The organism is Mesorhizobium silamurunense (assembly GCF_014843905.1).
In the GTDB taxonomy this organism is placed as follows: domain Bacteria; phylum Pseudomonadota; class Alphaproteobacteria; order Rhizobiales; family Rhizobiaceae; genus Mesorhizobium; species Mesorhizobium silamurunense.
The window spans coordinates 1-55,951 of sequence record NZ_LPVS01000105.1 but is presented as its reverse complement, the minus strand read 5'-3'; the positions used below and the strand labels follow the sequence as shown (position 1 = coordinate 55,951).

At 63.9% G+C, this 55,951-nt stretch carries 53 protein-coding genes and 5 pseudogenes; 23 read left to right on the top strand and 35 right to left on the bottom strand.

Annotated features, from left to right (window positions below):
* Positions 1–40 precede the first annotated feature (40 nt).
* Both AU465_RS32115 and AU465_RS32110 read left to right on the top strand, forming a co-directional pair.
* The gene (locus tag AU465_RS32115) at positions 41–277 is read left to right on the top strand and encodes a type II toxin-antitoxin system ParD family antitoxin (RefSeq protein WP_192256928.1); all 237 of its coding nucleotides are present in this window, start codon (positions 41–43) and stop codon (positions 275–277) included.
* Positions 274–567, top strand: coding sequence for a type II toxin-antitoxin system RelE/ParE family toxin (locus AU465_RS32110; protein ID WP_192256926.1), 294 nt, complete (start codon positions 274–276; stop codon positions 565–567). The genes AU465_RS32115 and AU465_RS32110 overlap by 4 nt, the downstream gene beginning before the upstream one ends.
* On the opposite strand, the gene AU465_RS32105 is transcribed toward AU465_RS32110, so the two are convergent.
* From AU465_RS32105 to AU465_RS32095, 3 genes are all read right to left on the bottom strand, one after another.
* Positions 564–1,430, bottom strand: a complete 867-nt coding sequence (locus AU465_RS32105; protein ID WP_192256924.1) for an SDR family oxidoreductase — start codon at positions 1,428–1,430, stop codon at positions 564–566. The two genes, AU465_RS32110 and AU465_RS32105, sit on opposite strands and share 4 nt — an antisense overlap.
* Positions 1,431–1,695: 265 nt before the next feature.
* Positions 1,696–2,337, bottom strand: a complete 642-nt coding sequence (locus AU465_RS32100) for a helix-turn-helix transcriptional regulator (RefSeq protein WP_192256922.1) — start codon at positions 2,335–2,337, stop codon at positions 1,696–1,698.
* A gap of 8 nt (positions 2,338–2,345) precedes the next feature.
* Complete coding sequence (locus tag AU465_RS32095; protein WP_192256908.1) at positions 2,346–3,221, bottom strand: S1C family serine protease; 876 nt, start codon at positions 3,219–3,221, stop codon at positions 2,346–2,348.
* Positions 3,222–3,448: 227 nt separating this feature from the next.
* Between AU465_RS32095 and AU465_RS32090 the strand changes: the two genes are divergently transcribed.
* Complete coding sequence (locus AU465_RS32090; RefSeq protein ID WP_192256907.1) at positions 3,449–4,393, top strand: S1C family serine protease; 945 nt, start codon at positions 3,449–3,451, stop codon at positions 4,391–4,393.
* Positions 4,394–4,395: 2 nt separating this feature from the next.
* On the opposite strand, the pseudogene AU465_RS32085 reads toward AU465_RS32090, so the two are convergent.
* Together AU465_RS32085 and AU465_RS32080 are read right to left on the bottom strand one after the other, a co-directional pair.
* Positions 4,396–5,302 (bottom strand): annotated as a pseudogene (locus tag AU465_RS32085) (arginase family protein).
* A 101-nt stretch (positions 5,303–5,403) separates the two neighbouring features.
* Positions 5,404–5,829, bottom strand: a complete 426-nt coding sequence (locus AU465_RS32080) for a VOC family protein (RefSeq protein WP_192256906.1) — start codon at positions 5,827–5,829, stop codon at positions 5,404–5,406.
* Positions 5,830–5,894: 65 nt separating this feature from the next.
* Between AU465_RS32080 and AU465_RS32075 the strand changes: the two genes are divergently transcribed.
* Complete coding sequence (locus AU465_RS32075) at positions 5,895–6,521, top strand: TetR/AcrR family transcriptional regulator (RefSeq protein ID WP_192256904.1); 627 nt, start codon at positions 5,895–5,897, stop codon at positions 6,519–6,521.
* On the opposite strand, the gene AU465_RS32070 is transcribed toward AU465_RS32075, so the two are convergent.
* Positions 6,463–7,410, bottom strand: a complete 948-nt coding sequence (locus AU465_RS32070; protein ID WP_192256902.1) for a LysR family transcriptional regulator — start codon at positions 7,408–7,410, stop codon at positions 6,463–6,465. The genes AU465_RS32075 and AU465_RS32070 overlap by 59 nt on opposite strands.
* A 110-nt stretch (positions 7,411–7,520) precedes the next feature.
* Here AU465_RS32070 and AU465_RS32065 point away from each other — a divergent pair, with 110 nt between their 5' ends.
* Positions 7,521–8,165, top strand: a complete 645-nt coding sequence (locus AU465_RS32065; RefSeq protein ID WP_192256900.1) for an FMN-dependent NADH-azoreductase — start codon at positions 7,521–7,523, stop codon at positions 8,163–8,165.
* A 383-nt stretch (positions 8,166–8,548) separates the two neighbouring features.
* Positions 8,549–9,481 (top strand): 3,5-dioxohexanoate:acetyl-CoA acetone transferase, encoded by a 933-nt coding sequence (kce, locus tag AU465_RS32060; RefSeq protein WP_192256898.1) that lies wholly within the window; start codon positions 8,549–8,551, stop codon positions 9,479–9,481.
* 24 nt (positions 9,482–9,505) lie between these two features.
* On the opposite strand, the gene AU465_RS32055 is transcribed toward kce, so the two are convergent.
* The 8 genes from AU465_RS32055 to AU465_RS32020 form a co-directional block, all read right to left on the bottom strand.
* Positions 9,506–9,799: an HlyU family transcriptional regulator gene (locus AU465_RS32055; protein ID WP_192256896.1), complete on the bottom strand. Its 294-nt coding sequence runs from the start codon at positions 9,797–9,799 to the stop codon at positions 9,506–9,508.
* A 113-nt stretch (positions 9,800–9,912) separates the two neighbouring features.
* A complete protein-coding gene (locus tag AU465_RS32050) occupies positions 9,913–10,578 on the bottom strand; it encodes a PadR family transcriptional regulator (protein ID WP_192256894.1) in 666 nt (221 codons plus the stop codon).
* A gap of 149 nt (positions 10,579–10,727) precedes the next feature.
* Positions 10,728–11,108 carry a thiol-disulfide oxidoreductase DCC family protein gene (locus tag AU465_RS32045; protein ID WP_192256892.1) on the bottom strand — a complete coding sequence of 127 codons (381 nt, stop codon included), beginning with the start codon at positions 11,106–11,108 and terminating at the stop codon, positions 10,728–10,730.
* A gap of 60 nt (positions 11,109–11,168) precedes the next feature.
* A complete protein-coding gene (locus tag AU465_RS32040; protein WP_126092479.1) occupies positions 11,169–11,462 on the bottom strand; it encodes a GYD domain-containing protein in 294 nt (97 codons plus the stop codon).
* Between the two features lie 222 nt (positions 11,463–11,684).
* The gene (ltrA, locus tag AU465_RS32035; protein WP_246506598.1) at positions 11,685–12,944 is read right to left on the bottom strand and encodes a group II intron reverse transcriptase/maturase; all 1,260 of its coding nucleotides are present in this window, start codon (positions 12,942–12,944) and stop codon (positions 11,685–11,687) included.
* Between the two features lie 661 nt (positions 12,945–13,605).
* Positions 13,606–15,636, bottom strand: a complete 2,031-nt coding sequence (gene rpoD, locus AU465_RS32030) for an RNA polymerase sigma factor RpoD (RefSeq protein ID WP_192256888.1) — start codon at positions 15,634–15,636, stop codon at positions 13,606–13,608.
* Between the two features lie 368 nt (positions 15,637–16,004).
* The gene (dnaG, locus tag AU465_RS32025; protein ID WP_192256886.1) at positions 16,005–17,957 is read right to left on the bottom strand and encodes a DNA primase; all 1,953 of its coding nucleotides are present in this window, start codon (positions 17,955–17,957) and stop codon (positions 16,005–16,007) included.
* Between the two features lie 138 nt (positions 17,958–18,095).
* The gene (locus AU465_RS32020) at positions 18,096–18,458 is read right to left on the bottom strand and encodes an RcnB family protein (RefSeq protein WP_192256884.1); all 363 of its coding nucleotides are present in this window, start codon (positions 18,456–18,458) and stop codon (positions 18,096–18,098) included.
* Positions 18,459–18,822: 364 nt separating this feature from the next.
* On the opposite strand from AU465_RS32020, the gene AU465_RS32015 reads away from it, so the two are divergent.
* From AU465_RS32015 to AU465_RS32005, 3 genes and pseudogenes are all read left to right on the top strand, one after another.
* Positions 18,823–20,487 carry a Na/Pi cotransporter family protein gene (locus AU465_RS32015; protein WP_192256882.1) on the top strand — a complete coding sequence of 555 codons (1,665 nt, stop codon included), beginning with the start codon at positions 18,823–18,825 and terminating at the stop codon, positions 20,485–20,487.
* Between the two features lie 104 nt (positions 20,488–20,591).
* A complete protein-coding gene (locus AU465_RS32010) occupies positions 20,592–20,801 on the top strand; it encodes a DUF2061 domain-containing protein (protein WP_312891340.1) in 210 nt (69 codons plus the stop codon).
* Positions 20,802–20,919: 118 nt separating this feature from the next.
* Positions 20,920–22,095, top strand: a pseudogene (locus tag AU465_RS32005) (MFS transporter); the annotation flags it as partial.
* 35 nt (positions 22,096–22,130) lie between these two features.
* On the opposite strand, the gene AU465_RS37895 reads toward AU465_RS32005, so the two are convergent.
* The gene (locus tag AU465_RS37895; protein ID WP_192256880.1) at positions 22,131–23,507 is read right to left on the bottom strand and encodes an aminotransferase-like domain-containing protein; all 1,377 of its coding nucleotides are present in this window, start codon (positions 23,505–23,507) and stop codon (positions 22,131–22,133) included.
* 113 nt (positions 23,508–23,620) lie between these two features.
* Between AU465_RS37895 and AU465_RS31995 the strand changes: the two genes are divergently transcribed.
* Positions 23,621–24,007, top strand: a complete 387-nt coding sequence (locus AU465_RS31995) for a DUF983 domain-containing protein (RefSeq protein WP_192256879.1) — start codon at positions 23,621–23,623, stop codon at positions 24,005–24,007.
* A gap of 31 nt (positions 24,008–24,038) precedes the next feature.
* Here AU465_RS31995 and AU465_RS31990 read toward each other — a convergent pair whose 3' ends face one another.
* On the bottom strand, positions 24,039–24,596 hold the full coding sequence (locus tag AU465_RS31990) for a GNAT family N-acetyltransferase (protein ID WP_192256877.1): 558 nt from the start codon (positions 24,594–24,596) through the stop codon (positions 24,039–24,041).
* A gap of 51 nt (positions 24,597–24,647) precedes the next feature.
* A pseudogene (locus AU465_RS31985) lies at positions 24,648–25,170 on the bottom strand (DNA helicase).
* Between the two features lie 284 nt (positions 25,171–25,454).
* Between AU465_RS31985 and AU465_RS31980 the strand changes: the two are divergent.
* Entirely contained in the window at positions 25,455–26,459 is a 1,005-nt protein-coding gene (locus tag AU465_RS31980) for a hypothetical protein (RefSeq protein WP_192256875.1), read from the top strand.
* Between the two features lie 21 nt (positions 26,460–26,480).
* Here AU465_RS31980 and AU465_RS31975 read toward each other — a convergent pair whose 3' ends face one another.
* Positions 26,481–26,768, bottom strand: a complete 288-nt coding sequence (locus AU465_RS31975) for a hypothetical protein (protein WP_192256873.1) — start codon at positions 26,766–26,768, stop codon at positions 26,481–26,483.
* 303 nt (positions 26,769–27,071) lie between these two features.
* On the bottom strand, positions 27,072–27,521 hold the full coding sequence (locus AU465_RS31970) for a GatB/YqeY domain-containing protein (protein WP_192256871.1): 450 nt from the start codon (positions 27,519–27,521) through the stop codon (positions 27,072–27,074).
* Positions 27,522–27,791: 270 nt separating this feature from the next.
* Between AU465_RS31970 and carA the strand changes: the two are divergent.
* Positions 27,792–29,046 (top strand): annotated as a pseudogene (carA, locus tag AU465_RS31965) (glutamine-hydrolyzing carbamoyl-phosphate synthase small subunit).
* Between the two features lie 17 nt (positions 29,047–29,063).
* Here the strand turns inward: carA and AU465_RS31960 are convergent.
* The 4 genes from AU465_RS31960 to mntR all read right to left on the bottom strand — a co-directional run bounded on the left by AU465_RS31960 (position 29,064) and on the right by mntR (position 32,372).
* Positions 29,064–30,332, bottom strand: a complete 1,269-nt coding sequence (locus tag AU465_RS31960; RefSeq protein ID WP_192256869.1) for a TCR/Tet family MFS transporter — start codon at positions 30,330–30,332, stop codon at positions 29,064–29,066.
* A gap of 248 nt (positions 30,333–30,580) precedes the next feature.
* Positions 30,581–31,480 carry a KPN_02809 family neutral zinc metallopeptidase gene (ypfJ, locus tag AU465_RS31955; RefSeq protein ID WP_192256867.1) on the bottom strand — a complete coding sequence of 300 codons (900 nt, stop codon included), beginning with the start codon at positions 31,478–31,480 and terminating at the stop codon, positions 30,581–30,583.
* A gap of 152 nt (positions 31,481–31,632) precedes the next feature.
* Positions 31,633–31,821 carry a hypothetical protein gene (locus tag AU465_RS31950; protein WP_192256942.1) on the bottom strand — a complete coding sequence of 63 codons (189 nt, stop codon included), beginning with the start codon at positions 31,819–31,821 and terminating at the stop codon, positions 31,633–31,635.
* A gap of 98 nt (positions 31,822–31,919) precedes the next feature.
* Positions 31,920–32,372: a manganese-binding transcriptional regulator MntR gene (gene mntR, locus AU465_RS31945; protein WP_192256865.1), complete on the bottom strand. Its 453-nt coding sequence runs from the start codon at positions 32,370–32,372 to the stop codon at positions 31,920–31,922.
* Positions 32,373–32,591: 219 nt separating this feature from the next.
* Here mntR and AU465_RS31940 point away from each other — a divergent pair, with 219 nt between their 5' ends.
* The 3 genes from AU465_RS31940 (at position 32,592) to AU465_RS31930 (ending at position 35,677) form a co-directional block, all read left to right on the top strand.
* Entirely contained in the window at positions 32,592–33,947 is a 1,356-nt protein-coding gene (locus AU465_RS31940; RefSeq protein ID WP_192256863.1) for an Nramp family divalent metal transporter, read from the top strand.
* Between the two features lie 45 nt (positions 33,948–33,992).
* A complete protein-coding gene (locus AU465_RS31935; RefSeq protein WP_192256861.1) occupies positions 33,993–34,832 on the top strand; it encodes a protein-L-isoaspartate O-methyltransferase family protein in 840 nt (279 codons plus the stop codon).
* Between the two features lie 194 nt (positions 34,833–35,026).
* Positions 35,027–35,677 carry a dihydrofolate reductase family protein gene (locus AU465_RS31930; RefSeq protein WP_192256859.1) on the top strand — a complete coding sequence of 217 codons (651 nt, stop codon included), beginning with the start codon at positions 35,027–35,029 and terminating at the stop codon, positions 35,675–35,677.
* A gap of 182 nt (positions 35,678–35,859) precedes the next feature.
* Here the strand turns inward: AU465_RS31930 and AU465_RS31925 are convergent, their stop codons facing one another.
* Entirely contained in the window at positions 35,860–36,726 is an 867-nt protein-coding gene (locus tag AU465_RS31925; RefSeq protein ID WP_192256857.1) for a LysR family transcriptional regulator, read from the bottom strand.
* Between the two features lie 99 nt (positions 36,727–36,825).
* On the opposite strand from AU465_RS31925, the gene AU465_RS31920 reads away from it, so the two are divergent.
* A complete protein-coding gene (locus AU465_RS31920; protein ID WP_192256855.1) occupies positions 36,826–37,425 on the top strand; it encodes a LysE family translocator in 600 nt (199 codons plus the stop codon).
* 12 nt (positions 37,426–37,437) lie between these two features.
* Here the strand turns inward: AU465_RS31920 and AU465_RS31915 are convergent, their stop codons facing one another.
* Positions 37,438–38,232 carry an SDR family NAD(P)-dependent oxidoreductase gene (locus AU465_RS31915; protein WP_192256853.1) on the bottom strand — a complete coding sequence of 265 codons (795 nt, stop codon included), beginning with the start codon at positions 38,230–38,232 and terminating at the stop codon, positions 37,438–37,440.
* A gap of 197 nt (positions 38,233–38,429) precedes the next feature.
* On the opposite strand from AU465_RS31915, the gene AU465_RS31910 reads away from it, so the two are divergent.
* Positions 38,430–38,894, top strand: coding sequence for a MarR family winged helix-turn-helix transcriptional regulator (locus tag AU465_RS31910; protein WP_192256851.1), 465 nt, complete (start codon positions 38,430–38,432; stop codon positions 38,892–38,894).
* 32 nt (positions 38,895–38,926) lie between these two features.
* On the opposite strand, the gene AU465_RS31905 is transcribed toward AU465_RS31910, so the two are convergent.
* Positions 38,927–40,105 (bottom strand): MFS transporter, encoded by a 1,179-nt coding sequence (locus AU465_RS31905; protein WP_192256849.1) that lies wholly within the window; start codon positions 40,103–40,105, stop codon positions 38,927–38,929.
* 206 nt (positions 40,106–40,311) lie between these two features.
* On the opposite strand from AU465_RS31905, the gene AU465_RS31900 reads away from it, so the two are divergent.
* From AU465_RS31900 to carB, 4 genes are all read left to right on the top strand, one after another.
* Positions 40,312–40,668, top strand: coding sequence for an ArsR/SmtB family transcription factor (locus tag AU465_RS31900; protein WP_192256847.1), 357 nt, complete (start codon positions 40,312–40,314; stop codon positions 40,666–40,668).
* Positions 40,668–41,426, top strand: coding sequence for a metallophosphoesterase family protein (locus AU465_RS31895; protein WP_192256845.1), 759 nt, complete (start codon positions 40,668–40,670; stop codon positions 41,424–41,426). The genes AU465_RS31900 and AU465_RS31895 overlap by 1 nt, the downstream gene beginning before the upstream one ends.
* Positions 41,427–41,668: 242 nt before the next feature.
* The gene (locus tag AU465_RS31890; protein ID WP_192256844.1) at positions 41,669–42,490 is read left to right on the top strand and encodes an SH3 domain-containing protein; all 822 of its coding nucleotides are present in this window, start codon (positions 41,669–41,671) and stop codon (positions 42,488–42,490) included.
* Positions 42,491–42,714: 224 nt separating this feature from the next.
* Positions 42,715–46,218: a carbamoyl-phosphate synthase large subunit gene (carB, locus tag AU465_RS31885; RefSeq protein ID WP_192256841.1), complete on the top strand. Its 3,504-nt coding sequence runs from the start codon at positions 42,715–42,717 to the stop codon at positions 46,216–46,218.
* A gap of 110 nt (positions 46,219–46,328) precedes the next feature.
* Here carB and AU465_RS31880 read toward each other — a convergent pair whose 3' ends face one another.
* Complete coding sequence (locus AU465_RS31880) at positions 46,329–47,483, bottom strand: hypothetical protein (RefSeq protein ID WP_192256832.1); 1,155 nt, start codon at positions 47,481–47,483, stop codon at positions 46,329–46,331.
* 590 nt (positions 47,484–48,073) lie between these two features.
* Positions 48,074–48,434, bottom strand: a pseudogene (locus tag AU465_RS31875) (cupin domain-containing protein); the annotation flags it as partial.
* 312 nt (positions 48,435–48,746) lie between these two features.
* On the opposite strand from AU465_RS31875, the gene AU465_RS31870 reads away from it, so the two are divergent.
* Positions 48,747–49,067: a DUF1476 domain-containing protein gene (locus AU465_RS31870; protein WP_192256830.1), complete on the top strand. Its 321-nt coding sequence runs from the start codon at positions 48,747–48,749 to the stop codon at positions 49,065–49,067.
* Between the two features lie 32 nt (positions 49,068–49,099).
* Here AU465_RS31870 and AU465_RS31865 read toward each other — a convergent pair whose 3' ends face one another.
* From AU465_RS31865 to AU465_RS31840, 6 genes are all read right to left on the bottom strand, one after another.
* On the bottom strand, positions 49,100–49,663 hold the full coding sequence (locus AU465_RS31865) for a DUF4142 domain-containing protein (RefSeq protein WP_192256828.1): 564 nt from the start codon (positions 49,661–49,663) through the stop codon (positions 49,100–49,102).
* Between the two features lie 59 nt (positions 49,664–49,722).
* A complete protein-coding gene (locus AU465_RS31860; protein WP_192256826.1) occupies positions 49,723–50,547 on the bottom strand; it encodes a carbohydrate ABC transporter permease in 825 nt (274 codons plus the stop codon).
* The gene (locus tag AU465_RS31855) at positions 50,547–51,461 is read right to left on the bottom strand and encodes a carbohydrate ABC transporter permease (RefSeq protein WP_246506600.1); all 915 of its coding nucleotides are present in this window, start codon (positions 51,459–51,461) and stop codon (positions 50,547–50,549) included. The genes AU465_RS31860 and AU465_RS31855 overlap by 1 nt, the downstream gene beginning before the upstream one ends.
* A 122-nt stretch (positions 51,462–51,583) precedes the next feature.
* Entirely contained in the window at positions 51,584–52,852 is a 1,269-nt protein-coding gene (locus tag AU465_RS31850; RefSeq protein ID WP_192256822.1) for an ABC transporter substrate-binding protein, read from the bottom strand.
* 395 nt (positions 52,853–53,247) lie between these two features.
* The gene (locus AU465_RS31845) at positions 53,248–53,745 is read right to left on the bottom strand and encodes a GNAT family N-acetyltransferase (protein ID WP_192256820.1); all 498 of its coding nucleotides are present in this window, start codon (positions 53,743–53,745) and stop codon (positions 53,248–53,250) included.
* 56 nt (positions 53,746–53,801) lie between these two features.
* Positions 53,802–54,764 carry a lytic transglycosylase domain-containing protein gene (locus AU465_RS31840; protein WP_192256818.1) on the bottom strand — a complete coding sequence of 321 codons (963 nt, stop codon included), beginning with the start codon at positions 54,762–54,764 and terminating at the stop codon, positions 53,802–53,804.
* 174 nt (positions 54,765–54,938) lie between these two features.
* Between AU465_RS31840 and AU465_RS31835 the strand changes: the two genes are divergently transcribed.
* Positions 54,939–55,508 carry a methylated-DNA--[protein]-cysteine S-methyltransferase gene (locus AU465_RS31835; protein WP_192256817.1) on the top strand — a complete coding sequence of 190 codons (570 nt, stop codon included), beginning with the start codon at positions 54,939–54,941 and terminating at the stop codon, positions 55,506–55,508.
* Between the two features lie 25 nt (positions 55,509–55,533).
* On the opposite strand, the gene AU465_RS31830 is transcribed toward AU465_RS31835, so the two are convergent.
* Complete coding sequence (locus AU465_RS31830; protein WP_192256815.1) at positions 55,534–55,863, bottom strand: hypothetical protein; 330 nt, start codon at positions 55,861–55,863, stop codon at positions 55,534–55,536.
* Between the last annotated feature and the right edge of the window lie 88 nt (positions 55,864–55,951).

Here is a 55,951-nt window from a genome sequence, read left to right as displayed (position 1 = left end):
ACCATGCCCTGATACCATCTATTGGTATTGGAGATGCGACATGCCTAAGAACACCTCCGTTACCCTTGGCGATCAGTATGATGCTTTCATCCGGCGGCAGATGGAGAAGGGTCGCTTCGGCTCTGCAAGTGAAGCCGTCCGTGCAGGCCTTCGCCTCCTCGAGGAGCAGGAACTGAAGCTTGAGCAGCTCCGTGCCGCTATCGACGAGGGGGATATGTCTGGCATTCCCGAACCATTCGACATCGAGGCTTTCCTTAAGTCGAAGAAACGTGGATGACACGAGAAGTCCGATTTTCCCCAAAGGCGAAAGCAGACTTTGACGGCATCTGGAATTATTCACTGAGCCAATGGGGAGCAGGGCGGGCCGAGGCTTACGTCCGCTCGATCCACTCTGTGCTTACCCTGATCGAGCAGTTTCCGGCGATAGCGCGAAACGCCTCGGACGTCCGACCAGGCCTGCTGAAATTTGCTGTCGGCTCTCACGTGGTGTATCTGCGGATGAATGAGCAATCCATTGATGTTGTGCGTATTTTGCATCAACAAATGGACCATTCCAGACACCTTTAGAACGTTCGCGTTACCTTCGTTTCTGAATTGGCGAACACTTCGTCCGGCACGAAGAAGTCGCCTGCCAGCGGCCCCTTGGCGCCGGGCGCATAGATCGAAAAGTCCGTGACGCCTTCAGCGCGCAGCACCTCCTCGTCGATGTAGAAATTGCCGGTCGCTTCGCGCGACGGGCGCAGGAAGATCACGTGCGCGGCGTCGGCCATGATGTCGGGCGAGCGGCTCATCGCCGCGACCGTTGCGCCGCCCAGAAGATTGCGCACCGCTGCCGTGTCGATGGTCGAGATCGGCCACAGCGAATTGACGGCGATGCCGGCTCCAGCGAATTCGGCGCTCATGCCAAGCGTGCACATCGACATACCGAACTTGGCCATGGTGTAGGCGACATGGTTCTTGAACCACTTGGCCTTCATGTCGAGCGGTGGCGCCAGATTCAGGATGTGAGGATTCTTGGCCAACTTCAGGTGCGGAACGCACATTTTGGACACCAGGAACGTGCCGCGGGTGTTGATCTGGTGCATCAGGTCGTAGCGCTTCATGTCGGTCTCCAGCGTGCCGGTGAGCTGGATGGCGCTGGCATTGTTGACGCAGATGTCGATGCCGCCGAACCGTTCCACGGTCTTGGCCACCGCATCGGCGACCTGAGCCTCGTCGCGGATGTCGCAGAGCACCGGCAGCGCCTTGCCGCCGGCCTGCTCGATCTCCTCGGCCGCGGTATAGATCGTGCCGGGCAGCTTCGGATGCGGCTCGGCCGTCTTGGCCGCGATCGTCACATTGGCGCCGTCGCGCGCCGCGCGCAGCGCGATCGCGAGTCCGATACCGCGCGATCCGCCCGAGATGAACAACGTCTTTCCTCTGAGCGACATTCTCGCCTCTCTTCCAGCACTACATGCGCGAACCTTTGCGCGGCAGAAGAGCACGACGCAAGAGCCCAAAGCGCGCGAAGCGGTTACGTTGCGTAGTGTAGGAAACCATGGCGAAGCCGGATCAGGGTCTCTTGAGATTCAGGTCAGGCCGAATCGAGAATGGTGGCTTCCGAGAACCGGAGCGGAGCGTACTTGAAGTACGTGAGCACCGGAAACGCAGGAAGCCGCCATTCGCAGGCCGGCATCACCTGAATATCAAGAGACCCTAGACCAGCACCAGTCCCTGTCGCATCGCTGTGGCGATGGCGTCGGTGCGGTTGGCGGCGCCGAGCTTGATCAGGATCGCGGCGACGTGGAATTTCGCCGTATGGACGGAAATGTTGAGCCGCCGGGCGATCACCTTGTTGGGCGCGCCTTCCGCCAGCAGCGCCAGCACTTCCGCCTCGCGCGGCGACAACGCCGCGCGGACCTGGTTGTCGTCGGGCGCCTCGTCCTCGGAAAGTTCGCCGTGGAAATCGCCATGTGCCTCTGACGGCCCTGCCCTGCTGATGCGATAGCCGGACGCCGCCAACCGCAAAGCGGCGGCAATCAGCAGGCTGTCGGCGGAGGCAGGCAGCGTCGCAAACACATTGCCGGCCGACCGTTCGTAGCCGGCGCGCCGCGAGAGCAGCACGCATGGCGTTGCGGAACTCACGGCCCGGCTTTCCAAGGCAGCCTCGTCGACCAAGGCGACATCCGCCGTTTGACCCATGCTGCTTCCGGCAAGCACCGGCAGCAGATCGTCGCTCGCCGCAAGCGCGTCTGCCAGTTGCTCGGCGCGCTCAGCGTCGCCGAGCGCAATCAGCACCGTCAGCCTGTGGGTCGCCGGCTCCGGTCTCGCGATCGTCTGCGCTGCGCTGGTTGCCATGGACCCTCTCAGCTCAGCGGCTTCTCGCCGATGGTGATCGAGACGTCGCGCTGCGCGCCGCCGCTCAAGACCCCGAGCGTCACGGCCGTGCCGGCGCTGTCTGGCCCGAGCTTGCGGATCAGCTCGCGCGGCCCGTGCACGGCTTCGCCGTTCCAGGCGACGATGATGTCGCCGACATGCAGGCCGGCGGCCTTTGCCGGGCCGCTGTCGTCGAGGCTCATCACCATGGCGCCATGTGTGTCGCCGTTGCGGATCGGATGCAGCCCGGCGCCGAGATAGCCGCGCGCGACATGGCCTTTCTCGCGCAGCGTCGCCACCGCGCGCTCGATCGTCTCGTAAGGCATGACGAGTGCCCGCCGGCGCGGCCCGAACAGCAGCATGCCGATCAGGCCACCCTTGGCATCGAGCACCGGACCGCCCTCGAAGCGGCCGCCGGTGTTGATGGCGAGGTTGATGCGCCGGTCGATCGTGCCGCCGCGCATCGAGCGCCAGGCAGGCCCGACCTCGCCAACGCTGCCGAACACCGCCAGTGCAGCCCCTTCGCTGCTGCCGACGGCAATCGCAACATGGCCAGGGCGCACGGCGGCGGCCAGAGCCAGTTGCGGCAAACCGGCAGCGGCGGACGCTGGCTTCAGCAGGGCAACGCCCGTCGAAGGATCGCGGCCGACAAGTTCGGCCTTCACGGTTTCGCCCGAGGCCAGCGTCAGCTCGATCTCCTCGCCGGCCTCGACCGCTTCCTCGGCGGCGACAAAGAAGCCGTCGCGCCAATGGAAGGCGCTCGCCGTGCGGTGGTGATGCGTGGCAAAGCTCGCCAAAGCCGGCGCGGCGGTCGCCGCGACGTCGGCAATGGCGTCGGAAAAGGCACTGAGGTTGAAGTCGCTCATATCGATCGTCTCCTGGGTTCCGTGACCCAGATATCGCGCCATGACGCCGCCGCGGGTACTCGCCTGACGGCTAGTCGGCGGCCGGACTGGCCATGTGGTCAGGTCGCGGCAATTGCAGCCGCTCCGCACATATAGTGCGTGTCGCCCGAAAGTGCCGCGCGGTTTTGGGACAACGGCACGCCTAGAAGAAAATGCATCGCTATGCTGAATGACACGGAGCCCCACCCATGGCCTTCGCCGCCGAAAAACTCCAATCCGATGACGCCATGCTCGACGCCTACTCTGCGACGGTCGCCGATGCCGTCGATCGCATCGGACCGGCCGTGTGCCGCATCGAGCGCGTTGGCTCCGGCGGTCATGGCTCCGGCTTCGTCATCGCCCAGGACGGGCTGGTCGTCACCAACTTCCACGTCGTCGGTGACGCGCGCGCCGTACGTGTCACGATGCCCGACGGCGCGGCGCGCGAGGGCCGCGTGCTTGGCCGCGATCCCGATACCGACATCGCGCTGGTGCGCGCCGACGGCAGCTTTGCCGATGTCGCGCCACTCGGCGATTCCAAGCGCCTCAGGCGCGGCCAGATCGCGATCGCCATCGGCAATCCGCTGGGTTTCGAATGGACGGTCACCGCCGGCGTCGTCTCCGCGCTCGGTCGTTCGATGCGCGCCTCGACCGGCCGGCTGATCGACGACGTCATCCAGACGGATGCAGCGCTCAACCCCGGCAATTCCGGCGGGCCGCTGGTGTCGTCGGCCGGCGAGGTGATCGGCGTCAACACGGCCATGATCCACGGCGCGCAAGGCATCGCCTTCGCAGTCGCTTCCAACACCGCCAACTTCGTCATTTCCGAGATCATCCGCTTCGGCCGTGTGCGCCGCGCCTTCATCGGCGTCTCTGCCGATACGACCAACCTGCCGCGCCGTGCGGCACTCTTGTCGCAGGTAACCACGAACACGGCAGTGCGCCTGCGCAGCGTCGAGAGGAACGGTCCCGCCGCGAAGGCCGGCCTGAAGGAAGGCGACATCATCGCCGCCATCGATGGCCGGCCCGTCACCGGCGTCGACGATCTCGTGCGCATGCTGGATGCTGAACGCATCGGCCGCGAGACGCTCTGCACCGTCGTGCGCCGCACAGGCGTCAGCCAGGTGGTGGTGACGCCGGTGGCCAGGAGCTGAGCTTATCCTGGCCTGACGATCCGGCCGAGCAGCGATACCAGCACCCTTGCCAGTTCGCCGGTCGGGTCGAGGTCCGGGTCGAAGATCGTCATGTCCATGCCGATGCAGCGCCGGTCCGCCGCCAATGGCGACAGGATGGCGACGAGATCGTCGGGATCGATGCCGGGACTGCCGGGCGAATCCACGGCCGGCATCACCGTCTGGTCGATCGACATCGAGATGCAGCCAGTAGGGACGATTGGCACGCGCCAAGGCCGCCCTTGTCTCCTCCAACACTCCTACCGCGCCCATTTCCCGGGCCGCGAAGACATCGATGCGCGTGATCTCGGTCGCGTTGATGTCGGCCCAGGCAAAGTCGGGATCGCGGCTGTTGCGCTCGCCGATCTGCACCACCGCCGCCTCCGCGACGAGCGCACCGGCAACGCCCGGCCATTCGGTGAGCAGCGCCTCGCCACGCCCGGTGGCCAGGGCCAGATCCATGCCGGCGGCGGAACCGAGCGCGGCATTGGCATCGTAGTTGCCGGGATGGCGGAAGTCGCTGTGGCCGTCGACATGCACCAGCGCGACGGGACCCAATCGCCTCGCAGCCGCCAATGCGCCGAGCAGCACCGAGCAATCGCCGCCGATGACCAGCGGCCATTCGCCTCGCCCGATCGCCTTGGCGACAACATCCGCCAGTTCGAGATTGAAGCGGCGGATCGCATGCCCGTTGCGCAGCCGGGTGCCGGGCTCCGGTTCGGCGCTATAGACCGGCCGCTCGAGATCGACGACGGCGACTGGCGCCAAGGCTTCGACCAGGCCGGCCTTGGTCAGAGCCTCTGGTCCGCGCCAGGTGCCGGGCACATGGCGCGGCCGCAAGGGTCGCAAACCGAGATTGGAAGGCGCACGAATAAGGCGAATGTCGCGCATGCGGCAGAATCCGGTTCAACACTCTCTCCAGCATAGATCGCTGCGGAGGGCTCGGGCCAGACGACTGGAGCCAATGCCGACATCTGCTGCCAGCGCGAAGCTCAGGCTCCCGCCGCGCCTTCTGCATATTGCGCCAGGAACTCCTGGCTCGGCGGGATCGGCTTGATGACGTCGATCAGCACGCCGTTCGGATCCTTGGTGATGAAGTGACGCTGGCCGAAGGGCTCGTCGCGCAGCGTGCGCAGGACCGGCAGACCGGCGGCCACGATACGTTCATAAACCGCGTCAGGATTGCGGACCTCGAAATTGATCAGCAGGCCGCACGTGCGTCCCCGCCCCTCCTCCGGGATCGTCTCGTGGTCGCCTTGGACGATGCCTAGATTGACCCGCCTGTCCTCGCTGGAGCGCAGATGCACATACCAGTCGCTCGCAAACAGCGGCTCGAAGCGAAAATGCTTGACGTAGAAATCCGCCGTGCCGGCGACATCGTCCGTCATCAGCACCGGATAATAGCTCGTCGTCTTCACCTTTCCTTCTCCCGCTCAATAACATACAGTCTGTATGCAAGCTGAATAACATACAGGCTGCATGTATGCAACAGGACTCCCCGCGCCGCTCCAACCGCGATCGCACCGAGGCGACGCGCGCCGATCTGATCCGCGCGGCTCGAAGATTGTTCACGGAGAAATCCTATGCGGAGACCGGCACGCCGGAGATCGTCGCGACCGCCGGCGTGACGCGCGGGGCGCTCTATCATCATTTTGCCGACAAGCAGGCGCTGTTCGCCGCCGTCGTCGAGCAGGAGGCGGCGACGGTCGCGGCCGAGATCGATCATGCCTCAGCGCCCTCGTCATCCGCCCGCGATGCCTTGATCGCCGGCTCCGACGCCTATCTCGCGGCGATGCGCGCGCCCGGCCGCACGCGGCTCTTGCTGCTCGATGGACCGGCCGTGCTCGGCCGCGCCGCCATGGACGAGATCGACAACCGCCACGGCTCCCGCTCGCTGCGCGAGGGTCTGGTCGCGGCCATGCGCGCGCGCTCGATGATCAAACTGCCGGTCGAGGCGCTGACCGCCTTGCTGGCCGCCGCCTTCGACCGGGCAGCTTTAGCCATCGAGGCCGGCGCATCGGACGAGGATTATCGCGCCGTTCTGCTGGCGCTCATGGACGGCTTGTCTCCGGCCCCTCCTCCGTCCAGACGCCCGGCTCCATCTCGTTGAAGCAGCCGAGCTGCCGCTTGAATTCATCGATCAGCCAGGATGCGGCGGGCTTGGGGCTGCGGTCGGTGCGGTGCATGGCATAGAGCGGCGAGCGCACCTCGCGATAGGGTTCGAGATCGAGCTCGACAAGCCGGCCGCTTGCAAGGTCGTCGGCGATCAGCCAGCGCGGCAGGCCGCCCCAGCCAAGGCCGTCGCGCATCAAGGCATGCTTGGTGCGCACATCCGTCAATCGCCAGGTTCGATAGGCAAAAACGCCATAGTCGCGGCCGCGCGTCCGCTCCGACTGGTCGGAGACGACGAGCTGGATGTGCTCGCGCAGATCCTCGACGGCCACCGGCTTCGGCAGTTTCGCCAGCGGGTGGTCGGGCGCCGCCGCCGGCACCATCGAGGTGAAGCCGATGCGCAGCAGATTGACGTCGGCATCGCCTATCAGCCCGCCAAAGCCGAGATCCGACTGGCCATTGACGACCTGATCGACGATCAGGCCGAGCGAGCCGATATAAAGCCGCAGCATCACCGCCGGGAACTGTGACTCGAAGGCCTTGAGTACCCGCACGAGCGCCGGCGAGGGCAGCGCCACGTCGACCGATACGGTCATTTCGGCCTCCAGTCCCTGCCGGTAGCCGTCGGCGCGCGAGCGGATGCGCTGCAGGACGCCGATCATGCATCTTGCGTCCTCCAGCATGGCCTTGCCGACATCGGTCAGCTGCGGCTCGCGCACGCCTTCGCGCTCGAACAGTTTCAGGCCGAGCTGCGCTTCGAGATTGGCGATGCCGTAGCTCACCACCGACTGCGCCCGGTTGAGCTTGCGCCCCGCGGCCGAGAAGCTGCCGGTGTCGGCCACCGCCACCAGGATCTGCAATTGGTCGAGCGTGGGATTTGGCTGCATGATCAATCCATATTCTAGATGGACACCATACAAATTATACCAGTTTTTCAGATAGGGCGGCAATCCCATATTGGCGAGGGAAGTTCAATCCAACCCCAAGGGACACCGCCATGTCTATTCTGCTTGTTACCTCCAGCCCGCGCGGCGCTGCTTCGCACTCGACGCGCGTCGCCACCGATCTCGCTCAGAAGCTGCTTGCCGCCGACCCGTCGGCCAAGCTTGTCGTGCACGATCTCGTCGCCAAGCCGCTGCCGCATATCGACCCCGATTATGCGACCGGCATCTACACGCCCGCCGAGGCGCGCACCCAGCGCCAGGCCGAGGTGGTTGGCGTCTCCGATGCGGTGCTCGACGAAGTGTTCGCGGCCGACACAATCATCCTCGCCACCGGCTTCATCAACTTCAACATCTCCTCGACGTTGAAGTCGTGGATCGACCACGTGGCCCGCTCCGGCAGGACTTTTGCCTACGGCGAGAACGGCCCGAAGGGCCTCGTCACCGGCAAGAAGGTCTATATCGTGCTCGCTTCCGGCGGCATCTACTCGGACGGCGCCGCGGTGCAGATGGATCACGCCATTCCCTATCTGCGCAGCGTGCTTGGCTTCCTGGGCATGACCGATGTCGAGGTCATCCGCGTCGAAGGCGTCGGCATGGGCGCCGACGCGGTCACTGCCGCCCTTGCCAAGGCCACCGCCAAGGTCGACGCCATCGCTGCCGCGGCAGCGAATGCCGATCAAGTCGCGATCGCGGCATAACTTCTGCTCTGGAAACTGAAAAGGCAGGCACCGGTTGGCGCCTGCCTTTTTTGCATGCCCGTCAGGCGGTGGAGCACAACCAAGGCGGCAAGACCGCCGCCGGATAATCGCAGCGATCCAGAATGCGGTGCCGATCTGGAACGACTTTTTCTTTCCCCTGGTTCTGATCATCTCCGACAATTTGAAGACACTGCCGCAGGGGCTGACTGTGTTCGTCGGCGAATTCACCACCGACTGGGGGTGCTGTTCACCGGGCTGACACTGGCGGCGCTGCCGATTACGCTGCTTTATGTCGTGCTGTCGAAGCAGTTCATTTCCGGCATCACCCAAGGGGGCGGACAAATAAGGCGCGGTCAAATAGCGAAAGATCGAGGCACCATAAAGTGGCGAACCAGAACAAGATCATCATCACCTGTGCGGTCACAGGCTCGATCCATACCCCGTCAATGTCGCCGCATCTGCCGGTGACGGCGGAAGAGATCGCGACCGCGGCCATCGAGGCGGCCGAGGCCGGCGCGGCGATCGTCCACCTTCATGCCCGCAATCCTATCGACGGGCGCCCCGACCAATCGACGGAGGCGTTCGCGCCTTTCCTGCAGGTCATCAAGCAGCGCTCCAACTGCGTCATCAACATCACCACCGGCGGTGCTGCGACCATGAGTGTGGAAGAGCGGGTCAAGCCGGCGAAGGTTTTCGCGCCCGAGGTCGCGTCGCTCAACATGGGGTCGATGAACTTCGCGCTGTTTCCGATGCTGGAGCGGTTCAAGACCTTCGAGCACGACTGGGAGCGGCCCTATCTCGAAAGCTCGCGCGACCGGATTTTCCGCAACACCTTCGGCGACATCGAGCACATATTGCGCACCTGCGCAGACAACGGCACGCGCTTCGAGATCGAGTGCTACGACATTGGCCATCTCTACACGCTGGCGCATTTCGTCGACCGCGGCCTGGTGAAGGCGCCGTTCTTCGTCCAGAGCGTGTTCGGCATCCTCGGCGGTATCGGCACGCATCCGGAAGACGTCGCCCATATGAAGCGCACGGCAGACCGCCTGTTCGGCAACGACTACCACTGGTCCGTCCTGGGCGCCGGCCGCCATCAGCTTCCGATCGCCACCCAGGCGATCGCGCTGGGCGGCAATGTGCGCGTCGGCCTGGAGGACTCGCTATGGATCGGCAAGGGCAAGCTCGCCCGCTCGAGCGCCGAACAGGTGACCAAGGTGCGCCAGATCATCGAAGGCCTCGGCGCCTCGATCGCCACGCCCGACGAGGCGCGGCAGATCCTCCAGCTCAAGGGCGGCGACAAGGTCGCGTTCTGATCGGAGCAAAAAGGACCGCGCCGGCTACCCGAACATCCGCTCGCCTTGCTCGTCGACGAGCTGGATGCCTTTCTTGATCGAGATGTCGATGGCATCGTCCAGACCGGCGAAACGGTCGGCGCGGATGAAACGGTGCTCCTTCATCACGCCGTCCACTTCCTTCGAGACGACGCCGCAGGTCTGGTACTGGCCGTCGGCCTTGTAGGGCGTGGCGCTGATCAGGAATCCCTTGTGCTCGACCTGCTTTGCCGGCTTCGCGGCTCCAGACTCTTTTGCCTCGCCGCCACCGCCGCCGAAAAGACGTTTCAGAAAAGACATTTCGGTATCCTCCAACGGCAATCGTCCTGCATCACATAGCGTGTTGCAGGACGATTTTCAGTAGCTGCCCTTGGCTGAACGGGCAATAGGCGCCTCGCAGCCGGCCGTTGTCCTCAGCGGTGCGACAAGGCCTCGAGCGCCGCGGCGGCGTCTTCCAGGATGCTGATCGCCTCGGCCTGCTTGTCTTCCGGCGCATCGACGATGTCGCCGAGCGCGGCGCGCAGCCGGTGGCGCAGCGCGCGGAACCGGTCGCGCTTTTCGTCGCGCTTCTCGTGGCGACCGCGCCGGCCGCCATCCTCGCCGTCGTCGCTCCAGCCGAACCAGTCGCGGGCCTTGGCCATCTTGCGGCCGAAACGCTCGAGATGGTCGAGCACATGATCGATCATCTCGCGGTTTTCCTCGAGATGCGCCCTGCCCGCCTCGGTGATCGAAAACACCTTCTTGTTGCCTTCGCTGGACGAGACGGCATAGCCAGCCTCTTCGAGGAAAGTCAGCGTCGGATAGACCACGCCCGGGCTCGGACTGTAGATGCCGCTGGTGCGCTCCTCCAGCGCCTTGATGATGTCGTAGCCGTGCCGCGGCGCCTCGGCCAGCAGCGACAGCGTGATCAGCTTGAGATCGCCGTCGGCCAGCATGCGGCCGGCGCGGAACATGTCGCCCGGGCCGCCGCGACCGCCGCCGCGCATGCCGTGCCCGAACGGCCCGAAGCCGCCGCGGCCGCCGAAACGGCCGGCCATATGCATGAATACGCGCTCACCGAAATGGTTGTGTCTGTGCATGGATTGCTCCTTGAGTTATGTCGTACGATATATCTTAGTTAGATCGCGATCCTCAGAGAGAGTCAAGATATATCTTACGATGTATCGCGACCGAAGCAAGGGACGTTACCGGGCGGTCGAAATGCGAAGCGACGCGTCGGGGAAACGGGCTACCAGCGGCCCTTGCGGCGGTTCCAGGCGTAGAGCAGATCGGCGAAGCGGTCATAGGCAAAGCGCGTCAGCGGCAGCGCCACCGGGTTGCCGAAGAGCGCTGCCAGCCAGCTTTCGCCCGGAGTCATGCGCCAGACAGCGATCGCCACATCCGCGCCGACCAGCAGCCTGCCCTCGGCATCGGTCGCATGCAGCCGGCGGCGGATGTCCTCCAGCGAGGCGCCGAATGCGGCCAGCGCCGCCGGCTCGAAATTGATGTCGAGGAATTCGATCCGGCCTGCCTTGACCGCCTCGATCAGCCGCCGCTTTTGGTGGTTGATGCCAGCGTCGCAGACCGGGCAGCGCGTATTGTACCAGACCGTCAGCAGGGGCACGGACATGGCAGACTATCGGATACGCCGCCGCGCTCCGCAACACCGCGCCCGCGCTCTGATGGTTTCCTATCCCAGTGAACTGATGATCTCGCGATAGGCGAATTCCGGGAACGCCTTCATCGTCCGCGTCCTGACATTGCCGCCCGACGACAGCATCAACGCGAAACGGGCAAGCACCGCATCGTCCGGCGCTTCGACAATGGCGACCATGTCGCATTCGCCCATGGTCAGATAGAACGCCTTGAACGATCCGCCCATCTCCCCAAGCAGCTTCTTGGCGGCGTCGAGCCGTTTCGGCGACTCCCGCACATTCCTGGCACCCAACTCGGTCCAGTTGATAAGCACGATGTAGGTTGTCATGGCACACCTCCCTCCGGCGCCACGGAGCGGGCGCCTGGCCGTTGCGGCCGGGCGCCGGGGCGGGCATCCGGCTTGTCGCCCACAAATGCATCCGACCTCAAAATTATCCTCCTGTCGGGCAGCCCCGGCAAGGCGCCAATGCAGTGGCTGGAATCGGGTAGGAGGGAGCTTTGGGCGTCCCTCCTCCCACACCACCGTGCGTACGGTTCCGTACACGGCGGTTCATGAAGCGTGATTTAGGCGTCGGAGCTCCTGCTGGAGCGAGATCAGCCCGAGCCGGTCGAAGAAGGCCTTGCGGAAGACATCGTTCATGTGACTGGCTCCGGCGTTCCACCAGGGACCGCGGCCGTTAGCGGCCGAGTCACGCGCGCGTTGCTCCGTCAGGCCGCGCTGCATCAGCCGCGCGGCACGGGTAGCCGGTCGTTTCCATTGCCGCCACAGGATGCCGCGCAACCTGCGCCGCAGCCAGCCGTCCAGTTCCTCGAGGACCCCTTTCCCTTCCGTCAGCCGGAAGTAGGCGATCCAGCCGCGCAGGATCGGAGCGAGGTCCTTGACGGTGGCGGCAAGGGCGCGACCGCGCCCTGCCCGGAAGGCTCCCCTCAGCTTGTCCCGCAGCCGCGCCACGCTCGCCCCTGCGATCAACAGGCGCGGTGCCTTGTGGGCGGTCATGGTGAAGCCGAGGAAGGTGCGCTTCCACGGTCGGTCCACGGCGCTCTTGGCCCCGTTGACCATAAGCTTCAGCCGCTCGGACAGGAAGCGGGTGAGCGAGGCCATGATCCGCTCGCTGGCACGCTGCGACCGTACATAGACGTTGCAGTCGTCGGCGTAGCGGCAGAAGGCATGGCCGCGCCGCTCCAGTTCCTTGTCGAGGGCGTCGAGCAGGATGTTCGACAGCAGCGGCGAGAGCGGTCCGCCTTGCGGCGTGCCCTCGCTGCGGGCCGTCGTGATCCCGCCCGTCATCAACCCGGCTTGCAGGTAGCGTCGGATCAACCGCAGCACCCGCTTGTCCGCGACCTTGCGGGCCACGCGCGCCATCAGGACGTCGTGGTTCACCCGGTCAAAGAACTTCTCCAGATCGAGGTCGACCACGAAGCGGCGGCCGTTGGCCACATGGGACCGGGCGGCAAGGACCGCGTCGTGGGCGCTCCGCCCAGGCCGGAAGCCGTAGGAGGAGGCGGAGAAGTCCGGATCGAAGATCGGCATCAGCACCTGATGCATCGCCTGCTGGATGAGCCGGTCCAGCACCGTCGGGATGCCCAATTGCCGCATCCCTTTGCCGCCGGGCTTGGGGATTTCCACCCCGCGCACCGGCGCCGGTCTGTAGCGATCCGCCAGCAAGTCTTCCCTGATGCGCGGCCAATGCGCCGTGAGGTAGGGCTTCAGTTGTTCCACCGTCATCTTATCGATGCCCGGCGCACCCTTGTTCGCCACCATCCGGCTCAAGGCCGCCATCATGTTCTCGCGGCTGAGGATCATCTCCATCAGTCGCTCGTCTGCCTCCGGTCGAGAGGGTGACGATCCTGCTGTGGTGCTTGATGCACCCAATGCCTGCCCTCGCGGCTTCCGGCCGCTGCTCTCAGCATGGGCACGGGACATCTCGGTCCCGTCTTCTGCATCTGTCTTCACCATCGAAAGACCGGCCTCCGTCCGGCACTCCATGTTCGGCCCTTCACCGGTTGGTCCGGCTAATACGGCTTCTGCTGACTTCTGCCGCCCCGTCCCGGCGCCTCGCGACGCCGGTAGCACACCTGAAACCAGGGGCAGGTCGGCAGACCTCCCAGGGTAAGACGCGTGACCTTCGTGCCATATACCTGTCGCATCTACGCCCGCATCCTCCGGGTGATATCGGACTTCGGGCTTGCGTGATCCCTCGCCCGGATGCGGACGCCTCATATGCTCTTCCTGTTCGTCAGGCCGGCACTTTGCTTACAGCTTCCTTCAGACCCCGCCTCGCGACGACGCCCTTGCTGTTCGGCTAACGGTTCCCATCACCAGGGCCCGTAGAGGACTCTCACCTCCAAGTCATCGACCGGACACCACTCCGGCCAAATCGCGCCAGTCACGGCGCTCCGCGCCATGCCTGGCGCACACGCAAAAAGGGCGCCCAAGGCGCCCTTTCGATGTGCTTTGTCCGATATTCGTATCAGCTGTCGAGGAAGCTTCTCAGCTTGCGCGAGCGGCTCGGATGCTTGAGCTTGCGCAGTGCCTTGGCCTCGATCTGGCGGATGCGCTCGCGCGTGACCGAGAACTGCTGGCCGACCTCTTCCAGCGTATGGTCGGTGTTCATGCCGATGCCGAAGCGCATTCTGAGCACGCGCTCCTCGCGCGGGGTGAGCGAAGCCAGCACCCTGGTCGTCGTCTCGCGCAGGTTGGCCTGGATCGCCGCGTCGATCGGCAGGATCGCCATCTTGTCCTCGATGAAGTCGCCGAGATGCGAATCCTCTTCGTCGCCGACAGGGGTTTCGAGCGAGATCGGCTCCTTGGCGATCTTCAGCACCTTGCGCACTTTTTCCAGCGGCATGGCGAGCTTCTCGGCCAGTTCCTCCGGCGTCGGCTCGCGGCCGATCTCGTGCAGCATCTGGCGCGAGGTGCGCACGATCTTGTTGATCGTCTCGATCATGTGCACCGGAATGCGGATGGTGCGCGCCTGGTCGGCGATCGAGCGGGTGATCGCCTGCCGGATCCACCAGGTCGCGTAGGTCGAGAACTTGTAGCCGCGGCGGTACTCGAATTTGTCGACCGCCTTCATCAGGCCGATATTGCCTTCCTGGATCAGGTCCAGGAACTGCAGGCCGCGGTTGGTGTATTTCTTGGCGATGGAGATGACGAGGCGAAGGTTCGCCTCCACCATTTCCTTCTTGGCGATCGCGGCCTCGCGCTCGCCCTTCTGCACCTGGTTGACGATCTTGCGGAATTCCAAGATCGAGATCGCCGTCTCGGTGGCGAGGCTCTGGATCTCGGCGCGCAGCTCCTTGATCGTATCCTTCTCGTTCTTGGTGAATTCCTTCCAGCCGCGCGAGGTCAGGTTGGCGATCGAGCGCGTCCAGTTCGGATCGAGCTCCGAGCCCTGATACTCCTTGAGGAACTCCTCGCGGCGCACGCCGTAGCTTTCGGCGAGCCGAAGCAGCTTGCCCTCGTTCTGCACCAGGCGCTTGTTGATGTCGTAGAGCTGCTCGACCAGCGCCTCGATGCGCGCGGTGTTGAGCGACAGCGACTTCACCGCCTTGATGAGCTGCTCCTTGAGCTCCTTCAGCCGGCGATCCTGGCTGGGCGAAAGCGTGCCGGCAGCCGCCAGCCGGTTCTCGACCTGCTGGTCCTGCAGCTTGCGAAGCTTCTTGTAGGTGTCGGCGATGACGTCGAGCGTCTCCATCACCTGCGGGCGCAGTTCCGCTTCCATCGCGGCGAGCGACAGGCTTGCCTCGTCCTCGTCGTCTTCCTCTTCTTCCAGCCCGCGCGTGTCGCCGCCGACATTGGTGATGTCGTCCTCTTCGTCACGCGCCGCCGCGCGGCCGCGCGGCTTTTCCTCGGGCTTGGGCGCTTCCTCGACGCGTTCGACGACCGGCGCCTGCTTGGCCTCGGGCCCGGCATAGGTCGCTTCGAGGTCGATGATCTCGCGCAGAAGGATTTTCGATTCGTTGAGCTCGTCGCGCCAGATGATGATCGCCTGGAAGGTGAGAGGGCTTTCGCACAGGCCCGCGATCATCGTCTCGCGGCCGGCCTCGATGCGCTTGGCGATCGCGATCTCGCCCTCGCGCGACAGAAGCTCGACCGAGCCCATCTCGCGCAGATACATGCGCACCGGATCGTCCGTGCGGTCGGTCGGCTCTTTCTTGGTGGTCGTGGTGGCGACGGCGGTGCCGGTCTGCTCGGCAAGCTCGTTGGCGTCTTCCTCGGAATCGGCACCCGCGTCGCCGCCTTCCGCCTCCTCGCCCTGCTCGTCGTCCTCGACGACGTTGATGCCCATGTCGGAGAGCATGGCCATCGTGTCCTCGATCTGCTCGGAGGTCACTTCCTCCGAAGGCAGCACCGAGTTCAGCTCGTCCATGGTCACATAGCCGCGCTTCTTGGCGGCCTTGATCATCTTCTTGACAGCATCGTCGGAAAGGTCGAGCAGAGGGCCATCGGTGGCGCCTTCACGTTCGGTCTCGACCTCTTCCTTTTCCTTTGTCGCCATTCTTTGTCGTCTCCAAGCGGCCGAATATCGAAGCCGCGTAAGCTGCCCGACTGGTCATACCGGATGCGTTCGCACCAGAACGCTTCTTACCGGGCCAGTAACCGCATCTCTCGTTAAGTCCAGATTAACCCTGGTATCTGTGGCAGGCCTTTTGCCTGTCCAGTCACCAGCACCTCACATCGCTCAAAATTTCCCGCCGACGCCGGGGCACGGTTAACGTTTCGAATCGTCCTGATTCCGCCAATCTGCCAGAAGGTCAAGCGCCTCTGGCACGATTCGCATGAAAAAAGCGAATCAATTACCCGACTTAGGGGCGTCGATTCGACGCGCCTTGAGCATTTCCACTTCATTTCGGGGCAGACCTGAACCTAAACGCGCCCAACCCTGCCTGATGAAACGCCGAACCCTTCGATCAGCGCTTCCGTTGCCTGCACATCGTTGAATTGCGCTTGAATCTCGACGAGATGCCGGAAGTTTTCATCCGAAGGGTCTGCGTCGAGCGCCGCCTGCGCCTGTTTCAGCTCTCTATGTAAGGTGCGCGCGCTGCGCTGCAAGTGCAGCGCCTGGCTGAAGGCGTCGCGGGCATCGTCGAGCGCCGCGGTTTCGAGCGCCGGCCACTGCCGCGCCCGCTTGATCAGCGCCACCGCACGCTCCCAGATGCCACCGCACCCGGCGCGCTCGATCGTGGCGATCACCGCGTCGCGGTCGTCGGCCGCGTCATGCGCCATCGCATCGAGGATCGCAGCATGCAGCCGCCGCAAATCCGAGTTGGCAAGGTCGAGGAATTCGACATGCGCGAAATTCTCGTCGATAAGCGGGGGGTGGTTGATCAGCGCGACGATGATCGTCGCCTCGCGCACCGACATGCCCTCGCCCGTCCGCTTGACCAGCGCCGAGCGGCCGAGGCTTTCGGTAATGGCGGCGCGCGCGCCGGCCGCGCCCCGGCCAAACGCCCCGCCTGGCGCCGAACCTCTGCCGCGCTCGCCCGGCCGGCCGTCCTGGCGTCCCCCTTGGTGACCTTGCCGTGCCCCGCGCTGCGAGCCGAAGAAGCTCAGCACGCGTTCGCGCATCTCCTGTTGATAATGATAGCGCAGGCTTTCGTCGCGGATGCGGCCGGTGATCTCGCGCAGCGTCTTTTCGAGCTCGGCGCGCCGCTCCGGCGTGTCGAAGACGCCACCTGCAGTCTCGCGCATCCACAAAAGGTCGGCGAGCGGCCTTGCTTCCGCCAGCACCGCGCGGAAGGCGTCCGGTCCATCCGCCTTGACCAGATCGTCCGGGTCCTTGCCTTCGGGCAGCAGCGCGAAGCGCGCCGAGCGCCCGGGCTGGATCGCCGGTAGCGCGAGGTCGGCGGCGCGCCAGGCGGCCTTCAGCCCGGCCTGGTCGCCGTCGAAGCAAAGCACCGGCTCGCCGGCCATGCGCCACAGCAGCTCGAGCTGGTTTTCGGTGAGCGCCGTGCCGAGCGGCGCCACGGCATTCTCGAAGCCGGCCTGCGCCAGCGCGATCACGTCCATATAGCCTTCGACGGCGATCACCGTGCCGCCCTTCGCCAGCGCCTTTCGGGCACGGGCGAAATTGTAGAGCACATTGCCCTTGTGGAAGAGCTCGGTCTCGGGCGAGTTCATGTATTTGGCTAAAGCGTCCGGCGCCAGCGCCCGGCCGCCGAAGGCGATGATCTTGCCGCGCGAGTCCGGTATGGGAAACATGATGCGGTCGCGGAACCAGTCGTAGGAGACCGGAATGTCGTCGCCATGCCGCACCAGTCCGCAAGCCTCGATGTCGGCCTTCGGCACGCCCTTGGCGGCGAGGTATTCCTTGAGCGCATTGCGGCTGTCCGGCGCGTAGCCGAGCCGGAACGACTGCTGCGTCGCCGGCGTCAGGCCGCGATCGCGCAGATAGGCGCGGGCCTTAGCGCCTTCCGGTCCCTGCAGCCGCTCCTGGAAGAAGACCGTCGCCATCTCCATCACGTCGGTCAGGCCGGCGCGTTCCTTCTCGCGCCGCCCTTCCGCGGCGTCGCGCACCGGCATCGGCACGCCGGCCATGTCGGCGATCTTTTCGACGGCTTCGGGAAAGCTCATGCCGTCGAGCTCGGTCAGGAACTTGAAATGATCGCCCGAGACCGAGCAGCCGAAACAATGATAGCGCCCCTTCTTGTCCTCGCAGTGGAAGGATGGGCTCTTCTCGCCGTGGAACGGGCAGCAGGCCCAATAGTCGCCGCGCGGCGCATTGGTCTTCTTCCTGTCCCAGCTGACGCGCTGGCCGATCACCGAGGAAATCGGCACGCGGTCGCGGATCTCGTCGAGGAAGGCGGGCGGAAAGCGCATCGGGAAAGCTCTTTTGCCCTCCATATAATCGAGCCGCCAGGGCGCGACGACTCCTAAAGGCCGTCGTACCCGCTTTTCACAGACAAAAAGAAGGCGGCCGCCCGGCCGCCCTTCCGTTGTGTTCGGACCGTCGCCGGATCAGTGCGCGGCGATCGCGCCGAAGATGATGCCGGAGACGATGCTGACCAGCAGGTAGTCGTTGCCGACGCGGATCCATTCCTGGCCGGGACCCGGACGGCGCAGGCCATAGCGGTTCCAGTCGCGCACCGCCTGATGGCGCTTCCAGTTCGAGTATTTCTGGCCGCTGCGCCAATGGCTGCGCTTTACCACGACCTTTTTCTTCACGACACGCTTCGCGACATGCCGGCCCGGCTTCCGCCAGTCGACCTGGGCATAGTTCAACTGCGGCGCGCTGGGCTGAACGAGCGGCGCGGCCTGGCCCGAGAAGGCCGAGGCGGCCAGCATCGAGGCGGTGACGGCGGAAAGTATGAGACGCTTCATGGTCGGGTGCTCCTTGGTTATCGATAGGCAGGGAGATAACCGGGCCCGTATGAACCGAAACTGAATGTCAGGATTACAATCCTGTAATGATTTCCGATGCTTATATTAGCTGCTTCAACAATCTACAGAGATCAGGCCAATCGTCGGCTCGGCATGCGCGTGATATCCGCCGTCCGTTTCACAGGCGGCATGCAACCAATGTGCCCTCTATCCATTTCCGACACGCGCCGTCGCGTGCCGAACGTCGGCAGAATCGGGCAAAATTTATTATCCGGCTAATGTAAGCTGCTGTAGTCTTCATCTTCGAAATGCTCGCGATTCGTTCCCTTTTCCGCTTCCTGGCCGCCTCGTCGCGAGGCCTGGCATGAGCGGTTCCGTCGTCCTTCTGCACCTTGCCGGCGCGGTGGCGCTGATGCTTTTTGCCACCCGCTTGGTGAAGACCGGCGTCGAACGCGCCTATGGCGATGTGCTGCGCCACAGGCTGCGCGCCACCATGCGCAATCCGCTGATGGCGGTGCTGGCCGGCTGCGGTCTCGCGATTGCCTTGCAGAGTTCCACCGCCGTCACGCTCTTGGTCGGCTCCTTCGCCGGCGCCGGCATCGTATCGGGCGCCGCCGGGCAGCTTGCCGTGCGCGGCGCCGAGATCGGCTCGGCGCTGGTGGTCAAGCTGCTGACCTTCGACCTGTCGCTCCTGGTGCCGGTCTGCCTCGTCGCCGGAACCTTCATGTTCATGGCCACCGAGAGGCGTGACTGGCGCCAGTTCGGCCGTATCCTGGTCGGCATCGGGCTATTGCTGCTGTCGCTGGAGATGATCGGCCAGGCCTCGGAACCGTTGCGCCAGAGCACGCTGATGCCGATGATCGTCAACTATTTTTCGGGCGACTTCGTCACCGCCTATCTGCTGGCCGCGCTGATCACCTGGCTGTTCCATTCCTCCATCGCCGCCGTGCTGTTGCTGGTGACGCTGGCCGGCCGCGGTTTCGTCCCCCCGGAACTCGGCATCGTGCTGGTGCTCGGCGTCAATCTCGGCTCCTCGATCATCGCGCCGCTGCTCACCCGCAATGCCGATCCGGGCGTGCGCGTGGTGCCGATCGGCAATCTCTTGATGCGCGGCATGGGTTCGCTCGTGATGCTGATCCTGTTCATGACGCTGAAGCCGCCGGTCGGCTTTCTCGGCGTGACCGGGCCGGACCAGATCGTCAACGCCCACATCCTTTTCAATGTGATCATCCTGCTGGCTGGGCTGCCGCTCGCCGGCCTCGTCTATCGCGCTTCCGAGAAGATCGTGGCGCTCGGCCCCGCGCCGGCGCCGGCGGCAGCGCTCGACGTCGTCGAATTGTCGGCGCTAAACGAGAGCGCGCTCGACACGCCGAGCCAGGCGCTGGCCAATGCCACGCGCGAGGTGGTGCGGGTCTGCGAGACGGTCGAGATCATGCTGAAGCGCATCATCGAGCTCTACGAGAGCGCCGACGCCGGCAAGATCAAGGCGCTGGCCGCGCTCGACGACCGGGTCGACCAGAAGCACGCGGCGATCAAGCTCTATCTGGCCAAGGTCACCAAGAACCCCTTGAGCGAGGACGAGGCGCTGCGCTGCCAGGAACTGATCGGCGCCTGCGTCAAGCTGGAGCAGGTCGGCGACATCATCGTGCGCAACATGCTGGTGCATGTCAGGAAGAAGCTGGAGCGCGGGCTGGAATTCACGCCCGAGGGCTGGCGCGAGCTTTGCGCCTTCCATGCCTCGGTGCTCGCCAACGCGCGGCTTGCCTTCAACGTGCTGGTCTCGCGCGATCCCGAGACCGCGCGGCAACTGGTGCTGGAAAAGGACCTGTTGCGCGAGCGCGAGAAAGAGACCAGCGCGAGCCACTTTGTCCGGTTGCGCGATGGCACCGCCAAGAGCGTCGAGACCAGTTCGATCCACCTCGATACCATCCGCGACCTGAAGCAGATCAATTCACTGCTGGCTTCCATGGCCTACCCGGTGCTGGAGGAGCGCGGCCTGCTTGGCGGCTCGCGGCTGAAGGCGAGCTAGGCATCGATCGACACGGCGCGTCGGCCCGGACAAAATTTAGTCTTTGCTCATCCTCGCATCCGTCGGCTAAGGAATATCTGAGGCCCAACGGGAGGATGATTTAGGTGATTGACACCCATTCGCGCAGCTTCGCCAAGGCGCTTTCCTGGCGCGCCACCGGCACGATCGATACCATGATCATCTCGCTCGTGGTGACCGGAAGCGTCAAGCTCGCGGCAACCATCGGCTTGACCGAAGTCCTCACCAAATCGCTGCTCTATTATCTGCATGAGCGGGCGTGGCTGAAAATCCCATACGGGAGAAACGGCAGATAGCGGTGCGGACGACCCGGGTACGGTCCGTCAAGAAAAGCTAAAGCGGCATCGACAATTTCTGCATTGCCGGCAACGGCCATCCGTGGTTTGACGCCCCGCATTCATTCCCATTTGAGCCATGCTGCCCCTTATCGCCTTGTTCATTGCCGCCTTCGCTTTCGGCACGACTGAATTCGTCATCGCCGGCGTGTTGCCGGAGGTGGCGGAAGGCCTGGGTGTGTCCGTGCCCACTGCCGGCTATCTTGTTTCCGGCTATGCCTGCGGCATCGCCATCGGTGGTCCTCTTCTGGCGCTTGCGACAGCCAAGGTCTCGCGAAAGGCGCTGCTCATAGGACTGACGATTGCCTTCACCCTTGGCCAGGCGGCTTGCGCGCTGGCGCCCGATTTCACCTCGATGCTTCTGCTGCGCGTCGCGACTGCCGTGGCGCATGGCTGCTATTTCGGCGTCGCCATGGTGGTCGCGGTCGGCCTGGTGCGCGAGGACCAGCGCGGTCGGGCTGTGGCGGTCATCCTCTCGGGGCTGACCGTCTCCAACGTTATCGGCGTGCCGGCCGGCACCGCGATCGGCGGCCTCTGGGGCTGGCGGGCGACCTTCTGGGTGATGTGCGCGCTGGGTGTCGTCGCCATCGCCGCCATGGCCGCGCTGCTGCCGCGCGCCGCAGGCGCCGCCGACCGGCCAGCCGGCCTTGCGCGCGAAGTGCGCGTGCTGGGACGCCAGCAAGTCTGGACCTCGCTCATCCTGATGCTGATGCTGATGATCGGCCAGTTCGGCCTGTTCACCTACATCACGCCGACGCTGCTCGAAGTCACCGGCCTCGACGAGAGCCTGATCCCCTGGGTGCTGCTGCTCAACGGCGTCGGCGCCACGATTGGCGTTCTTTTGGGCGGCAAGCTTGCCGACTGGAAGCTGATGCCGTCGCTGATCGCCATGCTCTTCCTGCAGGCGGTGATGCTAGGCATCATCTATGCGGTCAGCCCCTACCCGGTGCCGATGATCGTTGCGATCGTCCTCTGGGGCGGTCTCAACTTCGCCATCGGCGCACCGATCCAGACCCGCATCCTGGCCTGGACGGCGGACGCCTCGAACCTGGCCTCCTCGCTCATTCCGTCCGGCTTCAATGTCGGCATCGCGCTCGCCGCATCGCTGGGCGCCGCGATGCTCAATGCCGGCTTGGGCTATCGCAGCCTGCCGCTTGCAGGTGTGCTCGCCATGCTGGTAGCCGTGGTGGTCGCACTCGCCTCGCAGGCTTGGGAATGGCGCAGCCGCGCAACGCCGCCGCTGCCAGCCGCAGCGGTTAAGGCCGCCGCTCCGCCGCCGCCTGGATTACATCAAACCGGCGCGGGCGAGGATTCGAAGCGATTGGCAAGGATCGACAGCAAATTGCGCAGGCCCTCCTCCAGCCTTTCCCTGCTGGATGCCGCGCCCAGCGCCAGGCGCAAGCCGTCGGCAACGCCGGGCGCGACGGAAAATTCCTCGGCCGGACTGATGGCCAATCCGCGGCGCCGGGCCGCGTCGACGAGCTCTGAAGAGCGCGGCCGCCCCGCAAGCGGATACCAGAGATGCAGGCTCGATTCCGCCGAGGCGAACCCCGCCGGCAGGATCTTGCGCGTGATCTTCTGCCTGGCTTCCGCTTCGGCACGCACCGCGGCCGTGATCTCGCCGGCCAGGCCGCTTCGCACCCATTCGCAGGCGAGACCCGTCATCAGCGGCGGCGCCATCATCGTGGTGCCCCGGATTGCCGCCGCGATCCGCTCGACGGCTTCCGCATTGGGCGCGGCCAGGAAGGCGGTGCGCAGGAAAGGCGAGATGCATTTCGCCAATGTCGCGACATGGAAGGTCCGCTCCGGCGCGAGACTAAGGAAAGCTGTTGGGGAAGCAGTCAGCAACGGACTGTAGGGATCGTCCTCGACGATCAAGAGGTTCAGCTTGCCCGCCATCCGCGCCAGGTCCCGGCGCCGGCCCTCAGGCATGGTGGCTGCCGTGGGATTGTGGAGCGTCGGGTTGAGATAGAGGACGCTGGCACCGTGCCGTCGCGCCGCTTCCTCCAGATAGTCGGGACGCATGCCGTCATCGTCACGGCCGACACCGGCCAGTTTCCGCCCCGTGGCCCCGGCCAGCGCGATCAGGCCGGGATAGGTCAGCGCCTCGGTGAGGATCGTGTCGCCCTCGTGGGTTTGCGACAGCAGCACGGCCGCAAGCAGCGCCTGCGCCCCCGAACCGACAGCCACGCGCTCGACCGGCGGCCTGTCGCCGGTTGCCGCAAGCCATGACGAGCCGGCGGCGCGTTCGGCGGGCGAACCCGGGCCGGGATGGTAGGAAAGCAGCGCTTCCGCGCTGGAACGTTTGAGCAGTCCCTCGATGCCGCTCCGGATCAATGCCGGCAGGCTGAGGCCCGAAGGCGCCGGCGGAATGTTCATGCTCAGATCGAGGATCGGCTCTTCCGGCTCGCCGGGCGTGACGAAGGTGCCGCGGCCGGCCGTTGCGTCGATCAGATTCCTGCGGCGGGCTTCGGTGAAAGCCCTGGTGACCGTGGTCAGATCCACGCCAAGGAAACGGGCAAGCTCGCGTTGCGGCGGCAGCCTGTCCCCCGGCTGCAGTCGGCCGCTCGAGCGGGCAGCCGCAAGCGCATCGACAATTCTGAGATAGATCGGCCGATGGCCCTCCTCCAAGGGAGAAAGCCAGCCGAGGTCGCTCTCGCCGTTCATGCTATCTTTGTCCATACATTTTGTCGCATTGTATGCATACAATCATGATACTAGTATGTATCGGTGACCTCAAGGCCGATCGACCGCCATGCGAGGTCCCTGGAGCGACAACCATGCAAGATCACGCGCACTACCCCCACCTCGAACCCTGGCGGGTCGGTATCCGTGGCCGCTGCCCGCGTTGCGGGGAAGGCCGGCTGTTCGAAGGGTTTCTGAAGCTGGCGCCGAAATGCGATGTCTGCGGGCTCGACTATTCCTTTGCCGACCCGGCGGATGGGCCCGCCTTCTTCGTCATCTGCTTTGCCTGCGTGCCCTCCATGCTGTTCGCTGTCTGGGCACAGGTGACTTTCGAGCCGTCCATGTGGTTCCACGCCTTCGTCTCGGTGCCCATAATTCTGGCGACCTGCATTCCGCCGCTCAGGCCGCTGAAAGGCTGGCTTGTCGCGAGCCAGTACTACTACAAGGCCGAAGAAGGAAGACTGGCCAAGCCCGGCGAATAGGCGCATCAGGCTCCATTGCCCGTGAACATACCTAAAGGTCGATCCGGTACTTGAGGCTCTCCGCGCCGCCATAGGCGGCGACCTTGGCGAACCGCCCGACGAGAATGCCGCCATTGGCGAGCACCACCTTCTGGGACGCAAGATTGTCAAGATCCGTGGTGATCTCGACATAGTCGAGGCCCACCGCCCTCGCCTCGTCGAGCATCAGGCGCAGCGCCTCGGTGGCGTAGCCGCGCCGCTCCTTCCACGGCACAACGGCATAACCGATATGGCCGAGCACGTGCGGCGGCAGCGCCGACGTGCCCTTCTGCCAGCGAAGCCCGATCGAGCCGGCAACCTCGCCATCCCAGATCCAGCGCCGAAACCCCGGCAGGCGCGGCACCGTCGTGCCGTCCGGCAAGGCGATGCGCGGCCCCTTGGCTTCGGGATCGTCAAGGCTGGCGAGAAAGGCGACGGGATCTTCCTCGATGGCCGCGAGCTGCTCGCGCGTAGCCTCCATCAGCCGGACATTGTCCGGCGACCAGCCGCGCTCCAGCGCCGCCTTGTAGGACGGCAGGTGTTCGAGCGCGGGTTTGACGATTTCGACCATGATCCGTGTCCCTTTGCAGACCGGCAGGCATAGTGGCAGTCAGGATTGCTCTCAAGCCGCATGGAAGCGGAGTTCGCCCTTGTTCAGGAAGCACGTCTTGTCGAACAGCGACAAATCCAAAGGGTTCGGCAGCCGGACGTCGTCAAGGTCGGGAAACGGCTTCCGGGACGGATCGTACGACCGGTCGATCTGCGAGATGAAGACCAGGATCAGTCCCTGTTCGCGGGCAAAAGCCCGGAGCCTGCGGACCTGCACTGTCCGTGTGCGTATACTCCAGCGTGAAAAACACGCTGCGATGGCCGGACTTCATCGCCTCGACCGCAAGCTCGAGACTCATCAGGGTCTTGCCCTGCCGCGGCCTGGCGCCGACCAGCACCAGGTCACCAGGCGCGAGTTGCGCAAGCAGGCTGCCGGCGGGTGTGGCTTCAGCGGCTTTGGCCGCGAGCAGGCTCCAACTGGCGAAACCCTCCTCGGCAGCGGCACGATCGAGGGCCTGGTGAAGCGGCACTCTGTCCCTGCGGGACAGGAGCCTGGCCTGACGCTTCAGACGATAGACGGGCGCGGAAAGCCGCATCGAAAAAACCTCCTGGTGCGAGCAGTCTTCGCAACCCCTCCTTATGCCTGGTGCTCGAACAGTCGGTTCAGTGATCGAATGCCCCGCATGAACAATGCTTTCCCAACGGAGGGAGGAGGCGTGGGCGCGCCGAATCGCATGATACCCCAACGCGAACAGACCGGAAATCACGGATACTCAGGACACGCTAAACTAGAAGTGTTTCGCCGATTGGCGCGCGGCCTTTTATGATTGGTAGAGGTGATTCACCATAAGCGATAACGGCTGGAGAGGGGAAATAATCGGTGCGCTCGAGATCTGTTCCGCTGGGTGTCGCTGTTCTCTGCCTCCTCGCCTTTGCCGCCGCGCTGGCGATGTCGGCCCGATCTTTCGCGGCGCTGCGGTCCTCAAGCATTCCGGCATGGCTGCAGGCTCATGTCGGCGAAGGCGACGGTCAGATCGCTCAGGTGGTCCTGGAACGGGCGCGCGCGCTTTACCTGAAGAAGGTGAGCGAAGGTTCCGTGAAAAATCCCTGCTACTTCGCCATGGACGCGACCCGTCCCGGCGATTTGGGCAATGGCGTGTTGGGGCGCCGCTACTACATCGTCTGCGAGGCCGAGCAGTCGTTCCGCGCGGTCTCGGCCGGTCACGGCGGCGGCCGCGACCTGAAAGGCGTCGCCAATTTTTCCAACGGCAGACGATGCGCGAAGAACTTCGGCAACGCTTTTGATTCGGAACTGACGGCCGGCGGCGCCTACATGACGGCCGAGGCCAAAACCTCGTTCAAGGGTTATTATCGCGTCGGCGCGAAGCAGGATGCGATTTTCATGCGCACCTTCGTGCAGTTCGACGGCGAAGGCGAAACCGCCAACGCCAGGCAGCGCGTGATCGGCGGGCACCCGGCAGCGCTGCTGAGGGGAATGTGCCTTCGCAAAAGCCCGAACAGCTCATACGCCGACCACGATGGCTACGTGCCCTTTGGCAAGCTGGTGAACTATGCCGGCGGCCGCAGCAATGGTTGCACCAGTTGGTCGCCCGCGGATGCCGAGCAGATCATCCCGATGGTGAAGGACAACCCGACGACGCTCTACATCTATCCGGAATCTCGGGACATTGCCGCCATGGCGCGTACCGTGGCTGCCAGACAATCGATGTCGGCTACCGGACTGTACTGGAATGCATCCTGCCTGAAGGAGATCGGCGCGCCGAAATTCTGGCCGAAGAAGATGCTCGAGCCGATCATCGCGCAATACAAGAAGGATCACCCTTTGCCGCCTCCGCAGCCGGTGCCGATCTGCAAGGATCCGTGAGGTTCCCGCGGCTGCCTATCCCTACTGAAGCAACCCCTTGACGATGGCGCTTTGGCTTGGCGAAGTCCATCCGGCCGCCACGGCCTGCGCCCGTTCGCTTGCAAACATCGTGAGGCACCACTCCGATCGGAGTTCGTCGTGCCGCAGGATGTAGAGCGCGCCATCGCTGCCCTTGACCTTGCAATAGCGGTAATCGGCACCAAACCATTGGTCGACCACCTCGAAGACATCCACCTGGTCGCCGTTGAGGCAGAACCTTCGGGGCACTTCGACGTTGCCGTCCTGCCGGGTTTCGACCTTGATCCGCATACGCGCCTCCGCGCTTTGATAGAGGCTGATCGCTGCCTCTTCACCCAGACACTCGCCTGAATCCCTGCCACCCTGACCGGATCGGACGGGCCTCATCGCGGCGAAAACGGACAATCGCAAGGCGATCTACAGCACCTTCTCCAGAAATGCCTTCGTCCGCGCCTCTCTCGGGTGATCCAATATTTCCTCCGGCGAGCCATCATCCACGGCTTGACCTGGGCTTGGGTGCCCAGCCTTACATGGGCCTCACCGCGGGAGCGGCAAGAATGCCTGCTGCAGCAGTCCCCCTACTGCGGCAATCCCCTACTGCAGCAGCCCCTTGACGATGGCGCTTGCCTTGGCGAAGTCCATTTGGCCGGCATATTTCTGCTTGAGCGCGCCGATGACCTTGCCCATGTCCTTCTGGCTGGCCGCGCCTGTCGCGGCGATCGCCTCGCGCGCCGCCGCCGTGATCGCGGCATCGTCGAGTTGCGTCGGCAGGAACTCGCGGATGATCTCCATCTCGCCGCGCTCCTGAGCGGCCAGTTCCGGCCGCTTGCCGTCCTCGAAAGCCTTGGCCGATTCCTCGCGCTGCTTCACCATCTTGGCCAGGATCTGCAGGATCTCCTCCTCGCTCGCCGCCGGCTTGCCGGCGCCGCGATTGGCGATGTCGCGGTCGTGGATGGCGGCCTGGATCAGCCTGAGCGTCGGCAGCCGGTGCTTGTCCTGCGCCTTCATCGCGCTCTTCATGGATTCGGCGATTTTCTCGCGCATCGTGCTTCTCCTTCGAACGCGGCGGACAATAGCTTTGCCCGGCGCCCAAGGCAAATCCCGGCAAACTATTGATATTGCTTGGCGAAATAAATCGATTCCGTTCGCAGCAAGCGTCATTGACCGCTTTGGCGCCTTCCCCTATGTACTGAGCCTCGCATGAACTGAAAATCTGGTTGCGCGCAGGCTCGCGAATTCGCCGGTGCGCGCTGTTTGCTGCGCGGATCGTCCCGCAAACGGGATGATCTGGAAGCAGCCTCTAGGAGTGCCGCCATGGCCACGACCACCGCCTGGGCCACCGAAAAGCCGACCGCACTTCTGGTGCTCGCCGACGGCACGGTGATCGAGGGCCGCGGCCTCGGCGCCACCGGCTCGGCGGTCGCCGAAGTCTGCTTCAACACCGCGCTCACCGGTTACGAGGAGATCCTCACCGACCCCTCCTATGCCGGCCAGATCGTCACCTTCACCTTCCCGCATATCGGCAATGTCGGCACCAACAGCGAGGATATCGAAGACCTCAATCCTGCGGCGCGCGCAGGTGCCGTCGGCGCGATCTTCAAGGCCAATGTCACCGACCCGTCCAACTACCGGGCAGCCGGGCATCTCGATCAGTGGCTAAAGAAGCGCGGCATCGTCGCGCTTTCGGGTATCGACACTCGCGCTCTCACAGTGCTGATCCGTGAGAAAGGCATGCCCAACGCCGTCATTGCCCACGCGCCCGATGGCGTCTTCGACCTTGACGACCTGAAGCGCCGCGCCGCTGCCTGGTCGGGTCTGATCGGGCTGGACCTCGCCAAGGAAGTCACCTCGGGCCAGTCCTCGGTCTGGCGCGAGACGCCCTGGGCCTGGAACAAGGGTTTTGGCGAACAGGACGCGCCGTCGCTGCACGTGGTGGCGATCGACTATGGCGTCAAGCGCAACATCCTGCGCCTGCTCGCCGGTCTCGGCGCCAAGGTCACCGTCGTGCCGGCCAAGACCGGCGCGGAAGAAATCCTGGCCATGCAGCCGGACGGCATCTTCCTTTCCAACGGTCCCGGCGACCCGGAGGCGACCGGCGAATATGCCGTGCCGGTGATCCAGGATCTGCTGAAGACCGACATCCCGGTGTTCGGCATCTGCCTCGGTCACCAGATGCTGGCGCTGGCGCTCGGCGGCAGGACCGAGAAGATGCATCAGGGTCACCACGGCGCCAACCATCCGGTGAAGGACCACACGACCGGCAAGGTCGAAATCGTCTCGATGAACCATGGTTTCGCCGTCGACGCCGACTCGCTGCCCGAAGGTGTCGAGGAGACCCATGTCTCGCTCTTCGACGGCTCGAATTGCGGCATCGCGTTGCGAGGAGACCCATGTCTCGCTCTTCGACGGCTCGAATTGCGGCATCGCGTTGACCGGCCGGCCGGTGTTCTCGGTTCAGCACCATCCCGAGGCTTCGCCCGGCCCGCAGGATTCGCACTATCTCTTCCGTCGCTTCGTCAACCTCGTTCGCGAACGGCGCGGCGAGCCGGCGCTGGCCGAGCGCGCGTAACGCAAACCGGACGCGGCTCAGGCCGCGTCGGTCACCGCGTCCTCGGCGTGCATGCGCTCGACTTCCTTCGGCGTCGGCTTGGCCACTTTCGCCACGAAGACGATCACCGCCAGCGTCAGGAAAATCGCGCCGAGCACATAGGACGCTCCGCCGAACGCAACCGGCGCGCTCGGGCCGGTGAACCACGAGAAGATCGCAGTATAGAGCAGTGGCGTGATGATCGAGGTGATCGAGAAGATCGAGGTCATCGCGCCCTGCAGTTCGCCCTGCGCCGAAGGCGGCACCTTGGCCGCGGCGAGGCTTCTTAGCGGCGGGTCGGCAAGCGCTTCCAGGCAGCCGGCGACGATCACCGCATAGATCATCCAGCCTTGTGTCGCAAACGCATAGCCGAAGGCGCTGAGCGCCGTGAAGGTTAGGCCGATCGCCGCCGTCTTCCATTCGCCGAGGTTGGGGATGACGCGCGGCAGCACGGTCGCCATGACGATCGCGCCGCACAGGCCGAAGGCGCCGAGCGAGAAGCCGATCTGCTGCTCGTTCCAGCCATAGCGGTAGTTTGAAACGAAGGACCACACCGCCGGATACATCATGTGGCCGAGCGTCATCAGGAAGAAGACGAGCCCGATCCAGCCGATGCCGGGATAGTTGCGCATCTGGACGAGCGTGCCGACCGGATTGGCGCGTTTCCACTCGAAGCGGCGGCGATGCTGCTCGTCGAGCGTCTCCGGCAGCAGGAACATCGCGATCAGGAAGTTCACGAAGGCAAGCCCGGCGGCGAAATAGAAAGGCACACGCGGCCCGAACGTGCCGAGCAGGCCGCCGAGCACCGGGCCGATGACGAAGCCGACGCTGAAGGCGATGCCGAGCAGGCCGAAATTCTTGGCCCTGTTCTCGTCGTTCGAGATGTCGGCGATGAAGGCCGATGTCGTCGAGTAGCTGGCGCCGGAAATGCCGGCGAGCACGCGGCCGATGAACAGCATCGGATAGGACCAGGCGATGGCGCAGATCAGGTTGTCGATCGAAAAGGTGAGCACCGAGGCGAGCAGGATCGGCCGCCGGCCGAAACGGTCGCTCAAGCCGCCGATGACCGGCGCGAAGAAAAACTGCATCGCCGCATAGACGAAGAACAGCCAGCCGCCCTCGATCGCCGCCTCGCTGACGCCGACACCGGTCAGCTCCTGCAGATAGGCCGGCAGCACCGGCATGATGATGCCGAAGCCGATGACGTCGAGCAGAAGCGTGGTGAAAACGAGCGCAAGGCCCCGCTTGGCGGTCCTGGGGTCGATCATGGTGACAAGCTCCTCGGCCGCCAAAAGCATGTCTCCCGAAAGTGGAAACCGGTTCGGGATGAAGGCATGCGTAAATTCAAAAAACCTAAAGCGCGTCGCCTGACTCCGTTTCAGCGCGATGCGCTTCAGGGCACAGGCGAGATGCACCTTATAGGCGAGCTTGTCGCCCGGAACAATAAGCGAACGACCGCAGCTGCCTCATCCTGACATCAGTCGATGCGGAAGGACGGCAGCCCTACATCGCCGCCTCAGACCGGATTGTTGAACGTATCGCAGTCCGAAAGCTTGCCGCTCTTGTAACCGCGCGCCAGCCAGGTCTGCCGCTGCGCCGACGTGCCGTGGTTGAAGCTTTCCGGCACGACATAGCCCTGCATCTTCTTCTGCAGCGTGTCGTCGCCGATCTGCTTGGCGGCATTCAGCGCGCTTTCCATGTCGCCCTGTTCCAAGATGCCCTTCTGCGCGGTGTAGTGGGCCCAGACACCTGCGAAACAGTCGGCTTGGAGCTCGACCTTCACCGACATCTGGTTGGCCTCGGCCTCGCCCATGCTCGGCCGCATCTGGTTGAACTTCTGCATGATGCCGGTGAGGTTCTGCACGTGGTGGCCGACCTCATGCGCGATCACATAGGCCCGCGCGAATTCGCCCGAAGCGCCGAACTGCTGGTCGAGCTGCTGGAAGAAGGTCATGTCGAGATAGACCTTGTGGTCGCCCGGGCAATAGAACGGTCCCGCCGCCGACGAGGCAAAGCCGCAGGCCGAGCGGATCTGGCCGCTGAACAGAACCAGCTTGGGGTCCTCATAGCTCAAACCATTGGCCTTGAAGATACCGGTCCAGGTGTCCTCGGTCTCGGCGAGCACCGTCGCCACGAACTGCTTCATCTCATCGGAAGCAGGCGCCCCGGTGCTGTCCTGCGCGCCGCTGTTGTCGGTGATCTGGCCGCCGCCGTCGCCCAGGATCTGCGATGGATCGAAGCCGAAATACCATCCGGCAAGCACGACGAGGATGACCAGGATGATGCTCGAGCCGCCGCCGGCGCGGCCACCGATCGGAATGCGGAACTGACCGGGGCTGCCGCCGCCGAATCCGCCGCCGCTATCGCCGCGCTGATCTTCGATGTTGTCGCTCTGACGACGGCCTCTCCAAAGCATGGCAACTCCTCGTGCTGCGAATATCTGGAAGGCCAGGCTCGCGACCGCTCCCTCCGCAAACAATTATCCCAATGGTCAGGTCAAGTCACAGCATTTTTCGCAGCCGAAATACGACTTGGCGACTGCGTTGGATCCCAGACGAGCCGGCAATTTCAGCTCTTCTGCTTCAAGCCGGCGCTTTTGCCGTCTGAACTCTTGGAGCGTTCTTCGAAACGGGCAGCGCCCTTCTTCAGCGGACGTCTAGTTTCGCTCTCGGTCTTGCGTTCGTCCTGCGCCGAGGCTTGCCTCAACCCCTTCGCTGACTCCTTGCCCTTTTTGGTCGGTGCCTGTTCCACGCCCATCGCTTGCTCCTCCCTGGCCGCCAAGGATTGCGGGCCTGGGAAACGAACGCGCTGAATGCGCAGCGGTTCCAGCGTCACTGGGAGGGAGCCCAGTTGGCTTAGCGGGTTATCATCGCCCTGCGAAAGGCTTCCAGCGTCTCGGCGCTGACATGGTGTTCGATGCCCTCGGCATCGATGCGCGCCGTCTCGGCGCTGACGCCCAGCGAGCGCAGGAACGCTTCCACCGTCTGGTGGCGGATGCGGCTCTCCTCCGCCACCTTGCGGCCGGCCTCGGTCAGGAACACCCCGCGATAGGGCTTTCTGGAGACCAGCCCGTCGGCGCAGAGCCTGGTCAGCATTTTCGCCACGGTGGGTTGCGCGACGCCAAGCCTGGCTGCGATATCGACCTGACGGGCTTCGTTGCCGTCTTCGATCAGGTCGGCGATCAGCTCGACATAGTCCTCGACGAGCGCGCTGCGGCGCGCCTCGCGCGTATGCCGGAACCCCTCCGAATGGATTTCGGCATCGGGAAGCGGCTCTTCACGTCGAACCGGTCTGTTCCTCAGCGCCAACACGCGCTCCTTCTTGGCTGGCCGAAGGCTGAATCGGGGATCGCATTCATAACACGAACCCCGGTGCTCCGGCCGTTTATTTGCATTCCCGCTCACGTGCAACCGGCCCCCCCTGCACCAGTGGATAAAAGCACAAACAATGAAATATAGCCTATTGCATAATGTTGAGCCGTGGCATAGATAAGGGGCGCCATCAATACATTCCAGCGGAAGTCCATGATGTCCGACGCAGAAGCCGTATCCCGTTCCTCGTGGCAATTTGCCCGCGCCGATGAGGGCGAGCAGCCCAGCCTGCGCGAGGTCAACGCCACGATTGCAGTGCCGTGGACCGGCGTCTGGTTCCGCCGCCTGTTCGCCTTCATGGGCCCGGGCTACATGGTGTCGGTCGGCTATATGGACCCGGGCAACTGGGCGACCGACCTCGCCGGCGGCGCCCAGTTCGGCTACACGCTGCTTTTCGTCATCATGCTGTCGAACCTGATGGCGATCCTGCTGCAGGCGCTGGCCGCCCGCCTCGGCATCGCCACCGGCCGCGACCTCGCGCAGGCCTGCCGCGCCTACTATCCGCGCCCGGTCAATTTCCTGCTCTGGATCGCCTGCGAGCTCGCGATCATCGCCTGCGACCTCGCCGAGGTGATCGGCACGGCGATCGCGCTGCAACTGCTGTTCGGCATTCCGCTGATCGGCGGTGCCGTGCTCACCGCGCTCGACGCCTTCCTTGTGCTGCTGCTCATGAACCGAGGCTTCCGTTACCTCGAAGCTTTCGTCATCGCGCTGCTGATCATCATCTTCGGCTGCTTTGCCGTCCAGATCTTCGTTGCCGCGCCGCCGGCCGGCATGATCCTGCATTCGATGTTCGTGCCGTCGTCCGAGATCGTCACCAACCCGACAATGCTCTACATCGCCATCGGCATCATCGGCGCCACCGTGATGCCGCATAATCTCTACCTGCACTCCTCGATCGTGCAGACCCGCGCTTATGCGCGCACCGATACGGGCAAGCGTGACGCCATCAAGTGGGCGACGACGGATTCGACCATCGCGCTGATCCTGGCGCTGTTCGTCAACGCCTCCATCCTGATCGTTGCGGCCGTGGCCTTCCACGGCACCGGGCACCAGGATGTCGCCGAGATCGGTCAGGCCTTCGAGCTGCTCTCGCCGCTGCTGGGCTTGAGCATCGCCTCGATCCTGTTCGCGGTCGCGCTGCTCGCCTCCGGTCTCAACTCGACGGTCACCGCGACGCTCGCCGGCCAGATCGTGATGGAAGGCTTCCTGCGCCTGCGCATCCCGCAATGGGCGCGTCGCCTGCTGACGCGCGGCATTGCCATCGTCCCCGTCGTGATCGTCACCGCGCTCTACGGCGAAAAGGGCACCGCCCAGCTCCTCGTCTTCAGCCAGGTGGTGCTGTCGATGCAGTTGCCCTTCGCCGTGGTGCCGCTGGTGCAGTTCGTGTCGGACAAGAAGAAAATGGGCAATTTCGCCATCCCGCGCGGCGTCGCCGCGCTCGCATGGGTGGTCGCGGCCATCATCCTGGTGCTCAACTTCAAGCTGCTCTTCGACACTTTTGCCGGCTGAGATCAGGCCGCGACATCCGAGCCGGCCGCGCTATCTTCTGGAAGCATGACCGGATCGGACGACGCCCGAAAATTCTACGCCAAGCTGATGGCCGCGCATGCGCGCTCCGCCGATCCCCGCATTGAGGAGGTGTTCGCCTCGGTGCCGCGCGAGGCCTTTCTCGGGCCCGGGCCGTGGACCGTTTTCGCCGGCGACGGCGGGTTCAAAACGCCGACTGCCGATCCGAGCTACATCTATCAGAACGTGCTGGTGGTGCTCGATGCCGACAAGGGCATCAACAATGGCGAGCCGGTTCTGCACGCCATGTGGATCGGCAAGGTCAAACCGAAGCCCGGCGAAGCCATCACTCATATCGGTGCCGGCACCGGCTACTACACCGCGCTGCTGGCAAGGCTGGTCGAGCCTGGAGGTGAAGTCACCGCCTTCGAACTCGAGCCCGATCTCGCGGAGCGAGCAAGCCAAAATCTTGCAGCTTACGGCAATGTGAAAGTGATCCAGGGCAACGCGGTCACCAGCCTGCTCCGACCTTCTGACATCATCTATGTCAATGCCGGTGTCGCGGCCCCTCCCGCGGCATGGTTGAGGGCGCTCAAACCCGGCGGCCGCATGATCTTCCCCTGGCGTCCCGCCGAGCGCATCGGCCTTGCGGTGATTGTCACGCGCATGGAGGGCGGCTTTGCCTGCCAACCCTTCATGGGCTCCTGGTTCATCCCCTGCGTCGGCGCCTGGATCGCCGGGCCGGAAGCAAAAGTGCCAACCCGCGAGCGCGCCGCCCGCACGCGCTCGATCTGGCTGAGTGAAGACAAGGCACCTGACCGCACCGCCACCGCCGTCTTCGGCGATGTCTGGTTCTCGTCGCGTATCATTCGCGGCGGCAAACGCTAAAAACTTTGTCGGCGGTTGTCGAAATGGAGACCCGTCGTTCGTCCTTAGAGCAATTCCAGGACGAGTGCGTAACGGTTTTCCGTCTGGAATTGCATAAAAACAGACACTTAGAGCAGCTCAGCGCTTCTGTGAATGCTGAACTGCTCTAGGCTGAAATCCGGCCGTGATGGTGCGGATCACGAAAGGAGAAGACCATGCGAAAGATCATCGCCGCCACCTTCATCAGCCTCGACGGCGTCATGCAGGCGCCGGGCGGACCGGAAGAGGATCCGGTCGGCGGCTTCAAGTTCGGCGGCTGGACCTTCCATTACTTTGACGAGGTGGCGGGCGCGGCTCTGGATGAATTATTTTCCAAACCCTTTGCGCTGCTGCTCGGCCGCAGAACCTACGACATCTTCGCCGCGTACTGGCCGTATCAGAAAGATCCGATCGCGGATGCCTTCAACCCTGCGACCAAATATGTGGCGACGCATCGGCCGGATACCCTGACCTGGCAGAACACCCAGTCGCTTGGGCCGGATGTCGTTGCAAGGCTCAGGCAGCTCAAACAGGAAGACGGACCTGACCTGCTCATCCAGGGATCGGGCAATCTGATCCAGACCCTGCTCGCCAACGGGCTGATCGACGAGATCCGGCTGATGATCTTCCCGCTGTTGCTGGGCAAGGGCAAGCGGCTGTTCGGCGATGAAGCGATTCCGGCCGCCTTCAAGCTTATCAAGTCGCAGGTCTCGAGCACCGGCGTCATCATGGCGACCTATGAACGTGGCGGCGCGATCAAGACCGGATCTTTCGCGACAGAGCAGCCTTCGGATGCCGAACTCGAGCGGCGCAAGAACTGGAAGTAATATCGGCACTTCTTTCCTCGCCCCCACGAACTTGGGGGAGAGGTGGCTCGGCGCAGCCGAGACGGAGCGGGGGACTGGCGCGACCACGGCCAATATCCCTATGCTCTCGCTCTACGAAGCCCCCTCTCCGGCCGCTTCGCGGCCACCTCTCCCCCCGCTTTGGCGGGGGCGAGGAAATGCCTTCACGCCGCCTGGCGATAACGCGCCAGACCCTCGCGGATATGAGCCGCGAAGGCTTGCGCCGCCGGCGCGACGGCATGTTTCGGCACATGCAGGTTGACCGAAAAATTCGGCAGCGCCGGCAGGCCGGCGTCGGACAGGATGTCGAGGTCGGCCGGAACCGTCGAGGCGAGCCAGGTGGTCACAGCAAGGTCGGAGCGCACGGTCGCCGTTGTTGCGTCGATATTGCCGTTCTCGAACACGGTGCGCCAGCCGAGCCCATGCTCGCCGAGCGCTGCCAGCACCGCCGGACGGAAGGCGCAGGTGTCGGCGACCATCGACACCGGCAGCGGCCGCTTCAAACGCGCCGTGCCGCCCCTGGCGCCGACCCAGACCAGGCGGTCGACCAGCAGGCATTCGCCAGCCGTCCGACCGGCCCGCTCCTCGATGACGGCAAGATCGATGTTCCCCGCGGCCAGCCCGGCCGCGAGCTCCGGCGAGGAAGCGCAGACCAGCGAGATCTCCACCTGCGGATGGGCTTCGGCGTAAGTCTTGAGCACGGGTTGAAGCAACGTGCCGACAAGGTCGTAAGGCACGCCGATCCGCACCTGGCCGGCGACCGCCTTGCCGCTTATCTCCGCCAGGATGTCGTCGTTGAGCTGCAGCAGACGCCTCCCCTTGTCGAGCAGCCGTTCGCCGGAACGCGTCAGCTTCAGGCCGCGCCGGTCACGCTCGAACAGTGTCTGGCCAAGAACCTCTTCCAGTCGCTTGATCTGCTGACTGACGGCGCCTTGGGTCAGATTGAGGGCATTTGCAGCGCCCGTCATGCTCGCCTTTTCGGCTGCTGTGACGAAAGTGCGGACGAGTGTGGTATCGAGATCGCGGTTCATTCCTTCATTATAAATGCTAATGATTGTCATATCAAACATTGCATTTACTGATGGATCAAAGCGCCTAGCATGCCGGCTCTTCCGATCGGGAAAGCCCAGATGTCCGCAACAATCCTCCCCCTTGTCCTGTTCGCGCTGATCTCGACTTCGACGCCCGGCATCGCCACGACGCTGTCGACGGCATCCGGCGCGCAGTTCGGCTTTCGCCGCTCCGTGCCGCTGATGGCCGGCAGCGCCGCGGGACTGGCCTCGGTGGCGGCGGCGGGCGCTGCCGGCCTCGCCGGACTGCTGACCGCGGTCCCTTCCTTGCAGCTTGCCATGAGAATCGCCGGTTCGCTTTATCTGATCTGGCTGGCGATCAGGATCGGCCGCAGCGGTCCGCCCAACCTCGACGTGACCATGGCCACGCCGAACAGCTTCCTCGGCGGCGCCGGCATCCAGTGGATGAACCCGAAAGGCTGGGCGATGGGATTGGGTGCCGCCGCATCCTTCGCGGCGCTCGCCGACGGTCCCTTGCAGTTGGCGTTGCTGCTCGGCGCCGTGTTCGGCCTTGCGGCGGCTTTCTCGCTGTCGCTGTGGTGCGTGGCCGGCACGCTGCTCGCCCGGCTACTCAAAACCGAGCGGCAGTGGCGCGCGCTGAATATCGTGCTCGGCCTGCTGCTGGCCGCCTCGATCCTGCAGATGTGGCGGCCAGCCTGAGAGAGGCGGAAACTATACGGCGTAGCGCGCCGCCGGCTTGCCGGCGAACAGACTGCCGTAGAACTGGTCCCGCGCGCCGAGATAGGTGTCCAGCCCGGCCGGGTCGGCAAGGCCGGGCGCGGTGACGGTCTCGCCCTGGGCGAACCCGGCAAGCGCGGCATCGACCAGATCGTCAGCGCTCATCACCCAGTCCTGGTTGATCCTGTCGAGGCTAATGCCGGAGACGTCCCAGAACTCGGTGCGGATCGGACCGGGCAGCACTACCTGCGCCTTCACCTTTGTGCCGGCGACCTCCTTCTGCAGCGCTTCGGTGAAGTTGACGACATAGGCCTTGGTGCCGCTGTAGATGCCGCCGACGGCGATGCCATAGGCTACGACGGAGGCGATGTTGACGATGGCGCCGCGATTGCGCGCGAGCAGCCCCGGCAGCACCGCGCGGGTCAGACGCGTCAAGGCAACGACATTGACCTTGATCATGCGCTCGGCAGCGTCGGCATCGGCTGTCGCCACCGTCTCGATGCCGCCCATGCCGGCATTGTTGACCAGCAGCGTCACGCTCTCATCCGTCGCGATCGCCTGCTCGACGCGACGCAGGTCGGCGTCGTCGGAGAGATCGGCGACAATTGTCTTGACCTTGCGGCCATAGGCATAAGCCAGTCTGTCCGCCACCTCCTGCAGCCGGTCGGCGCGCCGCGCCACCAGCACCAGATCGAAGCCCTGTCCGGCCAGCCGGTCGGCATAGACCGCGCCGATGCCCGAGGAAGCGCCGGTGATGACGGCCGTGCCCTTGTTATTTGTCTTGCTCATTGTCCTGTTCCTTTTTGGCCTCGGTGGGGGACCGGGCAAGAACCCTTTCCCTTGCCGAAGTTGCATGATCTTCAATTGGTGGCATATACCACTTTCTGGAAATGGGCATATGCCACTATCTTGTCAATCGGGAATGCCGCAATTATTTCTGGCGGAGGCAGGCGTCCGTAAATTCGCCAGCCCAGGAACCGCCCGCAATGTCGCAGCCCGCCCTGCCCGGCCTAACCCTTTGCAACAACGCCACGCTGCGCCGCGCCGGGCGCAAGCTCGGTCGCTTCTATGACGACGTGCTGGCGCCGTCGGGCCTTAAGGGAACGCAATACGGCCTGCTTTACCAGATCCACATCGGCGGCGAGCCGGCGATGGGCGCCATCGCCGAGGCGCTGATCATGGACCTGTCGGCGCTCGGTCATACGCTGAAGCCGCTGATCCGCGACGGCTTTGTCGAGACCTTTGCAGACAAGGACGACCGCCGCGTCAAGCGCGTGCGGCTGACGCCGCAGGGGCGGGTCAAGCTCGAGGAAGCGATGAAATTATGGAGCGCGGCGCAGCAGCGCTTCGAGGCCATGGTCGGCCAGGAATATGCGGCAAATCTGCGCGCGGCGCTCGACCATGTCGCCGCACTCGATTTCGAAATGCCGGCGGCCACTCCTTCCACCTGAAGAAGCGGCCATCGATCAACTCCGCGGCTGTTTTATTCTGCCGGCATGGCGACCGGGCGCGCAAACGCGCGGCCCGCCAGCACGACGCCGAGCCCCGCGATCGGGAACAGAGCCGCAATCAGGCCGAGATCGGCGGGTGCGCCGAAGCGCAGCACAGCACCCCCGACCACGGCGCCAAGCGCGACGCCGAAATAAAGCGCCGAGGCATTGAGCGAGAGCACGATCGTCGCAGCGTCGGGCGCGATCTTGATAATTCGGCTCGCCTGTGCCGGCGGGAAGGCCCAACCGACGATGCCCCACGGCACCATCATGCCTATCAGCGCCGGCCCGGCGACAGAATGCGGCAGGAAGATCGGGATCAGCGAGAAGGTGATCAGCGTCGCAGCCGAGAGCGCCAACGACCAGGCAACGGTGCGCGTCGCACCGAAACGGTCGGCGGCCTGACTGCCGGCGATGTTGCCGATGACCGCGCCGACGCCAAATGCAAGCAGCATGCCGGGCAGCGCAAGCGGGCTGAGACCGCCGCTCTCGATCGCCAAAGGCGCAATGAAGGCAAACACGGTGAAGGCGCCGACCAGAGCCAGCACGGTCGTGACCAGGATCGGCAACACGCCGGGACGGACCGCCGCCGCCAGCCGCGCCTTGAGCGGCAGCCTGGTGCCGACGATGCCGCGCGGCAGCCGGTACCACAGGATAGCGCCGGCGAGCGCGCCGAGCCCGGCGATGGCGAAGAACGTGCCGCGCCAGCCGGCAATGGCCGCAACCAGCGCGCCGAGCGGCGCCCCGACCGCGACAGCCACCGTGGTACCGCCGACAACGACGGCGATGGCGCGGGCGCGGTGGTGGTCATCGACCAGCGCCACTGCCGTCCCTTGAGCGGCCGCCGCGAACAGGCCGGACGACAGCGCCATCACGATGCGCGCGATCAGCAGCAATTCGAAAGAAGAGCTCACCGCCGCGACCAGATTGCCGATCACGAAGAAGACCAGCGTCCACAGGATGACGCGCCGCCGGTCCCACTCGCCGGTCAGCGTCGCGAGCACCGGCGCGCCGATCGCATAGGCAAGCGCGAAGGCGGTGATCAGCGAGCCGGCGAGCGCGACGGAGATGCCGGCATCGGCAGCGATATCGGGAAGAAGGCTGGAGATGACGAAGCCTTCGGTCGAGATCGCAAACGATCCGAGCGCAAGCCAGAAGATCCGCTTGTCCATGGGGATGTGTCCTTAGTTCAAAAGTTATTGAACAATTGGACATGACAGGGCATGATGTCAACCGAGCCGGCAGAAAATAGCTGAACCCTGCTGACAGCCCTGTGTCAGGACGGGCCAAGAACGACGAACCAAACGAAGAAGCTGTGTAAACCGGCAAGAGGACGAGACGCGTTGAAGTTGGTTCCGTTTGTGCTTAATTCTGGCTCATGACCCTGCCCCACCCGACCGCCGATCAGATCAGCCTGCCGATCGTGCTTGCCGTGCTCGGCGACCCGACCAGGCTGGCAATCGTGCGCTTCCTCGCCAGCAAGGAAGGCGTGCCGATGAACTGCGGCAAGTTCCTTGATCTCGCCTCCAAGACCAACCTCAGCTACCACCTCGCCAAGCTGCGCGAGGCGGGCGTCACCCGCACCGAGGCGGTCGGCACCAGCCGGCTGATCACGCTGCGCCGCGACGACCTGGACAAGCGCTTCCCCGGCCTGCTCGACAGCGTGATCGCGGCCGCCGGCGAGGACAAGGCGCTGCCAATGGTCGGCACCGTCGACAGCGAAATCGACGCCTGATGCGCATTGCCGTTCTCGCCGACATCCACGGCAACGTGCTGGCCTTGGACGCCGTGCTCGACGACCTCGCGCAACGCGGCGGCGCCGACCTCATCGTCAATCTCGGCGATTGCGTCTCCGGCCCGCTCTGGCCGCGCGAAACCATGCAGCGGCTGGAAGCGCTCAGCCTGCCGACGGTGCGCGGCAACCACGACCGTCGTGTCGCCGAGGACCCGACCGACGAGAAAATGTGGCCATCCGACCGCTATGCGCAGGAGCGGCTGACCGCCGCGCAACGCGAAGCGCTGTTTGCCTTGCCGCTCACGCTTGAGATCGCGCCGGGCATCGTGGCCTTCCACGCCAGGCCCGACCATGACGAAAAATACCTCGCCGATGCGATCCTCGACGGCCAGCTGGTGCGCGCGCCGCTCGCTGCGATCAAGCGGCGGCTGAAGTCGCTCGACCCTGCCTGCCGCATCGCGTTGTGCGGCCACAGCCATCGCAGCGAGCTCATCCGCATTCCGGGCGGCCCGGTCGTCTTCAACCCAGGCAGCGTCGGCTGCCCAGCCTATTCCGACGATACGCCGCCGGCGCATGTCTCCGAGCAGGGCACCCCGCATGCGCGCTATGGCATCGTCGAGTTGGATGCGGCTTACCGCCCCGATCGCTTCGAGGCGATCGCCGTGGACTACGACCATGAAGCCGCCGCAAAGCAGGCCGAACAGGCGGGACGGCCGGAATGGGCGCACGCGCTGCGGACCGGTTTTATAAAGGATTGAACGAAGTTCATATCCGGATTGAGCGAAGCTCGTATCCAGGATTGAGCGAAGCTCATATCCAAGATCGAGCGAGGCTCATATCCAGGATCGAGCGGAGCTCGTATCCGATCGAGCGGCAGGGCCGAAGCGTCCATTTTGGAGATGACATGCGACGGCAACCTCCCCTACAAACGCCTTGGCTTGAGGTGAGCGCCGATTCCGGTCGCGCTTGAAAATTGCAGTGCATTGCCCATGGCCGAGGGATGAAGCGCAAAGTCACGCTCCGATCGACATTGCTGATCGCCGCTCCTTTGCTGCTGGCCGCCTTGCCGGCCTTGGCTCAGGATGCGCCAGGCACGATCATTTCGATCGTTAGCGGCCTCGCGCCGGACGATCTCCTCAATATCCGCGCCACCGCTTCGCCCGGCGGAAAGATAACGGTGCGCCTGCCGAACGGCGCGGCCGTGAAGAATTACGGCTGCAGGCTCGTCAACAACTACCCCTGGTGCAAGGTCGAGGATACGCAGGACGCGCACATCACCGGATGGGCGCCCGCCCGCTATCTCAGCCCCAACAATCCGGCGCCGGCGCCGGAAGATGCCGCCGCGCCGGCGACTGACGCCAGCCTGCCTCAGCAAGCCGACGCGCCCCAGCCCTCCCAAGAACCGCCGGACATCGCGGCGCGCCTGGGCGGCACCGAGCCGGACGAGCCGCCATCCGCGGCCGATATCAGCGTGACCGCCATGCAGGATGCCTATGGCCTCGCCTTCGCGGCGTCGGCAGGGGCGCTTCCCGGTTCGGACACCCCTGCCCCCGATGCCGACGGCGGCATTCCCTGCGCGCGCCATGTCGGCCAGCCGATGACCCGTTGCGAGATCAGCGTCGCTCATGAGGGTGGCGACAGCGTCGTGACGGTGACCTGGCCCGATGGCGGCACGCGCGTCATCACCTTCCTTGACGGCAAGCCGGCCGGCTCGGACGCTGCCGACGAGTTCCGCTTCACCCGCGAGGGCAGCTTGAACATGATCCGCGTTGGCATTTCCGAACGTTTCGAGATCACCGACGCGCTTGCGCTGGGGGAATAGTTGATCAGGGAATAGGCAGTAGGGATTAGGCAGTAGGAGAAGACAGCCCCGCCGCCCTACTGCCTATTCCCTACTGCCCTGATGCCGCATTTTCGGGGTTACATCGGGCAAAACTCTTCCCTATAAGGCCCTCCTAGCCTGATACCAGAATCGCAAGCACAACCGGCCGGGTCCCCCGTCCCGGTTTTTCGTGCAAGCCGCTCGCCGAACGGAATTCGAAAGACATGCCAAGACGCACCGACATCAAGTCGATCCTGATCATCGGGGCCGGCCCCATCGTCATCGGCCAGGCATGCGAGTTCGACTATTCCGGCACCCAGGCGTGCAAGGCGCTGAAGGAAGAGGGTTTTCGCGTCATCCTGGTCAACTCAAATCCGGCCACGATCATGACCGATCCGGAGCTGGCCGACGCCACCTATATCGAGCCGATCACGCCGGAAGTGGTGGCCAAGATCATCGCCAAGGAGCGGCCGGACGCATTGCTGCCCACCATGGGCGGCCAGACGGCGCTGAACACGGCATTGTCGCTGCGCCGCATGGGCGTGCTCGACCGCTACAATGTCGAGATGATCGGCGCCGACGCGCACGCCATCGACAAGGCCGAGGACCGCGCGCTGTTCCGCCAGGCGATGAGCAAGATCGGCCTGGAAACGCCGCGCTCGATGCTGGCCAACGCCACAGAGGTCAAGGACGCCGACCGCAAGATCCACGAGGCCGAGCGCGCCGCGCTGAAGGCGGAGCACCCCGAGAACCTCGACGCCGCGCTCGACGCGCTTGAGACGCGCTGGAACCTCGGCGAAGGCGACCGCAAGCAGCGCTACATCAGCCACGCCATGGCGATCGCCGCCCAAGCGCTCGACCATGTCGGCCTGCCGGCCATCATCCGCCCCTCCTTCACCATGGGCGGCACCGGCGGCGGCATCGCCTACAACCGCGCCGAATTCTACGACATCGTCCAGTCCGGCCTCGACGCCTCGCCGACCACCGAGGTGCTGATCGAGGAAAGCGTGCTCGGCTGGAAGGAATATGAGATGGAGGTCGTCCGCGACAAGGCGGACAATTGCATCATCATCTGCTCGATCGAGAATCTCGATCCGATGGGCGTGCACACCGGCGATTCCATCACCGTCGCGCCGGCGCTGACCTTGACCGATAAGGAATACCAGATGATGCGCAACGCCTCGATCGCGGTGCTGCGCGAGATCGGCGTCGAGACCGGCGGCTCCAACGTGCAGTTCGCCGTCAACCCGGCCGACGGCCGCCTGGTGGTGATCGAGATGAACCCGCGCGTCTCGCGCTCGTCCGCCTTGGCCTCGAAGGCGACCGGCTTCCCGATCGCCAAGGTCGCGGCAAAGCTCGCCGTCGGCTACACGCTGGACGAGCTTGAGAACGACATCACCGGCGGCGCTACGCCCGCCTCGTTCGAGCCGTCGATCGACTATGTGGTGACGAAGATCCCGCGCTTTGCGTTCGAGAAATTCCCGGGCGCCGAGCCGGTGCTGACCACCGCCATGAAGTCGGTGGGCGAAGTGATGGCGATCGGCCGTACTTTCCAGGAGTCGCTACAGAAAGCGTTGCGCGGACTGGAAACCGGCCTCACCGGCCTCGACGAGATCGAGATCCCCGGCATCGGCCACGGGCCTGCCGCCGCCAATCACGTCGACGACCGCAACGCCATTCGCGCCGCGCTCGGCACGCCGACGCCCGACCGGCTGCGCATGGTGGCGCAGGCGATCCGCATGGGCACCTCGCTGGAAGACGTGCACGCCATGTGCAAGATCGACCCGTGGTTCCTCGAGCAGATCGCCGGCATCATCGCCATGGAGGAGCGCATCCGCGAGCACGGCCTGCCGCAGGACGCCGAGAACCTGCGCATGCTGAAGGCGATGGGTTTCTCCGATGCCCGCCTCGCGTCGCTGACGAAGACCGACGCGGAAGTGATTCAGCAGGTCAGAGAAAAGCTCGACGTCCATCCGGTCTACAAGCGCATCGACACCTGCGCCGCCGAATTCGCCTCGCCCACCGCCTACATGTACTCGACCTATGAAGTGCCCTTCGCCGGCGCTTTGGCCAACGAGGCGCAGGTCTCCTCGCGCAAGAAGGTCGTCATCCTCGGCGGCGGCCCCAACCGTATCGGCCAGGGCATCGAGTTCGACTATTGCTGCTGCCATGCCGCCTTCGCGCTGCGCGACGCCGGCTTCGAGGCGATCATGGTCAACTGCAACCCGGAAACGGTATCGACCGACTACGACACCTCCGACCGCCTCTATTTCGATCCGCTGACGCCGGAGGACGTGCTGGAGATCCTGCGCGCCGAGCAGGCGTCCGGCGAGCTCGTCGGCGTCATCGTCCAGTTCGGCGGCCAGACGCCGCTGAAGCTGGCAGACGCGCTGGAGCAGGCCGGCATCCCGATCCTCGGCACCTCGCCCGACATGATCGACCTGGCGGAGGATCGCGACCGCTTCCAGAAGCTGCTGCACAAGCTCGGCCTCACCCAGCCGAAGAACGGCATCGCCTATTCGGTCGAGCAGGCGCGCCTCGTCGCCGGCGAGCTCGGCTTCCCGCTGGTGGTGCGCCCGTCCTATGTGCTCGGCGGCCGCGCCATGCAGATCATCTACAACGAAGGCATGCTGCAGACCTATCTGCTCGACACCGTGCCCGGCCTGGTGCCGGAGGACATCAAGCAGAAATACCCCAACGACAAGACCGGCCAGATCAACACGCTGCTCGGCAAGAACCCGCTCTTGTTCGACACCTATCTCACCGGCGCCACCGAGGTCGATGTCGACTGCCTGTGCGACGGCAAGGATACCTTTGTCTCCGGCATCCTGGAGCATATCGAGGAGGCCGGCATCCATTCGGGCGACAGTGCCTGCTCGCTGCCGGTGCATTCGCTGCATCCGGATCTCGTCGACGAGCTGGAGCGCCAGACCGCCGCACTTGCCCGCGCGCTGAATGTCGGCGGCCTGATGAACGTGCAATACGCGATCAAGGACGGCACCGTCTATGTGCTGGAGGTGAACCCGCGCGCCTCGCGCACCGTGCCCTTCGTCGCCAAGACCATCGGGCGTCCGATCGCCAAGATCGCCGCCCGCATCATGGCCGGCGAGACGCTGGAAAATGCCTTCGCCCATTACGGCGCGATGCCCGACCCGCGCAATCCGGGCCACATCGCGGTCAAGGAAGCCGTGTTCCCCTTCGCCCGCTTCCCCGGCGTCGACATACTGCTCGGGCCGGAAATGCGCTCGACCGGCGAGGTGATGGGCCTCGACCGCGACTTCGCTTTGGCCTTCGCCAAGAGCCAACTGGGAGCGGGTGTTGATCTCCCCCGCGCGGGCACGCTGTTCGTCTCGGTGCGCGACGAGGACAAGAAGGGCATCCTGCCGGCGGTGAAGCGCCTCGCCGGCCAGGGTTTCAAGGTGCTCGCCACCTCCGGCACCGCGCGCTTCCTCGCCGAAAACGGCGTGGTGGCGGAAAAGATCAACAAGGTGCTCGAAGGCCGCCCCCACATCGAGGACGCCATTCGCAACCGCCAGGTCCAGATCGTCTTCAACACCACCGACGGCCAGAAAGCGGTGTCGGACTCGAAGTCGCTGCGCCGCGCGACGCTGATGCAGAAGGTGCCGTATTACACGACGCTGTCGGGTGCGGCAGCCGTGGCCGAGGCGATTGCGGCGCTGCGCGCGGGGAACTTGGAGGTTCGGCCGCTGCAGGAGTATTTTGCTTAACGATTGGGTCACCCCCACTTATTCTAAGCGAACACTTGAAAGAGCGGCAAATATACGAAGGAGCGTCGATCTCATCGACCCGTTTACCAGAAAATCAAAAGTAAAAATCCCTATCCCTTTTTATCACCTTCAATTAGAATTAAATTGTGTTCCTTTGCCTGACCTCTTCCAAGAGCCTTTTTTGTGCCAGCCCGAGGCCTTCTAATTGGTTTTCCGATTAGTTTGTACCTACCTTTTTCTTCCGGAATGTATCCTCGGCCAAATAATTTTTCGAACTCATCTCTAAAGTCCTGATCATCACTCACGTGAGAAAAGACAGGCCACTCTTCACGTGTACTCCCATTCCATTCTCCGCTCTGAGATAGCCTCCGCATATAAGATAGAACCGCAGGGATGTCTCGTTTGATAGCCGCGACGCTTATTGCGAACTCATCACTTACGATGGTCCAATCTTCCGCTTCCAGAGTCTTCATTGCTTCGGCTTCGCGTTCGTCCAACTTATAGGCGTTCGCCAAATTTACTATATTCATGCGCCTTCTTGCCTCCGAGACCTTACCTCGAATCTCATTGACGGCGAAATCAAGAATAGAAGACGCGAGCTTGTACTCCCCCCGCTCAATCAGATTGTAACCAAAATCACCAAGAACATCATCCGCAATGCTAGATTCCTTTGGTTCCAGCTTTCTCCAAGAGACTTGTATAATCTTAATACCAAACTCGCATATATTTTCTAAGCTAGCTTTAAAATACGCCGGCGAAGAAAATAGCTCCTCTCCATTTTCTACTTTTATTGTTTCGTTTCCAGACGCGATTGATACGTTCTTGATATAAATATCGTTTACAATGCCATTCGCATGAGCGAACAAATTTCTCCTCTCAATAATTTCTATCAGGTTAGTCCACTTTTTATAGTCGTCTTTTATTTTCTTATTTAAGTTTAATCTTTTCTCAATCCAGTCAACTTGGTCCTCAAAAGAACTTCTAGTGATCGTTTCTACCTCACGATCTAGAAGAAAATCTTTAAAATCCTCCAGTGAATTGGACTTGAAAATATCACGAACAGAGATTTGCTTGTCGCTGTCAGATATCATCGACGGATACTTTTTAAGTATCTCTTTCATTATCACCGACAGATAATGATCAAGGCTTCCAACGATACCTATTGTTGGCATCTTGGGAACCTGCTTTGAGACAAACCGAGCAGATTTCCTACTAGCCTCAATTGCGCGATATGCAGAGTATTTGCTTTGACCGAGCTCATACACATCGCGCTCTTTATAATGGACCGTTTTAACGCTATTAGTTTCGCAAAATTCTGTTAACTCTGTGTTTTGTATTCAATCTGTTATAACTGGTCCAATATAAGATATAAATGGAAGAAAATAGATATAACCGATCATCGATTCGCGGAACAAATCAAACATATCCTTAAATTCGGATGGCGTCTTACTCCTGCTCCGGTCGGAAATTTCTACAGACTCATCGATGCTTTCAGGGAACTCTGAGGTCTTCCCCATAGCATGGCCTGGCGTTCTTTCCCCTATATAGACAGACGTGAAATTTACTTTCCTCTTCCATTATCAATCCCCAAATTATTGAACCCACACTAAAATCGGGCCGTTTGCATAGCAAACTAGGCAATGTTGACGACGTCAGATGTCCTTGCGGCCCTTGCCTTAGCCCGCTCAAGCTTGCTCACGGTAGCTTGTTCATGACTCGCCCGCCCTATCCCCGCAGGGATTTGAGGACGACTTTACTTTAAAGACAAGTGGAAATTGCACCGGCTCCAAGTTATGCACCCCGACTGGCGATCGCTTTCCCTCCTGTCCGGCTTGATCTGCCTTTGCGTCAGGCCTCACCCCTGCCCCGGATAACACGTCCCATCCTTGTGCAAAAACCTTCCATCCGAACTCGGGCTCATCATGTCGATGTCGGAGCAAGTGATGACATCGTCCGGGTTGCGCGAGCCGACTTCCAGATAGCGCCATCACCGACGAGCGGTTGATCATGTGGTGGCCGTTGCCGCTGTTCTTGGCGAAGGTCGCGCAGTCGCCGGCCCTGAGCAGCGTTTCGCCGCCGTCCTCGACCAGCGTCAGCTCGCCCTCCAGCACATAGACGAGTTCGTCCTCGTGGCTGTGCCAGTGGCGCTGGCTCGACCAGCCGCCGGGCGGGAGCGTCATCAGGTTGACGCCGAAGTCCTTCAGGCCGCCGGCATCGGCGTAGGCCGCGCTGCCGGCGGCAAGGACAAGGGCCGCGACCAGCGCGACGCTGCGTATCTGGTTGAAAGGTGACCGCATTGCCGGTCTCCTCCGCTCATCCAGCTAGCGGTCGAGGGTAGGTCAAGGCGCGGCGAGGTCAAATCACATCGGGACGAAAGCTCCTCGCACCTGCGCGAATTTCAAGTCCGCGGCTTCCACGGCATGATCAGGCCTTGTTAACGGCGTCCACACGCACCACTTTCGCTTCACCTGGCCGCGCTTCCCCAGACAGCGGATGAAGGTCGGACTCACATCTGAACGAGGCAAATCATGAGCAGCATGAGAGACCGTCAGGAAGGCTTCGAAAAGAAGTTCGCGATGGACGAGGAAACAAAGTTCAAGGCCATGGCGCGCCGGAACAAGCTGCTCGGCCTATGGGCCGCCGAGAAGCTTGGCAAATCCGGTGCGGATGCCGACGCCTATGCGAAAGAGGTGGTGCGCGCGGACTTCGAGGAAGCAGGCGACAACGACGTGTTCCGCAAGGTACGCGCCGATTTCGACGCGGCAGGCGTCGCCCAGTCAGATGTTCAGATTCGCGCCGCCATGCAAGAACTGCTGGCAACCGCGGTCGAGCAGATCAGAACGAGCTGAGCGCCGCTCCGGCCGACAGAACCCACCCGCTCTCAGCCCTGATGGGCGACGGCCAGCTCCTTCACATGCTTCTCGTGCGTCTTGAGCACCGGCAGCGTCTTCTTGGCGAATTCCTTCATCGCCGGGTCGTCGCCCGATTTCGCATAGGTGCTGAACAGCGCAACCGCATCCCTGTGCGCATCGATCTGCATCTTGATGTATTTCTGGTCGAAGTCCTTGCCGCTCGCCTCCTTCAGCTCGCCCAGCATCTGCTGCTCCTTCGGCCCCAGCGCGGGACCGGCGGGCTTGATCGAAGCGGTCGTCTGGCCCTGGCTCATCGCCGCCTTGAAATCCTCAGCAACCTTGGTGTGGTCCTCGATCATCTGCTTGGCGAAGGCCTTGACGTCGGCCGATGCTGATTTCTCCTGCGCCAGCTTGCTCGACTGGATCTCGAATTGGTTGGCGTTGGGCACGGTGGTGACGAAAGTCTGCGTGTCGACCTTGTCCGCCGTCACCATGGGGCCGACTGCATCCGGGCTGGTATCGTTCGACTGGGCAAAGGCGGCCGGCGCGCCGGCAAGCAAGGCGATGGCGGCCACGGTCAGAAGCGTTCTCATCTGAAATCTCCGATCAGCCCCTCCGACACCCAACGCGGAATGGCCCCGCCGGTTGCGTCCTAACCCTTGACGCCGCCGGCGGTGAGGCCGGAAACGATCTTGCGCTGGAAGATCAGCACCAGCACCACGAGCGGCACGGTGACGATCACCGACGCGGCCATGATGTTACCCCAGGGGATCTCGAACTGCGAGCTGCCGGAAAGCAGCGCGATCGCCACCGGCACGGTGCGCTGCGCATTGTTCGAGGTGAAGGTCAGCGCAAACAGGAACTCGTTCCACGCGCCGATGAAGGCGAGCATCCCCGTCGTCGCCAGCGCCGGCCACATCAGCGGCAGGAAGACGCGGGTGATGATGATCCATGGCGTGGCGCCATCGAGGATCGCCGCTTCCTCGATCTCGACCGGCAGGTCGCGCACGAAGGTGGTGAGCACCCAGACGGTGAACGGCAGAGTGAAGATCATGTAGGAGAAGATCAGCGCGATCAGCGAATTGTAGAGGCCGGCCCAGCGGATCATCTCGAACAGACCGGCCAGCACCGCCACCTGCGGAAACATCGAGACCGACAGGATGGCAAGCATCAGCGCCGAGCGGCCGCGAAAACGGATGCGCGCCAGCGAATAGGCGGCGGTGACGCCAAGCAGCAGCGAGATGAACACGACGGCGCCCGAGACGACCAGCGAATTCACGAGGTTGCGCAGGAAGGTGCCCTCGGTGAGCACGTTCCTGTAGTTGGCGAAGCTGATCACCTGCGGCCAAAGGTTCGCCTCGAAGAGCTCGGTTCCCGATTTCAGGCTGGTGGCGATGGCGTAGTAGAACGGGAAGACGGCGATGAAGACGATCACCGCAACCAGCAGATAGAAGGCCGCGCGCTTCAGCATTGCCATCAGCGGCCTCCGTCCAGGCTTATCCGGCCGATCCGGATGTAGGAAATGGTGAGCAGCGCGAGGATCAGGAACAGCAGCGTCGAGGCGGCCGAGCCGTAGGCGAACTTGTCGAACTCGAACAGGTTCTCGCGCGCGAACACCGACATCGACTTGGTCTGCACGTTGTTGGGCGTCAGCACATAGATCAGGTCGAAGATGCGCAGCGCATCGAGCGCGCGGAAGATCACCGCCACCATCACCGCCGGGCGGATCAGCGGCAAGGTCACCCGCCAGAAGATCTGCCACGGATTGGCGCCGTCGAGCCTGGCGACCTCGATGATCTCGCGCGGCAGCATCTGCAGTGCCGCAAGGATCAAGAGCGCCATGAACGGCGTCGTCTTCCAGATGTCGACGATCAGCACCGCCACCATCGCGGTGTCGGCGCTGGCGGTCCAGGCGATCTTGGCATGGATCAGCCCGAGGTTCAGCAGCACGACATTGATGATGCCGAACTGGTCGTTGAGCATCCACTGCCACATCTTGGCCGAGACGATCGTCGGGATCGCCCAAGGAATGAGGATCGCCGCCCTGACGATGCCGCGGCCCGGAAACTCGGCGTTGAGCACGAGCGCGACGATCATGCCGAGGATCGTCTCGGCGACGACCGAGACGGCCGTGAAGCGCACCGTGTTCCAGGCGGCGCGCCACCACACCGGATCGACCAGCAGCCCGTCATAGATGGTGCGGCCGCTCGGCATGCTCAGCATCGAGAAATAGTTGGCGAAGCCGACCCATTGGCGGGCGTCGAGGTCGGACAGCGAGGCATCGGTGAAGCTGAAATAGACGGTGCGGATCAACGGCCAGCCGGCAACCGCGGCCAGCACCAGAAGCATCGGCGTCAGAAACAGCCAGGCAGAGCGCACACGCTGCGCCATCAGCCGCGAGGACGGCCGCCCGGCAGCGGCTGCTCCCGGCGGGCCCGCCTTCGTCAGCACGGACCCGCCGGGGCCTGCCCTGCTGGCACGAACGCCAGAGCCTGCCCCCGCAGGCTCCGCGGTCACCAGCCGCTGCCCTTCAGCTTGGTCAGCGTCACTTCGAGATCGGCGAGATTGTCGGCAGCACTTCCTTCGCCGGACAAGGTCTTGTGCACGGCGGTCCAGAACTGGCTCGACGCCTCATTGTACTTGATCTTGACCGCCGCCGAAGGGCGCGGCGCAGCGTTGAGGAAGACCTCCTTCCAGCGCGGGATGATCGGCTGTTCCTTGGCGATGTCGGCATCGTCATAGAGCGCCTGGATCGTCGGCAAATTGGACGTCCTCAGCGTCCGGTATTTCTGCATCTCGGGCGAAGCGACGAACTTGACCATATCGATCGCCGCGTCCGGATTTTTCGAATATTTGGAGACCGCAAGGTTCCAGCCGCCGAGCGTCGCGACGGGCCGCGCGCCTTCGCCCTCGCCTGCGGGCAGCGACGCGACGTCGAACTTGCCCTTGATCGGCGCGTCCGCGCCGTTGCCGAGCGCATAGGCATAGGGCCAGTTGCGCATGAAGACTGCATTGCCGGTCTGCCAGACGCCGCGCGATTCCTCTTCCTGATAGGCGAGCACGCCCGGCGGCGAGATGGTGCCGATCCATCCCTTGACCAGGTCGAGCGCCGCCACCGCCTTGGGATTGTTGATGGAGACGGTGCCGTCCGGCTCGATGATCTGGCCGCCGCCGTTCGACATCACCCATTCGAGCGCGTCGCAGGTCAGCCCCTCATAGGCGTTGCCCTGGAAGACGAAGCCCCACATGTCCTTGTTGCCGGCGGCGCGCTCCTTGTCCATGACGAGCTTGGCGGTGTCGGCCAGCTCCTTCCAGGTGGTCGGCACCTTGGCGCCGTATTTGTCGAGCAAGTCCTTGCGGTAGTAGAGCGCCGGCGCGTCGGTGAAGATCGGCAGCGCGATGAGCTTGCCGTTGACGGTTTGCGACTGGATGATCGAGGGGAAGTGCTTGGCCACGATGTCCTTGGTCGCCGCGGTCAGGTCGACGAGCTGGCTGGCGAGCTGCGGCGCCCAGATCACATCGGTCTGATAGACATCGATGTCGGTGTTTCCGGCAGCGAGCCACAATTTGTACTGGCCGAACTGGTCGGTCGTCGACGGCGGCATGACGACGATGTTGACCTTATTGCCGCTCTGCTTCTCGTAGCGGTCGAGTATCTCGCGCAGCACCTTGATGCCGTTGCCGGTGTCTCCCGATACGATCGACAGATCGACGGCTCGCGCTGGAGCGGCCGCCAGCATGGCGCCGACTGCCAGCGCAAGAAAGGCGTGGAAAAGCTTCACGGCGGTGGACCTCCCTTTGGAGCCGGCGACGGAGACTGCGCGCGTCGACAGCCATCAGATGCCCACCCAGCACTTGAATGCGGAGCGCCGCTTTGGGTTCCAACATCAGCCATTCAGCATGGATCACGGATGATCCCTGGGCGCGCCAAAGGGTGCGATCTGGCTGGACGGAAGGGCGGATTTCAAACCAAAGCGGGCGGGCTCCGAAACCCCCGCCCCGGAGCCCGCCTTGGAGTGGCTGACGCATGCCGGCACAGCCTCCTCCGACGCCTTGCCAGCGTCGATCCGCCGATCGGCCGCCCGGCACCACGACGCATTAGCATGTCCTAACGTCAGCCTGTGTGAAGCGGTTCACAATGCCGCCGCGCATTCGGTTGCGCCGTCGCAGGCAAATGCTACCCTTCCCAGGCGATCGGGATCATGCCGAGCCGCTCGTAGAGCCTGAAGGCGGCGGCGTTGTTGACCATGTTGGTCTTGAGGTCGACATGGGCGGCGCCCCTGTCGCGGAAGGTCAGGAACACGTGCCGCATCAGCGCCTCGCCGATGCCGTGCCCTCTGGAGTCCGGATGAACGGCGAGATCCTTGACGAAGCCGGACGTCCAGCACAGGGCGGCACCCGCCAGCAGGCCCTTGCCGTCGATGACGAGGAAACAGAGGTCCGGATCGAACTCGGCATCGCCCGAGATACGCGGCCACCAGTCGTCGAACGCGCCGTCGGCGCCATCGTTGAACACCTCCTCCAACAAGGCATGCAGGGCCTGCGCGTCCCTGTGCTCGAATAAGCGCATGACGAAACCTTCCGGCCAATGCGGCGCGGTCAGCGCATCGTCGAGGCTCTTGCGAAGGCGGATGTCGTTGGGGGCCGGCGGGCGAGCACCACTTTTCTCGTGCATGTCGCAGCCCCGAAACAGCTACGCTTCCAGGCTGCGCATTGCAGCGGGCCGGATGCTCAGGCGCCTGGCTGCAGGCGGCGGCGGTCGACGCCGAGGCCCGTCGTCTCGAGCAGCCCCTTGCGCTTGGCGTCGTAATAATAGCCGGTCTGGTAGAGCGTGTCGGCGCGCTTGGCGTTGCCGCCCGAGACCAGCCAGGCGCCGCGCAGATATTTGACCGCGTATTTGAGATTGGTCTCGGCGTCGAACAGCCCGCTTGCCGGCCCGTCATAGCCCATGCCGCGCGCCGTCGCGTGCTTGATCTGCATCAGCCCCCAGTGGCCGTGATTGTAGGCTTTCGGGTTGAAGGTGCTCTCGCGGTTGACGACATGGCGCACCAGATCGACCGGCACTTCATAGATCGCCGAATATTTCTCGATCAGCCGCTCGATCTCGGCGCGCGGCCCCGTGGCATGCTGTTCGGCCTGACCCGGTTGGGCAAGCAGCGCCGGGTTCTGCGGCACCACATAGGCGACCTGCTGGACGCCCGGCATGGGAGCCACCTTCGCCGACTGGCCGGTGACCGGCATGGCAACGCCGGCGGTCCTATAGACGGCTGCCTGCTTGAGCGAAGCGGGGCCGGTCGGCGACGCGCCGGCCATCAGCACCGGCGGCGGTGGAAACTGGCCGGCCACAGGCGTCGAGCCGGCGAACGCGGCAGGTTGCGCCGGCGGCGGAAGTGCAGCACCCGGCTGCGCCGGCGGTGGCAACGGCGCGCCAGGCGTCGCCGCCCCAGGCGTCGTCACCATGGCCACGGCATCGCCGGTCAAAGCCGCCGTCTGCACCTGCGCGAGGCCGGAAGGTTCCGGCAGCACGGCCACCGTTTCAGGCAGCGCAACGGTCGGCGTATCGTCCTCGACGGCCGGCGTCGAAGCCGCTGCAAGCGCAGGCGTGGCCTTCATCTGCGAGGTCGAGGTACAGCCGCTGAGGCCGGCAGCGGCAACGAGCGCGCCGATCGCGGAGAGGATGATTTTCGCTGCCAAGCCCTGCAGGTCCGGTTGTCGGTTGTTAAAAAGTCCTTACACGAGCGATTCCAACCGGGCAATCGGGGCCGTATGCAGGTTTCGGGTGGCGAGACCCGAAGCAAACTGCCATATTGTTCCCTATCTGTACTATTCATGTACCTGTTTTTCGCGATTTGCGGAAAGGAGCCCACCATGGAAAACGCATCACCGATCACGGCCGGCCACGCAGTGTTAGAAACAGTGATCGGCTTCATGGGCATTGCCTGGAGCGAAAAGGGTCTGATCCGGCTCTGCCTGCCCGAGCGCAGCCGCGAAGCGGTCGAGCGCCGGCTGTTTGGCCATGCCGGCGTTTCGACCACGACAGAGCAGCCGAAATGGGTGGCCGAACTGATCGCGTCGATCAAGGCCTATGCGGCTGGAGAGGATGTCGATTTTTCCGACGTGTCGGTCGATCTCGACGGCGTCGACGATTTCCGCCTCGCCATCTATGACGCCGCGCGCAAGCTCGGCTTCGGCGAGACCACCACCTATGGCGAACTGGCTAAGCGCGCCGGCCATTCCGGCCTCGCCCGCGAAACCGGTGCGGCCCTCGGCGCCAATCCGGTGCCTCTGGTCATTCCATGCCACCGCATCCTTGCCGCCGGCGGCAAGATCGGCGGCTTCTCCGCACCTGGCGGCTCGGTCACCAAGGAGAAGATGTTGGCCATGGAAGGCGTGCGCGTCGGCCCGCCGCCGGCCGCGCAGGCATCATTCGGTTTCTGACAAGCTTGCCGAACGCCGGGCTGCTCTAGTGATGGGGGAAGAGCCGCCGGCGGAAGTGTCGGTCGAAGTCCGGCCGCTTGCAGACATAGACGGGGCAGGATTTGGTGTCGGCGCTGGGCACATAGGCCCGCGCCCTCACCTCGCCCATGTTGCAGAAGCGTTCGTCCCGCACATAGCGGTCATAGAGCGGCAGTCCCGGAACGCGGCTCGACTGGTAGCGCAGGATGACGGCGCCCTGCCTGGCGATCGTCGCCTGCACGCGATCGCAGCTCATGCGCGTCGGGTCGTAGCGCGAGACGGCCTGCGCCTCGGCGGCCACCAGCATCTGGCAGGCGGCGAGCAGAATTCTCTTCATGGTCCTCTCCTACGACAGCGAGCATATCTTGCCTCCTATGACGTTGCCCCCAGTTTCTATCCAGCTTTGAGTTCGTTTCCGGCGTGGG

Excerpts from the sequence above, each read along its gene's own strand:
- AU465_RS32115 (WP_192256928.1), top strand. The coding sequence starts at position 41 with ATGCCTAAGAACACCTCCGTTACCCTTGGCGATCAGTATGATGCTTTC.
- AU465_RS32110 (WP_192256926.1), top strand. The coding sequence starts at position 274 with ATGACACGAGAAGTCCGATTTTCCCCAAAGGCGAAAGCAGACTTTGAC.
- AU465_RS32105 (WP_192256924.1), bottom strand. The coding sequence starts at position 1,430 with ATGTCGCTCAGAGGAAAGACGTTGTTCATCTCGGGCGGATCGCGCGGT.
- AU465_RS32100 (WP_192256922.1), bottom strand. The coding sequence starts at position 2,337 with ATGGCAACCAGCGCAGCGCAGACGATCGCGAGACCGGAGCCGGCGACC.
- AU465_RS32095 (WP_192256908.1), bottom strand. The coding sequence starts at position 3,221 with ATGAGCGACTTCAACCTCAGTGCCTTTTCCGACGCCATTGCCGACGTC.
- AU465_RS32090 (WP_192256907.1), top strand. The coding sequence starts at position 3,449 with ATGGCCTTCGCCGCCGAAAAACTCCAATCCGATGACGCCATGCTCGAC.
- AU465_RS32075 (WP_192256904.1), top strand. The coding sequence starts at position 5,895 with ATGCAACAGGACTCCCCGCGCCGCTCCAACCGCGATCGCACCGAGGCG.
- AU465_RS32070 (WP_192256902.1), bottom strand. The coding sequence starts at position 7,410 with ATGCAGCCAAATCCCACGCTCGACCAATTGCAGATCCTGGTGGCGGTG.
- AU465_RS32065 (WP_192256900.1), top strand. The coding sequence starts at position 7,521 with ATGTCTATTCTGCTTGTTACCTCCAGCCCGCGCGGCGCTGCTTCGCAC.
- AU465_RS32055 (WP_192256896.1), bottom strand. The coding sequence starts at position 9,799 with ATGTCTTTTCTGAAACGTCTTTTCGGCGGCGGTGGCGGCGAGGCAAAA.
- AU465_RS32050 (WP_192256894.1), bottom strand. The coding sequence starts at position 10,578 with ATGCACAGACACAACCATTTCGGTGAGCGCGTATTCATGCATATGGCC.
- AU465_RS32045 (WP_192256892.1), bottom strand. The coding sequence starts at position 11,108 with ATGTCCGTGCCCCTGCTGACGGTCTGGTACAATACGCGCTGCCCGGTC.
- AU465_RS32040 (WP_126092479.1), bottom strand. The coding sequence starts at position 11,462 with ATGACAACCTACATCGTGCTTATCAACTGGACCGAGTTGGGTGCCAGG.
- ltrA (WP_246506598.1), bottom strand. The coding sequence starts at position 12,944 with ATGGAGATGATCCTCAGCCGCGAGAACATGATGGCGGCCTTGAGCCGG.
- rpoD (WP_192256888.1), bottom strand. The coding sequence starts at position 15,636 with ATGGCGACAAAGGAAAAGGAAGAGGTCGAGACCGAACGTGAAGGCGCC.
- dnaG (WP_192256886.1), bottom strand. The coding sequence starts at position 17,957 with ATGCGCTTTCCGCCCGCCTTCCTCGACGAGATCCGCGACCGCGTGCCG.
- AU465_RS32020 (WP_192256884.1), bottom strand. The coding sequence starts at position 18,458 with ATGAAGCGTCTCATACTTTCCGCCGTCACCGCCTCGATGCTGGCCGCC.
- AU465_RS32015 (WP_192256882.1), top strand. The coding sequence starts at position 18,823 with ATGAGCGGTTCCGTCGTCCTTCTGCACCTTGCCGGCGCGGTGGCGCTG.
- AU465_RS37895 (WP_192256880.1), bottom strand. The coding sequence starts at position 23,507 with ATGAACGGCGAGAGCGACCTCGGCTGGCTTTCTCCCTTGGAGGAGGGC.
- AU465_RS31995 (WP_192256879.1), top strand. The coding sequence starts at position 23,621 with ATGCAAGATCACGCGCACTACCCCCACCTCGAACCCTGGCGGGTCGGT.
- AU465_RS31990 (WP_192256877.1), bottom strand. The coding sequence starts at position 24,596 with ATGGTCGAAATCGTCAAACCCGCGCTCGAACACCTGCCGTCCTACAAG.
- AU465_RS31975 (WP_192256873.1), bottom strand. The coding sequence starts at position 26,768 with ATGCGGATCAAGGTCGAAACCCGGCAGGACGGCAACGTCGAAGTGCCC.
- AU465_RS31970 (WP_192256871.1), bottom strand. The coding sequence starts at position 27,521 with ATGCGCGAGAAAATCGCCGAATCCATGAAGAGCGCGATGAAGGCGCAG.
- AU465_RS31960 (WP_192256869.1), bottom strand. The coding sequence starts at position 30,332 with ATGATCGACCCCAGGACCGCCAAGCGGGGCCTTGCGCTCGTTTTCACC.
- ypfJ (WP_192256867.1), bottom strand. The coding sequence starts at position 31,480 with ATGCTTTGGAGAGGCCGTCGTCAGAGCGACAACATCGAAGATCAGCGC.
- AU465_RS31950 (WP_192256942.1), bottom strand. The coding sequence starts at position 31,821 with ATGGGCGTGGAACAGGCACCGACCAAAAAGGGCAAGGAGTCAGCGAAG.
- AU465_RS31940 (WP_192256863.1), top strand. The coding sequence starts at position 32,592 with ATGTCCGACGCAGAAGCCGTATCCCGTTCCTCGTGGCAATTTGCCCGC.
- AU465_RS31935 (WP_192256861.1), top strand. The coding sequence starts at position 33,993 with ATGACCGGATCGGACGACGCCCGAAAATTCTACGCCAAGCTGATGGCC.
- AU465_RS31930 (WP_192256859.1), top strand. The coding sequence starts at position 35,027 with ATGCGAAAGATCATCGCCGCCACCTTCATCAGCCTCGACGGCGTCATG.
- AU465_RS31925 (WP_192256857.1), bottom strand. The coding sequence starts at position 36,726 with ATGAACCGCGATCTCGATACCACACTCGTCCGCACTTTCGTCACAGCA.
- AU465_RS31920 (WP_192256855.1), top strand. The coding sequence starts at position 36,826 with ATGTCCGCAACAATCCTCCCCCTTGTCCTGTTCGCGCTGATCTCGACT.
- AU465_RS31915 (WP_192256853.1), bottom strand. The coding sequence starts at position 38,232 with ATGAGCAAGACAAATAACAAGGGCACGGCCGTCATCACCGGCGCTTCC.
- AU465_RS31910 (WP_192256851.1), top strand. The coding sequence starts at position 38,430 with ATGTCGCAGCCCGCCCTGCCCGGCCTAACCCTTTGCAACAACGCCACG.
- AU465_RS31905 (WP_192256849.1), bottom strand. The coding sequence starts at position 40,105 with ATGGACAAGCGGATCTTCTGGCTTGCGCTCGGATCGTTTGCGATCTCG.
- AU465_RS31900 (WP_192256847.1), top strand. The coding sequence starts at position 40,312 with ATGACCCTGCCCCACCCGACCGCCGATCAGATCAGCCTGCCGATCGTG.
- AU465_RS31895 (WP_192256845.1), top strand. The coding sequence starts at position 40,668 with ATGCGCATTGCCGTTCTCGCCGACATCCACGGCAACGTGCTGGCCTTG.
- AU465_RS31890 (WP_192256844.1), top strand. The coding sequence starts at position 41,669 with ATGAAGCGCAAAGTCACGCTCCGATCGACATTGCTGATCGCCGCTCCT.
- carB (WP_192256841.1), top strand. The coding sequence starts at position 42,715 with ATGCCAAGACGCACCGACATCAAGTCGATCCTGATCATCGGGGCCGGC.
- AU465_RS31870 (WP_192256830.1), top strand. The coding sequence starts at position 48,747 with ATGAGCAGCATGAGAGACCGTCAGGAAGGCTTCGAAAAGAAGTTCGCG.
- AU465_RS31865 (WP_192256828.1), bottom strand. The coding sequence starts at position 49,663 with ATGAGAACGCTTCTGACCGTGGCCGCCATCGCCTTGCTTGCCGGCGCG.
- AU465_RS31860 (WP_192256826.1), bottom strand. The coding sequence starts at position 50,547 with ATGGCAATGCTGAAGCGCGCGGCCTTCTATCTGCTGGTTGCGGTGATC.
- AU465_RS31855 (WP_246506600.1), bottom strand. The coding sequence starts at position 51,461 with ATGGCGCAGCGTGTGCGCTCTGCCTGGCTGTTTCTGACGCCGATGCTT.
- AU465_RS31845 (WP_192256820.1), bottom strand. The coding sequence starts at position 53,745 with ATGCACGAGAAAAGTGGTGCTCGCCCGCCGGCCCCCAACGACATCCGC.
- AU465_RS31835 (WP_192256817.1), top strand. The coding sequence starts at position 54,939 with ATGGAAAACGCATCACCGATCACGGCCGGCCACGCAGTGTTAGAAACA.
- AU465_RS31830 (WP_192256815.1), bottom strand. The coding sequence starts at position 55,863 with ATGAAGAGAATTCTGCTCGCCGCCTGCCAGATGCTGGTGGCCGCCGAG.